This window comes from Thioclava sp. SK-1 (genome assembly GCF_001705665.1).
Lineage (GTDB): Bacteria > Pseudomonadota > Alphaproteobacteria > Rhodobacterales > Rhodobacteraceae > Thioclava.
On sequence record NZ_MDHA01000042.1, the window covers coordinates 57,672 to 114,057 of the forward strand.

Consider the following 56,386-nt stretch of genomic DNA (forward strand, 5'->3'; position numbering starts at 1 on the left):
CAGAAGGCGATATCGTGGTGCGTGGTAAGGCGGACATCTCCACCCAGGATGAATTTTCGGTCTCCGGTAAAACCGGGCAGGGGGTTCAGGAGCTTATTGAGCGGCTTACAGATATTCTGATACATCGTGTTCAAGGTGCCGGACTTTTGTCGCGTGAACGACATCGAATTTTACTATTAGATGCATTCGGGGCTTTGGAATCGGCCCAGGGTGAGCTATGCAGCGATCTTGATCAACCTGAACTGGCAGCGGAATATCTTCGTGACGCCGCGCGCTCGCTTGAATCATTGGTCGGTCGGGTTGATGTTGAGCATCTTCTGGATGAAGTTTTTTCTAGTTTTTGCATCGGGAAATAGGGAGTGTTTCACGTGAAACATTTTGATGTTATCGTTGTCGGCGGCGGACATGCTGGCACTGAGGCCGCGCATACGTCTGCCCGGGCGGGTGCGAAAACTGCCTTGATCACCCTGCGCAAAGATACGATTGGGGTAATGTCTTGTAATCCTGCAATCGGCGGATTGGGTAAAGGGCATTTGGTACGCGAAATTGATGCTTTTGACGGCGTGATGGGTGTCGCGGCGGATAGATCTGGCATCCAGTTCCGATTATTGAACCGTCGAAAGGGACCTGCGGTTCAGGGCCCCCGAACCCAAAGTGATCGTAAACTTTACCGTCAGGCAATCTTTGATCTGACAGTGGCTCAACCAAATCTCGATGTCATTGAAGCAGAGGTTGAAGACCTTATTATTAAAAATTGTAAGGCATCTGGGGTAATCTTAGCTGACGGTAGCAGAATTTCTTCGTCTGCAGTGATCCTTACAACAGGGACCTTTTTGCGCGGTGTGATCCATATTGGCGATCAGCGGTCATCCGGAGGACGGATGGGGGATAAAGCGTCGGTGAAATTGGCCGACCGCCTTTTGTCTTTGAATCTTCCAATGGGGCGACTGAAAACCGGAACGCCACCGCGTTTGGATGGTAAGACAATTGACTGGGCGCAATTGGAGACGCAGCCGGGAGATGAGATCCCAGAGCTATTTTCGTTTAAGCATAGAACTCCGTTCGTAAAGCAGATTTCTTGCGGGATTACGCATACGAATGAGAAGACGCATGATATTATCCGGGATAATCTTGGGCAATCTGCGATGTACGGTGGCCATATCGATGGTATAGGGCCGAGATATTGCCCATCCATTGAAGATAAAATCGTCCGATTCAGTGATAAAACCTCCCATCAGATCTTTCTGGAACCTGAAGGGCTTGATGATGACACCGTATATCCGAATGGGATTTCAACGTCTTTGCCGGTTGATATTCAGGATCAATATGTTCGGTCCATCAAAGGGCTTGAAAATGTTTCGATTCTCCAGCCGGGCTATGCAATTGAGTATGATTTTATCGACCCGCGCAGCTTAACAGCGGCGCTGGAACTGCGCGACATGCCCAATCTTTTCCTTGCTGGGCAGATTAATGGCACGACCGGTTATGAAGAAGCTGCAGCGCAGGGACTGGTTGCCGGTCTGAACGCTGCTTTGATGGCAGCGGGAAAGGTTAGTGAAGTCTTCAGCCGCTCTACAAGCTATATTGGGGTGATGGTCGATGATTTGATCAATCGCGGCGTTACGGAACCTTATCGGATGTTTACTTCTCGTGCAGAATTCCGGTTATCATTGCGTGCCGACAATGCTGATCAACGACTGACGCCGCGGGCCATTCAGCTGGGCCTTTGTGGAGAAGAGCGTAAGAGGATGTTTGAGGATAAATGCGACAAGCTGGAAGCCGGACGCAATATTTTGCAAAATGCGACGCTTACGCCGAAGGAAGCTGTGGTGCATGGCTTTCGGGTGAACCAAGATGGACAACGCCGGTCTGCTTATTCGCTTTTATCTTTCCCAGATATTAATTTTGACCAACTTTCGGCTGCTTTACCTCAACTGGCAGGAATTGAACCAGATGTAGCTGCTCAGCTTTCCAAAGACGCGCTATATGTGAATTACCTCAAACGTCAGGATCGAGATATCGAGGCGATGAAACGGGATGAGGCCTGGCGCATTCCTGAAAATTATGATTACAGCGCGTTGAGCGGACTTTCCAATGAGCTAACAGCTAAGCTGGTTAAAGCTCAGCCAGCAACGCTTGGTCATGCGGCCCGGATCGAAGGTGTTACGCCTGCCGCGTTAGCGCTTATCTTAGCAAAACTCCGGCAAGAAGCACGAGTGAAGGCTTTGTAATGCAAGAGCAACTGTCAGAAATTTTAGGCTCTAATGTTTCACGTGAAACATTAGAGCGGTTCGCACATTATCAGTCTCTGATAATAAAATGGAATCCGGCGATTAATCTTGTGTCAAAGTCCACAATCCCAGATTTATGGAGCCGCCATTTTCTAGATTCCGCGCAAATGTTTGCAGAAACAAACCTTCGGTCGGGTATTTGGCTTGATATCGGATCCGGAGGGGGGTTTCCGGGACTTGTTTGCGCGATCCTGGCGGCCGAGTTCTCTCCTGAATTTCGCATGCATTTAGTGGAAAGCGATCAGCGGAAATCTATTTTTCTAAGCACGGTTGCAAGAGAACTGTCGCTGAATGTTGAAGTTCACGCCACGCGTATTGAGGCGTTGGAACCTGCTCGTGCCAATGTATTAAGCGCCCGCGCTCTAGCGTCACTCGATTTATTGCTCGAATTTGCAGAACGTCATTTGCTTGAAGATGGCACCGCGCTCTTTTCTAAAGGTGAAACTTGGAAAAATGAAGTCGTGGCGGCGAAGGATAAATGGCGGTTTGAATGCGATCCTATCCAAAGTTATACCAATGAAGCGGCTGCAATTTTAAGAATATCAGGAGTCTCGCGTGTCTGATCTAAGTCGCCCACCACTTCCCCGGATCATTTCCATCGCCAATCAGAAGGGTGGTGTTGGAAAAACAACGACATCAATCAACCTCGCGGCCGCATTGGTTGAACAAGGCTGCCGTGTTCTTCTTGTGGATTTAGATCCGCAAGGAAATGCATCAACTGGGCTTGGCGTTGAAACAGATGATAGAAACTACAGCACTTATGATTTGCTGTTGGATGATGTTAAACTGTCCGACGTGCTGATGAAGACAGAGATTGATGGACTGTGGCTTAGCCCGGCGACGACGGATTTATCCTCAGCCGATATGGAACTTGTTTCCAGCGAAAAGCGTAGCTTCCTACTGCATGACGCGCTACGCCAGCCAGAGATTGATCAGTATGCGCTGGACTACATTTTGATTGATTGCCCGCCCTCACTGAGCCTTCTAACGGTCAATGCTATGGTGGCGTCGCAATCCGTTCTTGTTCCGTTGCAAGCGGAATTTTTTGCGCTGGAAGGCCTTTCACAGTTGATGCTGACCATTCGGGAGGTCCGTCAAAGCGCCAACAAGGATCTGCGGATTGAGGGTATCGTTTTAACCATGTATGATGTGCGCAATAATTTGTCGCAACAGGTTGAGGCTGACGCGCGCGCTACGCTTGGTGAATTGGTATTCCGGACAATGATTCCGCGCAATGTCCGCGTGTCCGAAGCGCCGTCGCATGCGCAGCCGGTTTTGACATATGATGGAAACTCACGGGGCGCGGTTGCGTATCGCGCCTTGGGGCAGGAACTTTTGGCACGCCATGATGCGGCCAAACGGAAGGGATAAGCCATGAATAAGCGTAATGAACGTCGCGGCCTTGGCCGTGGTCTTTCTGCACTGATGGCAGATGTAAATGTTGAAACGTCAGGTTCAGAAATGCCGCGCCGTCCAGAAAGCTTTATTCCGATTGAACGGATTGAACCCAATCCAGATCAGCCACGCCGTACCTTTGTTCAAGAGAAGCTTGAGGAACTGGCTGCGTCGATTCGGGAAAAGGGCGTTATTCAGCCGTTAATTGTTCGTAAGCACCCGACAAAAGACGACCATTATGAAATCGTTGCGGGTGAACGCCGATGGCGCGCGTCGCAGCTTGCGCAGTTGCATGAGCTTCCTGTGATCGTCCGTGAATTTACGGATACCGAGGTTCTGGAAGTTGCGATCATTGAAAACATCCAGCGGGATGATTTAAATCCACTCGAAGAGGCGCTAGGATATCGTCAGTTGATGGATCGGTTTGGGCATACGCAAGAACGGATGGCCGAAGCCCTATCTAAAAGCCGCTCGCATATTGCGAATCTGCTACGCCTTTTGCAATTACCAGAAGAAGTTCAAACCTACCTTCGCGAAGGACAGCTGACGGCAGGCCATGCGCGGGCAATGATCACAGCGGCCGATCCGATCAAATTGGCGAAAGATGCGGTGGCCAAAGGCATGTCTGTGCGTGAAGTTGAACGCCTTGCGAAAGGTCCGAAGCCAACAACATCACGTCCGCGTGGCCCCAAGACCGAGAAGGATGCGGATACTCGGGCACTAGAAGGTGATCTAACAGCTACACTTGGTATGAAGGTGGAGATCAACCACAAGGGTGAAGAAGGCGGCGAGTTTGTGATCCGTTATAAAGACCTGGAAGAATTGGATTTGATTTGCCAGGTTTTGGGCGGAGGCCGCTGATTTAGCGGTCCGGCCTGGTCCAGATAAAGATCATGACACAGCACAATGTTGCGGCCTGAACGCCCAGTAACATACGCGGCAACCCAAGTCCGACTGAAATCGAAAATGCGATGATAATGGAAAGGGTTGCCGCATATTTGGCCCGACGGGAAATTGCGCCGTGCTCTTGCCAATTTGCAATGGGTGGACCAAATCTTGGATGCGTGATCAGCCAATGATGCAATCGCTCGGATGACCTGGCGAAGCACATCGCTGCCAAAAGCATGAACGGCACGGTTGGCAAAAGCGGCAAGACGACACCGATCAACCCAAGGCTAAAGGCGATGCACGCTGCGATTAGCCAAAGCACACGCATCAGGGGAGCAGTTCTCTGATTACAGCATTCAACACTGCGCGGCCTTTATTGGTGGCGCGAATGTTTCTGTCAGAGCATTCAATCATCCCCAACGCGGTCAGGTCGCGCAGTTTGTCTTGCGGTAACCCCATCCCAGCCAACGCGCGATACCGTTGCGGGTCAATTCCCTCGCGTAGACGCAAACCGAACAGTAGAAATTCAATAACCTGCTCGTCTTTTGGAAGCTCATCGCGGGTGGATTCGCCGGTTCCAAGCGAAGAAACTTTTTCCAACCACAGGGCAGGGGATTTGTCGGTATCAGTGGCATAACGCTGGCCCTGCAGCGTCAAGCGCCCATGTGCCCCGGGGCCGATGCCAGCATAGTCACCATACCGCCAGTAGATTGAATTATGCCGGCTTTCGGCACCAGGCCGCGCATGGTTTGAAACTTCATACGCGGGAAAGCCAGCGGCTTCGCAAATATCTTGTGTGGCAAGATACATGTCAGCGGCGTCATCGTCCTGGGGTAAACCGCGCAATTGGCCGCGATCGGCGCGCGCACCAAATACGGTGCCGTCTTCGATCGTCAGTTGATAAAGTGACAGATGATCAATGGCCATGGACAAGGCTTCGGACAGTTCCGCTGTCCATGCGGCCAGGTCCTGGTCTTGTCGGGCATAGATCAGGTCAAAGCTGACCCGATCAAAAACTGATCTTGCAATATCAAAAGCGCGACGCCCTTCCGCGACACTGTGCATTCGACCCAAACGACGCAAATCCCCATCATTGAGAGCCTGCATCCCCATAGAGACCCGATTGACGCCGGCATCGGAATAGCCGCGAAAACGTGAGGATTCGATGCTGGTCGGGTTTGCCTCCAGCGTGATTTCCACATCATTCGACAGCGTCCAGCGGTCGCGAACGCGTTCCAAAATCGCTGCTACCAGGTCAGGATCCATCAGTGACGGTGTGCCACCGCCAAAGAACACAGTGTTCAGAATACGTCCCTGGGTCAGGGTCGCGACCCGGTCAATTTCCGACAGGTAGGCGCGTTGCCATTGGGATTGGTCGATACTTTGCGATACATGAGAATTAAAATCGCAATAGGGGCATTTGGCAGCGCAAAATGGCCAGTGCAGATAAAGGCCGAAGCCGCCGTTTTGCCAATCGTCGCGCTGCCAATCTGTCATCCGCGCAGCGCCGTGACTTCGATTTCTACTTTCATCGCCGGATTAACAAGGCCGGCGACGATCATTGTGGCCGCAGGGCGGATATCGCCAAAGGCATCGCCAAGCGCAGGCGCGATTTCTTCTAACAGCGCTGCATCGGTGATGATATAGCTGGCGCGGACCACGTCGTTTAACGTGAAACCTTCGCCCTCTAGCACCGTTTTGATCGTCGCCAGCGCATTGCGAGCCTGCAGTTCGGCGCTCTCGGGAAAGGTCTTGGTGACAGGATCTGCCCCCGTGGTACCGGCGATAAAACACCAGTTGCCTTGAACGACGGCACGGGAATACCCCAGCTTTGGCTCATAGGGGGAGCCGCCGGATACCAGCTTCTTAGCCATTTTGCACCTCAAGCGCCTTGGTGAATTTGTTGAACGCATCGGCGCGGTGGCTGATACGATTTTTCTCGGCTGCGTCCATCTCGCCAAAGGTGATATCATAGCCTTGCGGCTGAAACATCGGATCATAACCGTGACCCTCTAGCCCGCGCATTGGCCAGACCAATTCGCCCTCGACCTTGCCTTCAAACACCTCGTCATGCCCATCCGGCCACGCCAATACCAGGGTCGACCGAAAGCGTGCATGACGCGGCTGATCGGCGCCCTTCTCTTCGCAGGCGTTCCACGTTTTTTCCATCGCCATTTTAAAATCGCGGCCATTGGATGTTTCGGCCCAATCCGCGGTATAGACGCCGGGTGCGCCATCCAAACAATCCACTTCGATGCCGCTGTCATCGGACAGGGCCGGCAAACCTGTGGCCTTTGCTGCGGCATGCGCCTTGATGCGGGCGTTACCGACAAAGGTGGTTTCGGTTTCATCCGGCTCTGACAGGTTCATCGCTGCCGCACCCACACATTCGATCCCGAAAGGCTCTAACATGGCGGAAATTTCGTCCAGCTTGCCTTGGTTATGGGTCGCAACTAGCAGTTTCTTGCCGGAAAACGGTCTCATTTCACGGCCTCTCTCTGTGCTGCCACCAACTCGGCAATTCCTGCCTCTGCCAGATCCATCAGCCCGTTCAGCTGGTCACGGTTAAACGTGGATCCCTCGGCAGACATTTGTACCTCGATCAGCTTGCCAGAGCCGGTCATAATGAAATTACCATCGGTGCCGGCCTCTGAATCTTCTGCATAATCCAAATCGCAGACCATTTGGCCCGCATAGATTCCACAAGAAACTGCCGCAACAGGGTCGATTAGCGGATCAGAGACGATGATCCCCTTCTTCATCAGCTTGTTCACCGCCAGCTTCAGCGCGACCCAACCACCGGTGATCGCCGCGCAGCGTGTGCCGCCATCGGCCTGGATCACATCGCAATCCACAACGATCTGGCGTTCACCCAGCGCAGAGCGGTCTACACCGGCGCGCAACGCCCGGCCGATCAGGCGCTGAATTTCTACCGTCCGGCCCTGCTGCTTACCCATTGCGGATTCGCGACGGTTGCGGGTGTTGGTCGCGCGCGGCAACATGCCATATTCCGCAGTCACCCACCCCAGGCCAGAGCCCTTCAGGAATGACGGCGCGCGATCTTCGATCGTCGCAGTGCATAGAACATGGGTGTCACCCACTTTGATCAGGCAAGAGCCCTCCGCGTGTTTTGTGATCCCGGTTTCGATTGAAATGGCGCGCATTTCGCTTAGTTTCCGGCCTGAGGGGCGCATGATCCGTCCTTTCCAGATTGGTCTGATGTCATTTGCGCGCAAGCTACGCATGATGCAAGCCCCACCGTGGCGAAGAACGGTGGATTGACGCGGCAGTTGGCGCAGACTTTACTGCGCATACCATATGGGCAGCGACATGAGCGAACAGACGAAGATTATGACAGATTTGAACGATCGGTCGCGCGAAGTTTTTCGGCGTGTGGTTGAAGGCTATCTTGAAACGGGCGATCCCGTTGGGTCACGCACGCTGACCCGGATGATGAGCGAGAAGCTGTCGGCCGCGACGATCCGTAATGTGATGAACGATCTTGAATATATGGGGCTGTTGGACAGTCCGCATGTCTCGGCAGGGCGCATCCCAACGCAGCAGGGGCTGCGGATGTTTGTGGATGGCTTCATGGAGGTGGGTCAGCTTGGCGCTGATGATCGTGCCGCATTGGATGCCACAATGGGGAGCAGCGATCCCAATGTCGGATCATTGATGGATCGGGTTGGTTCTGCCTTATCTGGAATTACCCATGGGGCGTCTTTGGTTCTAACCCCAAAGCACGAAGCGCCGATCAAACATATTGAATTTGTGGCGCTTGGGGCGGAACGGGCCTTGGTGGTTTTGGTGTTTGCGGATGGACAGGTTGAAAACCGGGTGTTTCAGCCGCCACCGGGGCAAACCCCATCCTCCATGCGCGAGGCAGCGAATTTCATCAACGCACTGGCCGAGGGCCGCACGTTGAGCGAATTGCGTGAGGTGATTTCGCGTGAAATCGGCGCCCGGCGCGCCGAGCTGGACACGCTTGCGGCTGATATGGTGGAGCAGGGTTTGGCGGAGTGGGAGGATAAAGGCACCGCCTATGAACGGTTGATTGTCCGGGGGCGTTCGAATCTTTTGGCCGAACCGCAGGACCTGGAACGCATTCGTGACCTGTTCGACGAGCTGGAGCGCAAACGAGATATCGCAGAATTTCTGAACCTGACACAAGATGGCGATGGTGTGCGCATTTTTATTGGGTCTGAGAACAAGCTTTTTTCACTTTCGGGTTCCTCTCTGGTCGTCTCTCCCTATATGAACGCTGACCGGAAGATCATCGGTGCAATCGGAGTTATCGGTCCAACACGGCTGAACTACGGGCGCATCGTTCCGATAGTGGATTATACAGCGCAACTGGTCGGCCGGATGCTGTCCGGGCAGGGCAAAGGATGAAACGCATGAGCGAAAAGAAAGACGATATGGCCGACGATCAGGTCCATCTTGACGAGACATTTGAGGACATCATGATTGATGGTGCCCCTGATGAATTGGAAACACTTCGCGCAGAACGTGATGATTTGCGTGACAAATGGATGCGCGCGTTGGCAGATGCCGAAAACTCGCGCAAGCGGGCCGATAAAGATCGTCGTGACGCAGAAAACTATGGCGGTTCGCGTTTGGCGCGCGACATGTTGCCGGTCTATGACAACATGAAACGAGCGCTGGAAGCGATGACGGAAGAATTCCGGGCCCAGGCCGCGGCCTTGGCTGAGGGTGTGGAATTGACCCAGCGCGAGCTGGTGCATGTGTTTGAAAAACACGGCATTCACAAGATTGCGCCGGCTGTTGGGGATAAATTCGATCCATCGCATCACGAAGCGATGTTCGAGGCGCCCGTGCCCGGCACGGTTGCTGGGGACATCATTCAGGTTATGGATGAAGGGTTCATGTTACATGACCGTCTGCTTCGCCCCGCGAAAGTCGGCGTCAGCTCGATGCCCAAGAGCTAAGCTCAGGTAAAAGACGACCTGAGACTGCAAGACACTTGCTGGTAGGGGCTTCGGCCCCTGCCTATGGCACATCAGATCCGCCTTTGGTGAAATGGCCAGGGCATGGCCGCGATGCGCCCATAGATCCATTGCCTTCGCACCGCGATGTCGATCCCATCATCTGCTAAAAATTTCGCATTACATGAAACCTGCTTCGGCGGGTATTTCGCATTTCTTGCTGCTGCGTGTCGAATCATTTTACGAAAAAACACCATGATTTTCAGATAGATATAGATTTTTTAAATTTTTCTTGCTCAAGCAGAGATCCTATGGTTTCTTAAAAATGAAACATCGTTCTGAAAAAATAATATCGATGTTCCAATGGGAGGAAATTGATGCATCCGTTACTGCGGGAAGAAGACCGATTCATTTCACGCGCTGATCTTTGTGGGCTGATTGACCGTCTGACGGATAATTTGATCCATATCGAAGATACCACAGGCGAATTTATCCTGCGTTTGGAAGATGGCCGTGAAATCGACACCAAAGGCTGGGCCGGTTGGGAGTGGACCCACGGCATTGGCCTTTACGGATTGTTGAAATATTGGCAGTTGACCGGAAATGTGCAGGCAATGGAGATCATTCGTGATTGGTTTCGCGACAGGATCGCCGCAGGTGTGCCGACGAAAAATATCAACACTGTTGCGCCATTTCTGACCGCCGCGCATTTGTATGAAATGGATCGGGATCCTACCTGGCTGCCTTATCTTGATCGTTGGGCAGAATGGGTGATGCATGAAATGCCCAAAACGCGGGACGGCGGTTTACAGCATATCGTGTATAACTCGGTCAACCATCAGCAAATGTGGGATGACACATTGATGATGAGCGTTCTTCCCCTTGCCAAAATTGGTTTGGTGCTGAACCGCCCCGAATATGTGGAAGAGGCGAAATACCAATTTCTGATCCATGCCCAGTATTTGGCGGATACTGAAACCGGGTTGTGGTTCCACGGCTGGAGCTTCGACGGGAACCACAATTTCGCCAAGGCGCTTTGGGCGCGCGGCAATAGCTGGATTACCATTGTCATTCCCGAATTCATCGAACTGTTGGATCTGAAACCAGATAATCCAGTGCGCCGCCATCTGATTGCGCTGTTGAACCGGCAGGCACAGGCGCTGGCACAATGTCAGGATGACAGCGGCTTATGGCACACGCTTTTGAACGATCCTGACAGTTATTTGGAAAGCTCGGCTGCGGCTGGGTTTGCCTATGGGCTGATGAAAGGCGTGCGCAAACGCTATTTAGATCCGTCATACGGACCTATTGCAGAGCGCGCGATCCGCGGTGTGATTGATCGCATTACCCCACAAGGAGAGCTGCTGGACGTGTCCTTCGGCACGGCGATGGGCAGCGATCTTGACTATTATCGGCAGATCCCGCGCACGTCGATGCCCTATGGGCAGGCGATGGCAATGTTCGCGCTGACGGAGCTGCTCAACGATTACATCTGATTGGTTCTTAGGGAGGAGACACCATGACAAAACTGGCATTTACAACGGCGATGTCACTGCTGGCGATGGCTGCCACAACACAGGCTGAGACATTGCGCTTTGCCTATGCGCAGAATGCGACGCCTACGGTGGAGGCGATGCAAAAATTCGGAGAGCTGGTCGCAGAAAAGACCAATGGTGCCGTAACAGTGACGTTTTTTCCCGATGGGCAGCTGGGCGGCGAACGCGAACTGGTTGAAATGGTTCAGGGCGGTTTGCTGGACATGACCAAGGTCTCTGGCGGGTTGATGGAAAGCTTCTCACCAATTTATGGCGTGTTCTCGATGCCCTATCTTTTCAATGACGAGGCGCATTTCTACGCCGCGATGGATACGCCTGCGGTTGTTGACCCGATTTACAGCTCTACCGAAGGGTCGGGCATGGTCGCGCTGACATACTATAATTCCGGGGCCCGGTCATTTTATACTAAGGATAAGCCGATCATGTCGGTGGAGGATCTGAAGGGCCTGAAAATTCGGGTGCTGCAATCGCCAACGCTCATCACGATGGTTGAAATGTTGGGCGCGGCCCCAATCGCCATGTCACAGGCAGAGGTCTACACCTCTATCCAACAAGGCGTGCTGGACGGCGCGGAAAACAATGAATTTGCGATCACCATTGCCCGGCATGGTGAGGTTGCAAAGGAATATTCCTATGACATGCATTCGCGCATCCCGGATGTGGTTCTGATTTCAACCGCAACGCTGAACCGACTGTCCGAGGAATATCGCGCCGCCGTGCAAGAGGCTGCACGCGAAAGCACGGAGTTTCATAAGGGTGTTTGGGGTGCGTCGGTAGAGGCGGCACGCAAACAATCCGAAGACGATTTCGGCGTCACCTTCCATTACCCCGATGTTGCGCAATTCCAAGCGGCGGTGGCGCCGATGTATGACGCGCTGAAAGACGAGCCAGAAAAATACGCGATCTTTGAAGCGATCCGCGATGTTGCAGGATCGCAGATGTGATGGGTGTGCGGCGCTGCCTTGATATGGCTGTTGGCGGGGCCTGTGCGCTGTTGCTTGTGGCCATGGTATGTGTCCTTAGCTGGCAGGTGATCAGCCGCTATGTGCTGGGGGCTCCATCTACATTTTCAGAAGAAGTGCTGCGTTTCGGTGTGATCTGGTTGTCCCTTTTGGGGGCAGCCTATGCCACAGGTGCGGGCACACATATGACCATCGACCTGCTGCGCGAGCTTTCGAGCGGCTGGAAACGCCGTATGTTAGAGACGTTTGTGCCAATTTCACTGATCTTGTTCGCGGGGTTTGTGCTGGTCCTGGGCGGGGTGCGCGGCGTGCAGATTGCCGGGGTGCAAACCAGCCCGGTGCTGGGTATCCCGATGAAGCTGATCTATGCCAGCCTGCCGACCTCTGGCGTGCTGATCATAGGGTATAGCCTGCTGAACCTGATCGATATTTTACGTCAAAAATGCACGCAGCCAGATGCGGTCGCGCGCGCCTTGGCTTTGGGGGAGTAGCAATGGCAACGACCGCTAGTTTTGTTTTATTGGGTGTGTTCGGCACATTGGCAATGCTTGGCCTGCCCTTGGCTGTTGCGATTGTCGCGGCGGCCTTGGCGGCGGTTGCGCTTGTCGCGCCGCTGGATATGGCGCTGTTTACCGCTGCGCAGAAAATGATGGCCAGCCTGGACAGTTTCTCATTACTGGCGGTGCCGTTTTTCATCCTGTCCGGAGTGATCATGAACTCTGGCGGAATTGCGGTGAAATTGGTGAATTTTGCCAAGCTGATCGTCGGGCGGGTGCCGGGATCATTGGCGCAAACGAATATCGCCGGGAATATGTTATTTGGCTGTATTTCGGGCTCTGCTATTGCGGCCTCCACCTCTATCGGTGGCGTTTTGGTGCCGATGCAGGTGCGCGATGGCTATGATAAAGATTTCGCCGCAGCTGTGAATATCGCATCGGCGCCCACCGGGATGCTGATACCGCCCACAACGGCGTTTATCATTTATTCCTTGGTCTCTGGTGGAACCTCTATCGCCGCGCTTTTTGTGGCGGGCGCGGTGGCGGGTACGCTTTGGGGTCTGGGAATGATGCTGATTGTGGGCCTTGTCGCGTGGCGGCGCGGCTATCCGTTGGCGCCGCGCGTAGGGCTGCCGGACGCGCTGCGCATCACACTAGAGGCCATCCCGGCATTGATGTTGGTGGTGATTGTGATCGGCGGAATTGTCGGTGGGATTTTCACTGCGGTTGAGGCCTCTGGCATCGCCGTCATCTATACGCTAATTTTGGCATTTGGTGTCTATCGCACCGCACCTTTGCGCGATTTGCCGGGTTTTTTCGTTGAAACCGCAAAGGTGACCGGGGCGATCATGCTGCTTTTGGCGGCCTCTGCCGCGCTAAGCTTTGCGATGGCGTTTACGGGCATTCCAGCGGCGATCACCAGCCTTATCCTTGGGCTGTCCGACAATCCTATTGTGGTGTTGATCATCATAAACCTGGTGCTTTTAGTGGTGGGTTGTTTCATGGATATCGGTCCTGCCATTCTGATTTTCACACCGATTTTGCTGCCGATTGCGCAGAAGATTGGTGTCGATCCTGTGCAATTCGGTGTGATCTTGGTGTTCAATCTGGCGATTGGCACCATCACGCCGCCCGTCGGCACTGGCCTGTTTGTTGGTGCCTCTGTCGCGAAAATCCGGGTCGAGTTGGCGATCCGGGCGCTTGCGCCATTTTACCTCCTCCTCGTTGGATTGCTGCTGGTGGTCACCTACTGGCCCGCGCTGACGATGACCTTGCCCCGCCTCTTTGGCCTATAGGCCGGGGCTGCTGACATATGACTGAAAGGACGATTATGTTAACCGTAGAAACACGTCACGCCATCCATCCTGCCCATGCAAAGACGATGGATACCGCCGCATTGCGCGATAATTTCCTAACTGAAGGCATGTTTGCCGATGGTGAAATCCGTTTGGTCTACACGCATTATGACCGGTTCGTGATGGGCGGCGCCGTGCCCGGGGCAAAGACGCTTGTGCTGGATGTTGTGGATGAAACCAAAACGCCCAGCTTCCTTGATCGTCGCGAAATGGGGATCGTGAATATTGGTGATACCGGCATGGTTTCGGCCGATGGCGAGACATATACACTGAATAGCGGGGATGTGCTGTATCTTGGAATGGGCACAGGTGCGGTCAGTTTTTCGGGTGCGGGACGGTTCTATATTACCTCTGCACCGGCCCATGCGAAATTTCCGAATAAGCTTGTGACTCTGGCCGATTGCGTTGAGGTCAAAATGGGCGATGTCGAAAATTCAAACAAGCGCACGATCAAACAGTTCATTCACCCCAATGTCATGGAAAGCTGCCAGCTGATCCTTGGCTATACGTCGCTTGAAGATGGCTCGGTCTGGAACACAATCCCCAGCCACATCCATGACCGTCGAATGGAAGCCTATCTGTATTGGGGTATGGATGATGCCAGCCGGGTCTTGCATCTGATGGGAGAGCCAACAGAAACCCGCCACTTGATGATTGCAAATGAAGAGGGGGCGATTTCGCCGCCATGGTCGATCCACTCGGGCGCAGGCATCGGAAAATACACCTTTATCTGGGCGATGGCGGGCGACAACGTCGATTATACAGATATGGACTTTATCCAACCGGAGGATTTGCGCTGATGTCCGGGATCTTTGATCTAAGCGGTCAACGGGCGCTGGTTACAGGGGCGAATACCGGGATTGGCCAGGCGATTGCGCTGTCGCTGGCCGCGCAGGGCGCCTTTGTGACCTGTGCCGGGCGACGGGCCTGTGATGAAACCGTGTCGATGATCACCGATGCACGGGGCAATGCCGATTCCCTTCTGCTGGATTTTTCCGATCCGATGGCAGCAAAAAATGTTTTCGCCGGGGCAGGTTACAGTCTGTTGGTAAATAACGCCGGCATCATCCGCCGCAATGATAGTGTTGATTTTACCGAAGACGATTGGGACGCGGTGATGGATGTAAACGCCAAGGCCTTGTTCTTCACCTGCCAGGCCTTCGGCAAAGAGCTGATTGCCAAGGGCGCACCGGGTGCGGTGGTGAATATTGCATCGTTGTTGTCATTTCAGGGCGGCATTCGGGTGCCCAGTTACACGGCATCGAAACACGGTGTGGCCGGGATCACTAAGATCCTGGCCAATGAATGGGCACCCCATAACATTACGGTCAACGCGATTGCGCCGGGATATATCGCAACCAATAACACCGAAGCTTTGCGAAATGACCCAGACCGCGCCAAGGCGATTTTGGATCGGATTCCGGCCGGGCGTTGGGGCGATCCCGAAGATATTGGTGGCACAGCCGCCTATCTGTGTTCGCGTGCTGCAAAATATGTCACGGGGGCTGTGTTGAACGTTGATGGCGGCTGGTTGGCACGCTGATCGCATTTTTGGGCGGGTGGATATATCATTCGCCCAAACCACCGCGCCCAACGCTATGCGTTTTTTGCAAGACAGGGATGTGAACTGATCATTCCATAAACCTTGCCTGTATGGATCTGTCGCACCATATTAAAACTGAACATATCAGTTCAATATGGAGAGACGATATGAAACGGACCTTCGCAGCCGCTGTGATCCTGGCGCTTTGGGCCAGTGCGTCACTGGCCTTTGACGTTGATATGCCACGGTTGGAATTTGGTGCCTTGGCACCATCTGTCGTGCAGACAGCCGGCGCGGCTCAGTCGTGTGGGGACTGATCGGACCCGATGTGCCGTTCTCCGCGGGCGCGGGCCAGCTGGATTTGTTGCTGACGTTCGCGAAAACGACCACGATCTTCGTCACTGAATTCATTGATGCAGCGGTGACAGCTCACACCGGGTTCATAGCCGGGCTTGGCTTTGCCGTCTTCAGATAGCGGCCGACGGCAGGCGTGGCACAGATCATAGCTGCCCTCTTGCAACCCATGTGTCAGGCTGACGCGACCATCAAAGACAAAGCATTCACCCTCCCACATGCTGGTATCCTGCGGCACCTCTTCTAAATATTTCAAGATGCCACCTTTCAGGTGATACACATCTTCAACGCCCTGACCAATCAGGTAATTCGTTGATTTTTCACATCGAATTCCGCCGGTGCAGAACATGGCGACCCGTTTGTTGTGAAACCGCTCCTTGTTCTTTTGCCACCATTCGGGGAAATCGCGGAAGGACTCCGTCTTGGGGTCCACTGCGCCCTTAAATGTGCCGATCTCCACCTCATAATCATTGCGGGTGTCGATGACGACAACATCGGGGGCCGAGATCAGCTCATTCCAATCTTGTGCTTCGATGTAATGGCCAACGCTTGCAGTGGGATCGATATCGGGTTGTCCCATTGTCACGATCTCTTTTTTCAGACGTACTTTCATACGGTTGAACGGCATGTCGGTGGCCGTGCTTTCTTTCCATTCCAGCGTGGCACAGCCGGGCAGGGCACGGATGGCGGCAAGCACCGCGTCAATACCTGCACGTGGACCGGCAATTGTGCCGTTGATCCCTTCGCGTGCCAAAAGCAGCGTGCCTTTGACACCCTGCGCACAGGCAATCTGCGCGAGCGGCCCACGCAGCGCATCAGGGTCGTCAAAACATGTGAAATGATAGAGTGCAGCAACAGTATACATGGCCGATCCCTTACCCCTACAGCCCCCTGTCAGGCAAGCCCGATTGACCATGCACCACATAGGATTTACGCATTGAGGCACTGCCTCAGCCCACCGGAAGGATCCTGACATGTCGCAATCTGCCCTGATCGTTATTGATGTGCAAAATGATTTCTGCCCCGGCGGTGCGCTTGCGGTGGCCGATGGTGATGCGATTGTCGCGCCGATCAATGCGATGATGCAGGATTTCCCGGTTACGGTTCTGACCCAGGATTGGCATCCCGCCGATCATGCGTCTTTCGCGGATAATCATCCCGGTGCGTTGGCTTATGACCAGATTGATATGCCCTATGGTCCGCAAACCCTGTGGCCCGATCATTGTATCTGGGGATCCGACGGCGCCAAATTTCATCCTGCGCTGCATATTGATCCGGCAGATTTAATTCTGCGCAAAGGGTTTCGCCCGCATATCGACAGCTACAGCGCGTTTTTTGAAAACGATCATGAAACGCCAACCGGGTTGCGAGGATATTTGCAAGATCGCGACATTACTGACCTGACATTTGTCGGTCTGGCATTGGATTTTTGCGTGGCATGGTCTGCGATTGATGCCGCCAAATTGGGCTTTCGGGCCACTGTGGTGGAACAGGCCTGCCGGGCGATTGATCTGAACGGATCATTGGCCGCAGCGCGTCAGGCGATGCAAGAGGCTGGCGTGACACTGGCCTAATCGGGTGCCAATGCAAAGGTTGCTGCGCCATCAAAACCGCAGCGATCCATCGCCTTTAGATAAGCGGCAGTGAACCCGTTAAGCGAGAAGCTGTAATGGCCGTCTTTGCCCGGTGCGGTAAACTCCAGCAGCCCATTGCGGTGCATGGCGTGCAACATATTATCTGTGGCCGGGCCGTTGAACACCGCCCTGGCCCAGACCAGCCCTTCGTCATTCAGGCCCGATTGCGCAACGGTCGTGGTGCTGTCGCCATCGTCAAACACCGCCACGGCCTGATCATGATCACGATATAATGGCAGATAGTGACGCGGCGCGGTTTCCAAATATGTCACTGGCGGATTGACCGTGGGTGGACCTGCATCTTGTGATGTCAGCGACACAGAGACGGTTGGCATCCCGTCTCCACCCGTGCGTGCCGTGCATTCCAGCCAATCGTCATCGCCACTGGTTTGCGGAATAACAGATACGCGCCAATCGCGATAGGACCATGTTTCCTCGGCACCTGCCGGTGTTGCCATGGCTAAGGCCAAGATAATTGCGGCTTTCATCAGGTCCTCTTTTCGGCACAAATGGCGCCGCTCTCTTGCAATATACCCGCCAACCCTGCTTAAACCTAAGCAGTCATTGCGGAGATCCAGCATGGTCGACATTGCCACGCGCGTCTATAATCACAAATGGAAAATTGATCCGATTATTCGGTCATTGATTGATACCGATTTTTATAAACTGTTGATGTGTCAGTCTATTTTCAAAAACAACCCTGACACGGTGGTGCGGTTTTCCTTGATAAATCGGTCGAAAGATATCCGCATGGCGGATCTGATCGACGAAACCGAACTGCGTGAGCAGCTGGATTATGCGCGCAATCTGAAGCTGTCGCGCGGCGAAAGCACATGGATGCGCGGCAACATGTTCTATGGAAAACGGCAGATGTTTCGGTCGGATTTTATGGAATGGTTCGATAATTATCAGCTGCCGGCCTATGACCTACAGGTGAAGGACGGCCAATATGAGCTGACATTTGAAGGCAAATGGCATGAGGTCATGTTATGGGAAATCCCGGCCTTGGCGATCCTTATGGAATTACGGTCGCGGGCGGTATTGAACCGGATGCGGCGGTTTGAACTGCAGGTACTTTATGCCCGCGCGATGACCAAGATTTGGGAAAAAATCGAGCAGCTAAAAGGTCTTGAAGGGCTGAAGATAGCGGATTTTGGCACCCGGCGCCGGCATAGTTTCCTTTGGCAGGATTGGTGCGTTCAAGCGATGTTGGAGGGGCTGGGCGATGTCGCGGATGGCGGCGCGTTTACGGGCACCTCAAATTGTCTGGTTGCCATGCGCCGTGATATCGAAGCCGTGGGAACCAATGCCCATGAAATGCCGATGGTTTATGCCGCGCTGGCGCAGGACGATACGGCGTTGGCGCGTGCGCCCTACAAGGTTTTGGCGGATTGGCATGAAGAACATGAAGGCAATCTGCGTATCATCCTGCCCGACACCTACGGCACTGATGGTTTCTTGGAACATGCGCCGGAATGGCTGGCGGGGTGGACAGGGATCCGTATCGATTCCGGTGATCCGGTGCAGGCAGCCGAATCCGCGATCAAATGGTGGCAGGCCCATGGTGAAGACCCGCGGGAAAAGCTGGTGATTTTCTCCGACGGATTGGACGTGGCGCAGATCAAAGAGCTGCACGCGCGTTTTCACGGCCGGGTGAAATGCTCATTCGGGTGGGGCACATTGTTGACCAATGATTTCCGGGATCTGGCCCCCGATGGTGGGCTGGCGCCATTCAGCCTTGTGTGTAAAGCGGTGGCTGCAGATGGCAAACCCACAGTGAAACTGTCGGATAACCCAAATAAAGCAATGGGCCCAGCAGAGGAAATAGCGCGATATAAACGCGTCTTCGGGATCACCAATCAAACCCGCCAAGATGTGATCGTTTGAATAAGAAAGCCTGCGTCACATCCGCCCCGGTGCCATACGGCGTCCGGGCGGTTTTGGCGCTGCTTTATCAACACCGCGCTGGCTGATATGGTGGCGCTGGCCGCAGGCCCGCCCAATTTGAAAAGAGCGCTGATATGACCGAAACGCCGTCCCCGTCACCAGAACACGAGCCCGCCGGGCGGTTCGGCTGGCTGAAACAAAATGATCTGTGGAAACTGCTTAGCAGCGGCGTTCGAGAACAGTCGCGCTATTATGTAATTGCGATCATCGCGATGGTGGTTGTGGCGCTGACCTCGGCTGCGACGGCATGGGTGATGCAATCCATCATCGACACGATGGCACAGCCCGATAACACTGCTGCGGTTATGGGGGTTGCGGGTCTTGTGATCTTGATTTTTACAACCAAGGGCATCGCGAATTACGTGCAAAGCGTATTCATGAGTCGGGCGGGAAATCAAATCGTCGCCAATCAGCAGCTAAGCGTCTATCGCAAGCTGATGCGGCAGGGGGTTGCGTTTTACAACCTGAATGAATCTTCCAATTTGATGATGAAAATCACCACCGGCGCGGCCTCGGCGCGGGCGCTGATTGAAACCTTTGTCTCATCCTTGGCGCGTGACGCGTTGACATTGGTGGGGCTGGTTGCGGTGATGATTTACCAGCAACCGCTATTGTCGATGGTGTCGTTGATCTTTGGTCCGCTGGCGATTTTGGGCATTCGTCTGATCGTGCGCAAAGTGCGCGATATCATGGAGAAACAACTGGAATCCTCGGCGGAATTTATCAAGGCACTGCAAGAGACATCGCGCGGCATTCAAGTGATTAAAATCTTTTCGTTAGAAGATCAGATGAATGCGCGGATGGAACGCACGGTGCGCGAAATTCAGAAGCGGTCAAACAAAAGCGCGCGGTTAGAAGCAATTACGTCGCCGCTGATGGAATCGCTCTCGGGGTTTGCGATCGCCGGCGTTGTGGCGCTGTCCTCAGTGACGGTTCTGGGCGCAGAGGCCACGACACCCGGAAAGCTGATGTCATTCATCACCGCATTGTTGATGGCATATGAACCGGCCAAACGGCTGTCGCGCATGCGTATTTCGGTAGAGCGAAATATGGTCGGTGTGCGGATGTTGTTTGGTATTTTGAACCAACCCGATATGCTGACACAGTCCGAAAATGCCACGCCTTTGCAATCCGGCCCCGGGAAAGTTGTTCTGGATCAGGTCAGCTTTGCCTATCAAGATGACCGGCGCGTGCTGCGCGATGTGGATCTAACGTTTGAGGGCGGTAAGACCACCGCGTTGGTCGGGCAATCGGGCAGCGGTAAATCCACGGTTATGAATTTGGTGATGCGGATGTATGATCCGGTCAGCGGCAAGGTTACGATTGACGGTCAAGATATCTCAGAGGTGACCTTTGATACGCTGCGCGCGCGCATGTCTTATGTTGGGCAAGATACGTTCTTGTTCGGGACGACAGTGATGGAAAATTTGCGTATGTCGCGCCCAGATGCCAGCTATGAAGAGGTGATCGCTGCCGCGAAAGACGCCAATGCACATGAATTTATCATGGAACTTGCACATGGCTATCACACCGAGGTGGGCGAAAACGGCGGGTCTTTATCGGGCGGCCAACGTCAACGGCTGTCGATTGCGCGTGCAATGTTGCGAAACGCGGAAATCCTGCTGCTGGATGAGGCGACATCGGCGTTGGACGCGACCTCTGAAGCGTTGATCAAAGAGGCGCTGGACCGGATCACAAAGGACAAAACGACCATCGTGATTGCGCATCGGCTGTCGACCATTCTTAGCGCGGATCAGATTTATGTTCTGCAAGATGGTCATGTTGTGGAAGGTGGCTCGGCAGATGAATTGCTGGCCAAAGGCGGGGCGTTTAAGACCCTGTTTGACCAGCAATTTTCAAGCCGTCATCAGCGAAAATAGTGTCTTAGTCCTCGCGCAGAGCGTAGGAAAGATAGTCGGTCATCGGTTTCACCAAAATGGAGGCCGGGCTGCGTGAGCCTGTCTGGATAAAAGCCTCCAGTGGCATGCCCGGTTGCAGGCCCAAACCCAGCAGCTCTTGCCGCTCCCCTTCGGGAATTGCCAATTCTGCGGTGAAATATGTCGCCCCGGTCGCATCATCTGTGACAGTATCGGCTGAAACGGTGCGCACAGTGGCCGGGAAGCTGGGCGTTGTGCGCGAGTTGAAATTGGGGAAGCGCACCATCGCCTCTTGTCCAGAATGCACACGGTCAATTTGAATCGGGTCGATCTTGACAGAAAACACCAAAGGAACCTCTTGCGGAACGATAGAGACGACCGCACTTCCCGGGCTGACCACACCGCCAATCGTGTGGATTTGCAGCCCCAGAACCGTGCCTGACATCGGGGCGCGCAGCACCAAACGGCCAAGCCGCGTTTCGACCACCCGCAGGTTCTCGCGCAGCTCGGTTTCTTGTGGTTGCAGGCTGCGCAGTTCATTTTGCGCTTCTTCGCGCCGTTCGGCGGCAAGGCGCAGCGCCTCAATTTCAAATCCGGCGATCGCGCTTTTGGCTTCTGCGATTGACGCCTCAAGCGAGCCTAACTCACCTTCCAGTTCGGCAGCTTCGCGTTGCAATGCGGATACGCGCGAGAATTGCGTCAACCCCCGTTCAAACAACGATTGCTGATCTTTTAGCTCTGACACGATCAGATCTACCTGTGTTTGACGTGCGTGTTTTTGCCGTTCATAGCCCTGGATCAAGGAGCGCGATTGCACCTTTCGTTCGTCCAACTGCGACAACGTGCGGTCCAACGTGTCGCGCCGCGCGGTGAACAGGGCGCGTTCTTCGCGCATCAGGCTGGCGACTTTTGCGTCAGAGGCGGCGTCTTGCAGTTCTGGTCGATAGGTCAGCGGGGCGTCCAGAACCTCTGCCGTCAACCGATCCATCCGCGCCAGGGCCTCATATACCTGCCCTTGCAGCAAACCTTGCTGTGCTTCCAGCTCTGTCGGGTCCAATTTCAGCATTTGCTGGCCGGCCATCACGCTGTCGCCATCACGCACATCAATTTCAGAAATAATTCCGCCATCAGGGTGCTGAATAGTTTGGTGGCGTGCTTCGACCTGAACCGTGCCGGGGGCGACGACGGCACCGTTGATCTCGGTCACGACAGCCCAAGCGGAAAACCCGCCCAGTGCCAGAACGATGACAATAATGCCCATGATGACGTGACGGGTTGGGGACCAGTTCATACTGCGCCTGCCTTTCCGCGTGCCGCAGCCACCACATTCGCAGGTTGGCGCAGTCGTTCCAGAACCTCATCTCGCGGACCAAAGGCGCGCGGTGCGCCGCTTTCGATCAGCAGCACTTTATTACATTCGGCCAAGGCGGACGGGCGGTGTGACATGACAAAAACCAGTTTTCCAACTTTGCGCGCGTTGCTGATTGCGGTGTTTAGCGCACGCACACCGACATCATCCAGCGCGGCATTGGGTTCATCCAGTACCAAAACGACAGGATCGCCGAAGAATGCGCGGGCCAGGCCGATCCGCTGGCGTTGTCCGCCGGACAGTTCGCTTCCGCCATCGCTAAGCTGTGTGTCGTAGCCATTGGGCAGGCTAAGGATAAGATCATGTGCGGCGGCCAAACGTGCGGCGGCCACAGTGCTTTCGGGGTTAGCATCAGGTTGAAACCGCGCAATATTTTCAGCGACAGTGCCCGCGAATAGCATCACGTCTTGCGGCAGATATCCCATCAGTTTGCCCAGACGATCCGGGTCATATTGGTCAATCTTGGCACCGCCAAGACGGATTTCACCACGTGCAATGGGCCACAGGCCGACCATCGCGCGGGCCAAAGTGGATTTCCCTGACGCCGAGGGGCCGATCACCGCAATCGCATCGCCGGGCAGTGCGGTGAATGTGGCCCTCTGCAGCGTTGGTGCCTTTGCCCCGGGCGGAACGACGATCACGTCTTGCAGCTCTAACTTCGGTTCGGGACGGGGCAGTTCCATCGGAGGGTCGGTCTCCGGTACCATCGACAGTAGCTCATTCAGCCGTGATTTTGCGATCCAGGCGCGTTGCAAAACGGCCCATTGCCCTACGGTTTGCTCTACAGGCGCCAGGGCGCGGCCCAACAGAATGGATCCGGCGATCATTGCGCCAGCGGTCAGCTGTTCTTGTAGAACCAACCACGCGCCAAGGGCCAGCATGGCCGATTGAACCAGCATGCGGAATGCTTTTGTCCCTGTGGTGAATGCGCCGCCACGGTCAGATGCGGCCATTTGCGAACCAAGCGCGGAATCGCGGGCTGTTTTCCAACGCTCCGACAGTTCCTTTCGCATCCCCAAGCCACGCAAAGTGTCGATTTCGCGTCGCATGACCGCCCCACGCATATCTGCTTCGCCCGCGAATCGCTGTGAGTCCCCTTGGGTTTTGCGGGTGGCCATCTGGTTAAGGATGGCCAGGATTGCCACGATCAAAGCCGCGCCCACGGCAAACCATCCCATCCAGATATTGAACATAAATAGAATCGCCAAAAACAGCGGGGTCCAAGGTAGGTCCAGCACCGCGCCCAAGGAAGGCGACAAGAATGGCGCTTGCAGATGATTCAATGCGGCCAATGCTGCGGCTGGGCGTTTGCGTGCGTCGGGGTTTTCTGCCTCAATCAAGGATGCAGACAGCACCCGGCGATCCAGTCCTTGCTGCAACCGCGCGCCGATCCGTGCCAAAACCCTGCCGCGAACATGGTCTAAAATGCCCATCGTCAGGAATAAAAATACAACGATTCCAAATAGAACAAATAATGTGGAGCTGGATCCGCTTCCCAATACCCGATCATAGACCTGAAGCATGAACAGCGGTCCCGTCAACATTAATAGATTAATCGCAGCAGAGAATAAGGCGACAGCTGCGAGCGCCCCGCCGGATCTGCCCAATGCTTTGCGAAGTTCTTTTGCGCCTGCATTTTTGCCTTTTTGCGCCATTTCTATGCTCTCTCTATTCAATTCAGACGGGCTGGACCGTTTCCATGCGTCCTATCAAGGCAGCACGGCTGAAATATGACGATCAAAATGCGCCCTAGCCGGACGATGGGGTGATGGGCTGTGCGCAAAGCGGAACACGTTAAATTGAACCGCCGTGCGCCCTTACGTGCACAGCTGGGTGAGGGAACCAAGTGTTCACAAAGATTATCACAGGCGCGCGTTTCGGCAACCGGTGCAAGCTGCCGTTTTACTGCGCATTGTCTTCGCTTTGGTAAGGATTTCTACATTTCACGGGTTAGTTGGTTGACAAAAATACTCAACTTATATTGTTGATAGAAATACTCTGAAAAAACGGAGCCAATTATGGAACCCGAAGTATTGCCCGAAAATGCCGCCGCAGGCCTGCAAAAAATGCAGGAATTCTTAATTATGGGCGGGCCCGCGATTTGGGCAATTGCTGCCCTGTCCGTGATAACCCTTACCCTTATCCTTTGGAAAATCTGGCGATTGCTCCGGTTTGGGGCGTGGTCGGGCGGCCAAAGCAGTCAGCGCGCGGTGGATCAATGGCAGGCCGGTGACCGAAAGGCCGCGATGACGGCGCTTAAACGGCGCCGCAGCCTGCGTGCCCGTTTGGCGCTGGCCGCGATGGAAGCCTGCGCCAATCCGACCCTAACTGAAGCAGACGCGAAAGATGAAACGGGCCGAACGGCGCGGGCGCTTTTGACAAAGGCACGCGGCGGTTTGCGTGGGCTGGAACTGGCCGCGACCATTGGTCCGCTGGTGGGTCTGTTGGGAACAGTGACGGGTATGATCTCGGCGTTCCAGGCGCTGCAGGAGGCAGGCGCACGCGCAGACCCATCTGTGTTGGCAGGTGGTATTTGGGAAGCGTTGTTGACCACCGCAGCAGGCATGGCGGTTGCGATCCCTGCACAGATAGCGCTGACATGGTTTGAATCGGTGGTCGATACGCTGCGCCACGATATGGAGGATATGGCGACGCGCATCTTTGTGGCCAATGACAGTGCGAAAGACCATCCTGCCCAAACGCTGGCCGCTGCGGAGTAACTGATGTTCGATTTCGCACCGGACCGCGTTCGCAAGGGGCCAGACCTGACCCCGATGATCGATGTGGTCTTTTTGCTGCTGGTGTTTTTCATGCTGGCGTCGCGGTTTTCGACCGATGTGGTGATGCCGCTTGCGGCGTCGACGGGGCAGGCAGGCGAGTGGACAGGCCCGCCACGTTTGATTGACGTGGATCCGGGCGGTGTTTTGCGCCTGAATGGCGGCGAAGTCACGATGGATATGTTGCTGAGCGAATTATCACGCATGACCGAGGCACCGACGGATGCAATCATCCTGCGGGCCAAAGAAGCCCCGTTGCAAGACCTTGTGTCGGTGATGAATGACCTTGGCGCCGCCGGGTATTCACGCCTTATTTTGGTAGAATAGGCCCGATATGCAGTTTTCTTCGCCACCGCGCAAAGCCAATTCCGCGTCGCTTTTGCCGATGATCAACGTGGTGTTCTTGTTGTTGATCTTCTTTTTGATCTCGGCACAGATTTCGCCGCCAGAACCTTTCCCGACAGAGCCACCTGAATCACAGGCCGAAACGGAGGCCGATGGAACGTTTACCATTTTTCTATCGGCAGAAGGCGCTTTTGGCTTCCGCGATATTACGGCTCAGGAACCAGAGGATGTGATCGCCGCGCTGGAGGCTGCCAAGGCGGAGTATTGTCTGACAGAGGAGTGTGAGGCCGAGCCGCCGAAACTGTTGTTGCGTGCTGATAAGGCCGTGCCAGCTGCGCGTTTGGCGGCGGTGTTGCCGAAGTTGGGTGCGGCAGGTTTTGCCAAGGTTGATCTTGTGACCGCGATGGGAGGACACTGACATGCGCATTGCAAGAACTGCAGAAGTTATGGTGTTTGCCACGCTGGCCGTCGGGGTGCATGTGGCCTTTTTCATTGCGGCGCCACAGGAGGCGGGCGCGATTTCGGCGGGGTCGGCGGGGGAGTCTCTTGCGTCGATCGAGGCCGCAGATCAGAGCGTTGCCGAGATGGTTGAAGATTGGGAACAGGTTGATGTGCCCGAACCTCAGATTGCCCTACCAACCCAACCACCAAAATTTGAAATGCCGGAAATCGCCCTACCGCAGATGGAGGCACAGCCGCCCGGCCCGCCCAAAATGGCCGCGATGGACAGCCCGGTCGCGCCGACACCGCCCGATGTCTTACCAGAGGTGAAACCCGAAATCGCTGAGGCACCGCCCGAAACGACGGCACCGACGCAATCGCCCCGGCCCAAGGAACGCCCGGCGCGACAGGAAAAGCCCAAGCCGAAGAAACAACCAGAAAAGGCCAAACCGGCCAAGAAGGCGGCACCCGCCTCGAATGGTGCGCAGGCACAGCGCGCTGCAGGAACAGGCAATAAGGGTGCGAAGGGCAATAATGGCAGTGCGCGCGCCGCAACCATGTCCAAGGCGCAGGTCGAGAGCCTGCGTGGCAAATGGGGCGCGCAGATCCGGTCCCGGATTGAGCGTCGCAAGCGCTATCCAAGCGCAGCAGGCCGCGCCGCGGGCCGTGCGATTGTGCAGCTGACGGTGACACGGGGCGGGCAATTGGCTGGTGTGCGTCTGGCGCGATCCTCTGGGAATGGTGCGATTGATCAGGCAGCATTACGGGCCGTGCAAAGCGCGGGCCGTTTTCCCGCCGCCCCCAAAGGGTTGAATGACGCGCGCTATACATTTTCATTGCCGATGAGCTTTAAACGATAAGCGAAGGGGCGGGTGCGATCACCAGGAGAATCGCGACCGCCCGATGCCCCATGACAGTGCGGTCGATACGCCGATGGCGATCCCGTACCAGATCACGAAAAACAGCGGATTGTCTTGTGTGCAATACAGGGAATATCCGCTGGCTGCGAGCGAGGATGCCGCCAGCCCGGATAGCGCGGCAGAGGCGCCGGGGCGTGTGCTTGCACCTTGGCTGAAGACATGCACCGCGACAACAATTGGCAATGCGGCCAAGACGATAATCAGTCCGACACATTCACTAATGTAAAATGGCGTCCATTGGGCCGATCCCGATGCCGGTGCCACCCCATACACGATCAACCCGATCCCCACGAGGAGTGGCAATATCAGCGGCCAAAGCGGCAGGCGTGCACCGGGCCGTGTAAACCGTATCACTGCAAACAACGACCATCCCGCGCAAAACAGTGGCAAGGCTGTTTTTAGCGCGACAACGGGTTGCGCCAGCATCTGCAACAGCCCGGGGCGCAGGCCCATAATCCCCCAAAACCCAAGCAGCGGCAGCAGGGCCGCCAACACCAATACCGCGCCATAGCGGCCCGGCCGCATCGGGCGCGCAGCAGGCTGTTGCGACAGTTGTGCAATCAGGTCCTGTGTCATCATCGGTCCATCCTCCTGCCAAGCTCTTCAAGCTTTTTCAACGTGCGATGCAGCCGCACCCGAAGGGTTCCTTCGGCAATTCCCATCCGCAGCGCTACCTCGCCCGGGTCTTCTTCGCGCAGTTTGATCGCGCGGATCATTTCCGCCGAAACAGGGTCTATATCGGCTAGAATCACGTCTAAATCCTGTGCAGCCTCGCGGCCCCGTGCCTGTGACAGCTGCGCTTCATCTGGTAAACTCTCTGACCAATCTGCGATATCCTCGGTCGTCAGATTGCGTTTGCGGAACCCGTCGATCACCTTGTGGCGCGCGATGGCATAGATCCACGGCCGCAAAGGCCGGTCACGATCCCATGTCGCGCGCTTAGTATGTATCGCGATCAGCACCTCTTGTACCAAATCCTCTTGGTCATCGGGGCGGATATCGCGGGCGCGCGCCCGGATAATCCCGCGCAGCACCGGGACAAGCGCATCCAGCAGCCGGGCATAGGCCTGCCCGTCCCCATCAAGCGCCGCGTGCATCCACCCGGCCCAAAGGCATTCCGTCTGTGTCATCTGTCCTGCACTACGCGCTTTATCGTCCTTCCGTTACAGCCTGATCGTAAAGATCTGGCTTTTGCCACATTTTTGTCCGGCTTTGCGCCATTCAAATGGCGAAATCTGCGACCTAAATCGCCTTGACCTAAGCGTAATAACGCATCAAAGATCGCCCGAAGTTCTAGATAAAAGCCAATTAAAACAAAAATTTATGGATCGTAATATGACACCGTTACCGCAAAGAGTGAACTTTTCCGGCAGTGCACGCACATTCTTTGGTATTTGGATTGTGAATGTTCTTTTGTCCGCGCTAACCCTCGGGATTTACTCGGCCTGGGCGAAGGTGCGAACCCGGCAATATTTTTACCAAAATACCACCGTAGGGGATCGCCGTTTTGATTATCATGCCACGGGTGGACAAATTTTCAAAGGCCGTTTGATTGTCGTTTTGGGCCTGATCTTGCTGCAAATCCCGCTTATCAACATCGTGCTTCTTTTGGCGTTGATTGTGATGGTGCCTTGGCTATTGAACCGTTCCATTGCGTTCAATGCGCGCATGACCAGCTTTTCTGGTGTGCGGTTTGGGTTTTCAGGCACCTATTGGGGGGCGTTTAAATCCTATCTTCTTTATCCGATTTTGTCGGTATTCACTGCTTATACGACGTTGCCGATCGTGATCCGGGCGCAGCACCGGTATTATGTGAACGGGCATCGTCTGGGGCAGGCGGGTTTTGCGTTTAACAGCCCGCTGAAACCCTTTTATACCGCTTTTGGTATCGCGATTGGCTGGGCCGTTTTCGCGGTACTGGTGCTGGGCGCGATTGGCTTTGTGACGGGAGCGTTGGCGCCGTTGTTTGATCCTTACGGCATGCAGCCGATGTTCGTCCCAGTTGCGTTCCTGTGGGTGGCATTCATTGTCGCGTTTTTGCCCGCTGGGTTTATTTATTCGGCGCTGATCCGCAATCAGGTTTATGCATCGACCCAGTTGGATGGGGCACATCAGTTTCGCTCTACCGTGCGGCCTTTTGTGTTGATGACGCTGGCAGTCAGCAATGCGCTGGCGATTATCTGCAGTCTGGGATTTGCGACGCCTTGGGCGCATATCCGTATGGCGCGTTATCTGGCGGATAACACCATTATTCTGGCAGCAGGCACTATGGATGAGTTCGTGGACACGCAAGAGGGGGCAGGCTCTGCCATTGGCGACGCCTATACCGATATTGAGGGTATCGACCTTGGCGTTGCGATATAAGTTGAAACATCGGGTGGCTGGGCATGCGTTCGGCCCCCTGTCTTCGCGCCGGCAAAAGGCCATTCTTTTCTGGCAAGAGGGGCAGATACAGCTGGAGGACGTCGACGGGGCGATCCTAAGCACGGCACCGGTGACGCAGCGGCGCCATATATCGGGTGGGCCGGTGTTGCTGGAATTTGCCGATGGTTGGCGGTTTGAGGGCGCAACGTCAGAGTCAGACTTCCCCGGTGTTGATCGCGGGCGGCATCTGCGGCGCGCGGAACAGCTTCACCCGCGGCTTATCATCCTTGCGATTGCAGCTGTGTGTATTGGCTTTGGGGTGTGGAAATATGGCACCCGGATGATAACCGAGCTGGCGTTATGGGCGACACCCGATGCCATGGTGGCGGTGATTGATCGCAGCAATATGGCGCTGATTGACACGACGCTGGCCGATCCGTCGCAGCTGCCCGAAACCCGTCAAGCCGAGCTGCAAGAGATCTTTGCAAAGGTTGCCGCGCAGATACCAAAAGTCAGCTGGGCCACATATCATCTGGAATTTCGCGACATCGACGGCATGGGGCCAAATGCCTTTGCCCTGCCCGGCGGAACGGTTGTAATTACAGATGAATTTGCTGATCTTATCGCGCAGCCCGATATCATTGCCGGGGTGATGGGGCATGAACTGGCGCATGTGACCCAACGCCACGCGCTGCGCCAGATGTATCAGTCTTTCTCCAGCTACATGTTGATCACGGCGATTATGGGGGATATTGGCCCGTTTCTTGAGGATCTTCTGCTGGAAGGGAACGCGCTGATGGCCTTGTCGTTTTCGCGCACACATGAGGCAGAAGCAGATCATATCGGACAAAACAGCGCCTATGCGGCGGGCTATGATCCCACCGCTTTGGCTGAGTTTTTCACGATCTTAAAACAGCAATATCCCAGCGCTACACCGGAATGGCTGTCCAGCCATCCCGCGCATGACAGACGGATCGATAGTTTGCGTGATTTCGAGCCTGACACACCATAATTATGGCGGTCGTTCATCGAAGGATCGGCGGTTTATCAGGGTCCATACCGGGGGCTTTTGGCGTTGCTGACGGGGGGGTGGCCTCGTCTTGTTCGGGCAGGTGCAAGATCAACGCCTTGTCCAACAGGGCATTGGCGGCGGGCGTGTCAGGGTCGATAAAGGTGACATCCAGCTCCCCGGCATCAAGGCCAGAAAATGTCAGCGCCTCTCCCATCGCTTTGGCAATCGCAGGCCGCGCGGACTCGTGAGTGCCAAGGAACGCAAGCACATGGCCTTTATGCCCGTCTTCATAGGTCACGCCACCCAGCAACGCATGGGTGGCCATGCCTGTCAGCTGTTCAAATTTCGCGTCGAAGGCCGGCAGCAAAAGTCCAAGGATCGCAGGCGGCAGTTGCGGCGCCTCAAATGAGACCGGACGGCCCGAGGCGGCCTGCGGTGCGTGGGTCAGCGTGTCGGCCAGCCAATCCATTGCCTCTGGAGGCAGCAACATTGCTGAATCCGCTACGCCGAAATTGACACCCATGCCGATACCTTCTCCGTGTAGGTTCTGCGCGATCACCCGGCCGGGCAGGGCGGCATAGGGGACGGGCTCATCCGAAAATTCGGCCAGCCTCTCTTCCAGATCGAAGGCCAGCACGAAATCACCATCTTCTGTGGAAAAAACCTGTGGTTTGATATCTTCGTCGATCGGCTCTTCTTCCAGCAAAAGGAACAGTTCGGCATCTGCCAAACGATCATAAACAGCAAGCCGCAGCGCCTCATTACTGGGGTCGGCATCCATCGCGGCATAGGCTTTGTCATAAGGGGTGCGGAGCGCATCGTCGGTCATCATATCTCCTTTGTCCCGGTGCTGATCCGGGCGGTCGGGTCATTGCGTATTGCGCCACCCTGTCAGAGGCAAGCAAAACCCGGCCCGCCCGTCATCGGCGCTTCTATGGCTTTGCGTGCCATTTGGCAGCATTTGGGCATAAATTAGATCAATTTGTTTCGCAAATCGCGACAATCACGCATTCCGTGTATATCGTAATCGTGACAAGACATAATCTTGCCCGATTGTCATCCTACAGCTCTTTATTAAGCAAATTGGGTGACCATCTTGCAGGTGACGTCCTGTGGATCAAAAATCCGCAAAAGCGGGGAGCGATGCTCGAGTTCGATAATGTCAGCAAGTCCTTTTGGACCGGCAAACAGCGCAAGGTGATCCTTGATCGTGCCAGCTTCCGGGTGGAGCTGGGCAATTCGCTTGGCATTCTGGCACCCAACGGCACTGGTAAGACGACAATCATCAATATGATGGCGGGTCTGGAAAAACCGGATGAAGGCACAATTCGTAAGAATTGCCGCGTGTCCTTTCCGCTTGGCTTTATGGGCGGCGTTGTGTCCAAACACTCGGCGCGGGAGAATGCGCGGTTCATTGCGCGGCTTTATGGGCTGGATCCCGACTATGTCGAGGCCTTCTGCCGTTGGCTGTGCGGTATCGAAGAATATTTTGACATGCCCGTGGGCACGTTCAGCCAGGGGATGCGCTCACGTTTTACGTTCTCACTGTTGTTGGCGCTGGAATTTGACATCTACCTGATTGATGAGGGGATGCCGTCGACGACGGATGTGAATTTTAACCGCAAAGCAGGCTCTATTCTGCGGGACCGGTTACAAGATTCGACCGTGATTGTGGTGAGCCATCAGGCCTCCACCCTAGAGAAATTTTGCCGAACCGCTGCCGTGCTACATAATGGACAGCTTTATATGTTTGACAGTTTAGAAGAAGCGAAGCGGATGTATGACTACCACTCCTAAGGTTACGAAATACCGCATCCGCCGCGATTCTTTGGCGGCCGGATCCCCCTCCTCTGTTTCGGCTGCGCCGGCGTCAAAGCCTGCGGTAGCCCCGGTGCAGGCACCACGGGCGACGACGCCGCCGCCTGGTCCCGGAAGCTCTGGCCGTGTGTCGCGCAATGGTGTGCGTAATGCTGCCAGTGCGTTGGCTGGAGATTTGGCACAAAGCCGGGCAGAAGCGGCCGGCGCGCCAAGCACGGCATCGGCCGCGCGGGCGGAGTTTGAAAGGCGACCAGAGTCGCTATTTGAAGAGCATGATGACGGGTTTGGCAATCAACGGTTTGCGCAGGCCGCGAAGGGTGATGGCGACACGGTCCTAGGCCCGAAAGAGCTGACCGTAGATGAAGAAATCGCAAAAATCCGGGCCGAAGGGCTTACGGGGCGACAGTTGCGTCTGGCGCGGCGCATGGCGCAAAAACACGGGATCCAAGCAACATCTGATTTCGAAGCAGTGCGCCTGCTGCGGCAAAAAGGCATTGATCCACTGGATCGGTCTAACATCTTGTCGATGGTCAAGGGCGATGCCGAGGATGATGCAAACCTGCCCGCAACCACCGGTGGCCGGACTTTGGCCCGAATTGACGGCAAAGGCGCAGACCCCAATGTACAATTGCCGCAGACTGTAAAGGGCGGCAAGCTGCCTTCGACAGAGTTAATGAATGAAGACACGCGCGCGCGCGATATCATGAATATTCAGCGCGACATTGCCCGGCGGCGGCGGCGCAAGATCGGGCTATTGATCACCCGGCTTGCGTTTTTTGTGTTCCTGCCAACATTGGCAGCGGCGTATTATTACTATGTTATGGCGACGCCGATGTATGCCACCAAGACGGAGTTCGTGATTCAGAAGGCCGACGGCCTGGGGGGGGCAGGGATGTCCAGCCTGTTCTCTGGCACGCAATTGGCGACCAATCAGGATTCAGTGACGGTCCAAAGCTATTTGCAATCACGCGATGCGATGCTGCGATTGGATGCCGACCAGGGGTTTAAGGCGCAATTTCAGCAAGACTTCATTGATCCACTGCAACGTCTGGACCCCGATGCAAGTAATGAGCGCGCCTATAAGCTGTATAAGCGAAACGTAAAAATTGGCTATGATCCTTCTGAAGGGGTGGTCAAGATGGAAGTTGTCGCGCCGGAGCCCGAAGAGTCCAAGAATTTTTCTGAGGCGCTGATTTCTTACGCGGAAGAACAGGTCGATCAGCTGACATCGCGCCTGCGCGAAGATCAGATGAAAGGTGCTCGTGAAAGCTATGCGGATGCTGAGCGGAAGGTATTTGATGCGCAGTCGAAGGTTTTGACCCTGCAAGAGCAGGTTGGCATTATTGACCCGGTGTCTGAAAGCAGCCTTGTCATGAGTCAGGTTTCTGCATTTGAAACCCAGCTACAGCAAAAGCGCTTGGAGTTAGGTCAATTGCAGGACAATACGCGTCCCAACGCTGCGCGAGTGGCTGGTGTGCAGGGCGATATCGCGCGGCTTGAGACATTGATTTCCAACCTGCGATCACAACTCACTCAACGGACATCGGACACGGCCTCCTTGGCGTCTGTCACCGGTGATTTGCGCATTGCAGAGGCGGAGCTGCAGACCCGGCAGCTGTTGCTGTCGCAGGCCGCTCAGCAGATGGAGACCGCCCGGATTGAGGCAAATAAGCAGGTTCGGTATCTTGAGATGGGCGTGCGGCCTGTTGCACCCGATGAGCCAACCTATCCACGGTCTTTCGAAAACACGCTTGTCGCGTTTCTGATCTTTTCCGGGATCTATCTGATGCTGTCCCTGACCGCCTCTATCCTGCGCGAACAGGTGTCAAGCTAAGCGATCACCGCCGGGATTTGGCCGCAATATCGTTGGTGAAGTTCGGGCGGTAATCAACCCCGCCGCGAGAGACGATTTCAACAGCATAAGAAGCTGCACATGTTGTCCATGGACAGTTTTTATGCGCTGGGCCTTGAACGGGCACGCCCAGGGATATCAAACGCCACGCATTGCAATCCAGAGCCCTATCGCCGAGTCTCTGCGCAATTAAATAACATCCATAAGGCGAGTGGAAAGGAATCTTTTATCCTTCCTAGTGCATCATAGCTGTACGCGACATGTCGGGAGCAGCGTATGATCGGGCTAAATCTGTTTAAAGGCGCCTCAATTCGTCAGAAAATTGTTGCCTTGGCTGTCGCGCAGATCCTTGTCACGGCGATCAGCATGGGCAGCCTCGCCGTTTTCAGGACACAGCAGCTGGCAGAAGGCAATGCAATCCAACTGATTGCGCAAGATACTAAATTTGTCGGCGAAACTTTAACGCGCAGCTTCCTTGAAATGCGCTCTGACGCGATGATCGGTTCACGTTCTCGCCCGGTTGTCGGTCTGGTTCACGCCATCGAAAATGGGGGAACCGACCTCATTTTCAACGCGGATGTCGGCGTTTGGCGCAAAGCAGCATCCGATCTATTTCTGTCGATTCTACTGAACCGCCCTCATTATCGTCAGTATAGATTCATCGCGCTGGATAAAGAAGCGCATGAATTGGTGCGCGTTGATCGTACGAAGGACGATCGGTTGACGGTGACATCGGCTGACAAACTGCAGGAAAAGCAGTTTGAAGAATATGTCATTGCGGCGCGCAATCTAAAACCGAATGAAACATATTTATCGCGCGTTACGCTTAATCGGGAAGAAAATACGATTGATTCCGAAGCGCTGCCAACAATTCGTATGGTTGTGCCCGTTTTTTCAGGAGAGGTGAAAATTGGATTGATTGTCATAAATGCCGATTACCGGGCCATGCTGCAAAACTCCTTCGGATCGGTCCTGTCGGATTCAGATGCATATGTCATAAATGGTCAAGGTGATATATTTGAATTTGTGCGTGGTGAAGGGAGCGCAAAGCTTGCTTTTAGGGGATTATCGGACGATCTGCAGATCCAAGCTGCGCTGAATCAGGCGGTGGATACGGCGCCGGGCGAAAAACTGCTGCTAAGCGATTTGCGTCTGACCTATTTTAATCAGGTGAAGCTGCCATTCGTCGGTCCGGACACAGAGCTGTTTACCGGCCTATCGATTCCAAGGTCGCAATTGGCGCATCAAGTGGGCCAGGTACGTAAAGCTACGGCTGGGCTTGCGGGAATTTTACTTGTTGTGTGCCTTCTTGGCAGCCTACTTGTCGCGCATTCCGCGACTGAACCATTATCACGGTTAACTCGTTTATTGGCCAAGGCGCGATATTACGACGACTTGAAGGATTTACCGGATATTCGTCATGACGAAGTTGGTAGTTTAACACATGCGTTCCGCAATCTCTCACGCCGCTTGAAGTCGTCTGAACTACAATCGCAAGCAATACTAGAAAATATTTCCGATGGCATCATTATTCTCGATCATTCTGGTAAAATACTTCGGATGAACCCAGCGGCATTTAAGCTATTCGGCTATCGTACAGATGAAATAATTGGGCATCATATTACCGTGTTATTTCCCAATGAGGATGCTGACGAGGACGCGGACTTCATCAAAAAATACCTCCCCATAAAAGATCCAAAAACAGCCGGGTATGAGGTAAGCGGACGAAAATCTAGCGGCGCTATCGTGGATATGGACTTATCGTTAAGTGAAGCGAGGGTTGGTAAGACATTGTATTTCACAGGTGTCATGCGGGACATAAGCGAAACAAAAAGGGTGTCCAGATTAAAAGATGAATTTGTCTCGACTGTTAATCATGAGCTGCGAACACCTCTGACGAATATTCGGGCGGCTTTAGGGATGCTGCAAATGAGTATTGGGGAAAGTCTGGACCGTAAATGTAAAAGACTGCTGCAGCTATCGATAGATAATGGCGCAACTCTGAGCAAGCTGGTCGACGATATGTTGGATATCAAGAAGATAGAGTCCGGGTGTATGGAGTTTGTATCTGAGTATACAGAGCTGCGAACACTTGTGGCCGGGATTGTCTCGGGCCACGAAGCCTATGCAAGTAGTTTTGGGGTAAACCTTAAATATCAAAACTATGCAAAGCAAGCACTTGTAAATTTAGATCCACATAGGCTTAGGCAAGTTATTGTAAACTTACTTTCGAATGCTGTGAAGTTTTCGCCGGCCGGCGGAGATGTGATAATATCGCTTTCCGATGACACGGAGGGATGGCTCAGAATTTCAGTGTCAGATAGTGGATCGGGTATACCAGAAAATTTTCATTCGCGCGTCTTTGAACAATTCTCTCAGGCAGATAGTTCGGCATCTCGTAGAAAGAACGGCACGGGACTTGGCTTATCCATTTCAAAGAAGTTTGTCGAATCCTTTGGTGGAGAGCTGACCTTCAAAACGGCTGAAGGGATCGGGACGACATTTCATATAGATTTGCCAAAATCTCAGGATGCAAGCCACAGAAGGGCAAAAGCATGACCACATCACTGGAAAAAATACTTTATGTAGAGGATGACGAAGATCTTTCGGAACTTACAATGATGGTTTTGCAAGATTTAGGTGGGTTTGAAGTAGAGCATTGCTGCGATGGATTTTCAGCTATTAGAAAATATCCTTTTTTCTTGCCGCAGTTGATTCTGATGGATGTTATGATGCCAGGTATGGATGGGGTCGATACTTTCAAAGAAATGAAAAATAAATTTACATTGGAAGCATGCCCCGTTGTTTTTATGACAGCCAAGTCTCAGGTGCATGAACAGATGCAATACAGAGATGTTGGCGCCATTGGAGTCCTTCCCAAACCGTTTGACCCTGTAACTTTATGCGACGAGGTTATATCATTATGGGCATCACACCAATGAATGATAAACTAGACGGCTTAGAAGTAAGTTTGCAGATCATTCGCAAGCGATTTCTTGATCGTGTCGAGGTTTGGCTCAAAACAGCTTCAGACTTTAAACTTAAAATTACAGAAAATAGTTGGACTGATGCACAATTGGATGAAGTGTATATGCAGCTTCATAAGATTGCAGGGTCCGCGCAAACGTTCGGTTTTCCCGAGCTAAGTGACTGTGCTCGAACGGCGGAACTGGCGGTTGAACGACTTTCATGGGGTAAGCTTAATGCTGGTGAGCGTTGCTTCTTGGAAATTGAAAGCTTTATCGTGGTGGCTACAAGTGTAATTGTCTCATCCAGAAATAATGTAGCGGATGTAGTGAGAAATATTGAATTAAGTGAACCCAGCCTAACGGTATCAACTGAAAAACTTTCTGTATTTTTAGTCGATGATGATGACCTTCTCCGCGACCTATTGACTAGATCACTTTTAAACGATGGTGTGCAAACATGGGTTGAGTCAGATGGAAATGCAGCGATGCTGCGCCTGAAAGAATTCTCTTCAGGCCTACCAAGAAACCGACCAGATGTGATCATATTAGATGTTCATATGCCAGGAGTGAATGGGCTTGAAATTTTAAAATACATTAAAAATGATGAGCGTATCAAAGATATACCGGTATTAATTGTTACACGGGATACCTCTGAGTCTATCATAATGGAAGGAATTTCTCATGGAGCGGTAGACTATATATCTAAGCCTTTCGATATACGGTGTCTTCAAGCGAAAATTCAGGAAATAGCCCGCGCTCATCGTACAAAAATATTGATTGCGGATTCAGATACATTTTTAAGCCGTGCTATGTCAAGACGGTTTCAACAAGCTGGTTTTTCTACTCAAGAAGTGCAAGATGGTGGCCGGATTCTTGATGCGATATTAGATTATAAACCAAATGTTATTATTCTTGAAGCGTCGCTGCCTGGGTTGGACGGGATCTCTATCCTGCATAAGATGAAATCTGGAAAAGACATTAAGGATATACCGGTAATCATGATGTCAAGCAACTATGATTCTGAGACTGTATTGCAATCTTTTCAATTTGGAGCACAAGATTTTATCTTAAAGCCAATTGACTTGGAAGAGGTCGTCGCTCGATCAAAAGGTATTGCACGTCGTCAACGGCTACAAGATTATTTGGAATAGTCTGATGGTGTATTTCTATGTCTACGGATTGTTTTTATGCACATTGGTTTCGTGCTTGGCTTTCTTTTTGACATTCAAGAAAATAAAGAGTGCAAACTATGAAGTAGTAGACGGTCTACGTCACGATGGGAATGTTGAAAGTAAAATTTCTTTAGAAGATGAAGCGCGACCTTTTTTATTTTTTTCTCTGATTTGTTTTGAAAACCAAATTCTACCTGTAGAAGAGGATGTTCGCGTAAAATATGATGAAATGCCATCGGTTGTGGAAGTGGCTTGTTGCTACCTCTTTAATTTGAAAGGAAAATCTAGTGAAAGAATTATTGAGATATCTCGTGCTTTAGGGGTGATGGACTGGTGCCATCGCACACTCACTAAAAAGAATAGTGAGTACTTAGATCTTTCAGTGAAATTCGTAGGGTTGTCTAGAAGTGAAAGTCAATTGGATAGATTGTTTAGTATCGTTCAAGATGATGATCACCGTTATTCGTTTCTCGCTTTAGAAGCGATAAGCCGGATTGGAAACCGGGCATATATCGATATGTGTATTAGCTATACGGGGTATTTTAAAGAATATTCAAGGTCCCAAAAATATGAGCTTTTAAAAATTTTTTCTTGGAGCTGCCCGGCGATAATTATCGACGGTTTAATTAAAGATGAAACGCCGCTGGATGTTAAAGTCTTGTCATTCGAAACGATGAGAGGTGTAGGGGCTCCGAGTCAGGCAGTAGATGCAGCCAGAAAACATCTAAACTCGGGTGATGAGTTGCTTCGCGCGTCTGCATATGGGATGCTTGCCCGCTCTGGTCAGGCATCCCACGACGACGTTGTAGCAGGGGTAAATGATAGCTCGTGGCGTGTACGTTTAGAGGCAGCGAATGCAGCTGTTTATCTTTGTCCGTTTCCGAACGATGTGTTTAAGGCGCTTATTTTAGACCCGAACTGGGACGTCAGCCTTAAGGCATCACAGCTTGCGATGCGGCACGGCAATATGGGCGTCCATCTGCGGAATATTGCGGAGAATGCGCGATGATCGTAACAAAAAGAATGGGTGTAGCTTTTATTTTATCCAGAAAGTTGGTACAAACTAACGTAATGGGGAAAGTTAAAGACGTGGTGGAAAATCTCCCCTGCAGCCTTGCCGCGTTCTTTAAGGCGTGATCGGTCAATTTTTCAGCGCATCGCGGGTGAAGTCGTACCATTCCTAAGAAGATCGCTGTTCGGTCACGATGACGGGCCGGTTGCGTCACCGGAAAAGTGCAATGCGCTCGGGATGTTTTTTTAGATGGCGCTGTGTGGTCTGTCGTCGTTGCGCTTATTCCACTCCTCCAGATTTTCGACGGCAGCTGCAGGGCCCATGAACCAATATTCCTTCAGGCTATTCGGGCTTGAGCTTACTGTTGAACGTCTCGATGAACCCGTTGTCCGTTGTCCGTTGTCCGTTGGTTCGCCGGGCCGTGATAAGTTCAGGGCCACACTCTTTGCGTAGGCCCTTAGATTGAGGTCGCGAGACATGAACTCTGTGCCGTAACACCTTCGGAATGCATCGGTTGGAGAGGCGATCATCGTTTGCGCAGCCCACAAATAGCGTAAGCCAGGCCATCACAACCGGCGTTAGGTCCCTACAGTGGTTTTGTACGAACCACGCCACAAGAGAGGCCGACTATGACCACGATTAGTATTACACAGACGAACATTGTTTTGGCGGCGATCAACATCGCCAAGTCGCGCCATGAGTTTCAATTGCCATTCCGGGTAAGACACGCCGCCAAAAATTGACGGTTCTTAATCCAAAGGGAGATTTTGATCGTCTGATTGCTGCTTTTGGCGGGGTATGACATACCTGTTTGGGGCGCTTTCGAAGCTAACCGATCGGGCAACCCACCTTTTCCAAGGTCCAGACGGCCTTTTCACCACGGTAGCTGAAGCGTGCATGCAGCGCCGGACAGAACGAGCGGGTGTCGACGACAGTGAGCATGCGCAGCTTTTGCCTCAGCGCCAAGTGGCCGTGGACAAGGTCCACCGCCCAAATATCGTTCGACCCGACGGCCTTAGCGCGATGCTCTGGTAGCGCGGCCTTCATGCGCCGCTTCGGTGTCATGGTCCGCACTGCATATTCATTGCGTTGTAAACACTGTAGGATTTCTTGACGCTATGGCGCAAACCCTCGCGATCAAGAACGACAGGCGCAGGCCGGTACGCATAACTGACACGCGTTTCGCAAATCTCCTTGATTTGCGCCTTTAGCACTGCCGGATCCGTGCGACGCGATTTGTAATGGTAGCTTGAGCAGTCACAGCGCGCCCGACAAGCCCTGCGAATAGCGGTAGCCCAAGCCGCGCGTATCCCGCGAAGGAGTTCATGCGAGCGTTCTGGCTTCAGCGCATTCGGCGGATGACATCCGGAAGCATTTTACGGGCCAGAGTCAGGTCCGCGACAATCTTCTTGAGCGGCGCATTCTTATCCTCGAGCAGCTTTAGCCGCCATATCTCGTCGCGCGGCAGCCCGCCATCTTCGCCCTGCTTCAAGATGAACGCCTTTTTGTGCGTCCGGGAGTTTCGATGCTTTCACGCGGTTCCGCGCCTTTCCCAGCCAGGAAAAACGACCCGAAAACCCTAGGTTCAAATAATCCAGTTTTCAGTAGGCAGAGCAGCGGCAGAAAGCGGTCCATTTCCCAATTCTTCTCTTGTAAAAACATCAGTCGATCACCGCCAACGCCCGTCCGTCTTGCGCCCGCAGGAGCAGCCCTGCGTCCATGGTCTCCACCAAAATGTCCTCGCCCGCGTCAAGATTGGAAAGATAGGTAACGTTCCGGGTGATTCCAGCATTCCAATGCGGGCGTGCCATCTCGGCAATCTTCGAGAAGGTGGGGAAATAGAGAAGCCCGACTGCATTAAAATCAAGCGCGGGTAGGGGGGTGTAACACAAGATGGGCGTTTCAGGCCCAACGCTGCGTGCCAGCCGTGCAGCATCCCTTGCGCTGCGCTCCAACGCCATCACCTCGGTGGGGGCTAGGGGCAGCGGGCTTAGCCCCGGCAGGCTCTTGCGCATCAGACGTCGGTTGGATCCGGTTTCGTCATGGCACAGGAAACAGCTGATCATCCGCAAGCATGCCAGAATGCCCATTTCGGGATGGGACAACACATGAACTGATCCAAGACGCGCGCTGCTAACCTGATACAGTGTCGATTCCAGCGTTACCTGTGCATCCATAAGGCCACGCGCACGCGGCGCGATGCGTAGCGCCGTGCTGCAAAACGCCGCGTAGATGCTATGCCCGTCTGCGTCATGCAGCGCCACGCCGGTCTGGCCCGCGGTCTGCGCGATCAGCTGCCAGTGGCGGTCCCCTGCCATCCGCAGAAGCCACGGCTCAGACAAACCCAGCCCTGAAAGATTGGCCATCTGCAGCGGAAACCGGGTGATCTGCTGCGCTTGCTGCCAATTCTGCGCACGGGGCAGCGAACAAAGTGTCCCCATCACGCGTCAACCATCAGCTGGGCCTCGATCTGGTCAGCCAGGTAACGACTGTCTTCCTCGATCCCAAGGAACCGGCCTGACCCCCATGTATTCAACCAACCGAGCCCGACGAAATGCAGCCCCCTATGATCGGTGACGCCTCGTTCAAAGATGGGCTTACCGCGTGCGTCGAACACATCGGCTTCGATCCACGCATAATCGGGGCGAAAACCGATGGCCCAGATGACCGAGGTGATGCCCTTTTCCGCCAGATCGATTTCGGTGATCTCCTGCTTGGGTTCCCAGACCTTTTCAAAAGGGGGTTCGAACGGTGCTGTTATCCCTTCACGTTCAATATATGCGTCGATCTGGGTACGGATGCCAACATAGGACCTGTCCGCGTCATCCAGGTTTTTCTTCAGATCGGGCAGGAAGCGGACCTTGAATCCCGCCATATCCGCCAGCGACCCGTAAAGGGATACACCTGCCTCACAGTGAAATCGGCGCAGGTCGATCTCTTTCCCGCCATCACGGCCAGACATGTAATGATTGGTTTGGGTCAGCGCCTTATGCGGATCAGGATGCGTGTCTATCGTGATCGCATAATGGCCGGCATCATACAGCCAGTCTGTCGTATCGCGCCCGCGATATTTGCGCGGGCTGCGTGGTGCGGGTCCCACCGCCAGATGCACGTCACGGCCTGCACGCGTGAAATCTTCCATCACCTGAACGCCGGACTGCCCCGTGCCGATGATAAGTACGCCGCCATCAGGGAATTGCTCGACATTGCGATAATCGACCGAATGCATTTGCATCACAGATGGGTCAAGATCCTTAGCATAGGCAGGCTCGATAGGCGTATCATAGCCACCCGTGGCGATTACGACCTGATCGGCGGTCCAGTTGCCGATGCTGGTTTCAACGATAAACCCGCCTTGCGTGCGCGGGGCAACCCGGGTCACAGTGACATGCTCATGAAGATCGGGTCTGGTCGCGGCGGCAAAGGCGTCAAGATACTCTGTGATCTGATCTTTAAGCATAAAACCATCCGGGTCTGTCCCGCCATATTCCTTGTCATAGTGAAAATCAGGCAGGCGACATTGCCAGTTCGGCGTGACAAGGCAAAAACTGTCCCAGCGGTTCATCCGCCATGACTGAAATTTCTCGTGACGCTCGAATACGACAGCGGCGATCCCCTTTTGGCCCAAGGTATAGGCAACCGACAGGCCAGCCTGCCCGCCGCCCACGATGACCACAGGACTGTGCGGTGTTTGGGTCTTTTGCATGGCGGGTATCCTTAGTGCGTAAGTCCGAGGCAGGTAATCTGCGCGCCGGTCTGGGTTTCAAAAGGGGCGATCCGCGTCTCGATGCGGGTCAGCTGATCCATCGCTGAAGAACAGGCAAAGCCGTATTTCTTCTCGACGCGGTTGGACGCGCGGGTCAGTCCAATCCGTGCGCGGTTCAGGAAGTCCTTCACCTCATAGCTTTGACCGGCTGTGAAAAGCTCGCCTATGATGGATGAGGGCGAATACAGCCGCTCTTCGGCACCGTCAGGCCAGCGCACCGTCCAAAATGTTTCAGGCATTCAAGCCTCCAAGGTTAAGATAGGGGGATTGCGCATGATCCCAAAAAATCGCGGCATCAAGTCCGTCGCGCAGGGTAACGGCGGTGCCATCCGTGACATGACCAAAGACCTGTGCGGCGATCCCGTGGGCGTCAAACTGCGCGCAAAGCTGCGCCACGCTTTCAGGCGCAACCGAAAGCAGGAAGCCATAGCTTGGGAAACTGCGCAGCCAACGCGGCAACGACACCCCTGACGGCGGATGGATCGCGCCAAGATCTAGCACGATCCCAACATTGGAACATTCGGCCAGCATCAGGGCGGTGCCTGCGATGCCGCCCTGACTGATATCTTTCCCCGCTGGCACAAGCCCCGATTGCGCCAGTTCGGGCAACAGTTCCAGATCGCGGCGCAGCTGATCGGATGTGGCATGGGCTGCGGCAAAGAAGTTGTCAAAGTTGCGATAGGCGCCGCGATGGTCGATCACCCCGACCAAAACATGGCCCGGACGCGCCGCAAAGCTTGAGATAAGCACGTCTGCACGCCCCAGCACCGTTGCCGCCAGCCCAAGATCAGGTGCGGCGAAATTTGTATGTCCGCCGACCAGTGGCACACCATAGGCTGTCGCTGCGGCCTTCATGCCCGCCAGCATAGGCTCGGCCTGCCCGGGCGTTGGGGCCCAGATCTGGTCGACGATCGCACGGGCGCGCCCCCCCATCGCCGCGATATCAGACAGGTTGACCATAACCGCGCACCAGCCTGCAAACCACGGATCATCCTTGATAAACGCGGGAATAAACCCCTCACCAGCAATAAGATCATAGCCGCCGCCATTGGGCAAAGCAGCCGCGTCATCACCCGGATGACCATAGCTTGCCGCCGTCAGCCCCAGCGCACGACCCGCCGCGCCGATTGCCAGCTTTGAACGGATCGACGGATGGCAGCGCAGCGCTTCGGCCAAGCTGTCCAGCGGGGTTTTCACAGGGGTGACGATCATGACGCAACCTTCCGGCGTGCCGGGATGCGATGATACCACCCCGCGACCGGGTCCTCGCACGGCGGATAGCGCAAGAGATCAGCTTCCATCAGCGTATGTGTGACACCATGGATCATCAGACGGTCCAGGACCGTCCAGTGTAACCGCCGAAAGAGGATCTCATTTTGAGTCTGCACATGGGCCATGAAGCGGGTGCAGCCGCGTGCATTGGCTGTGCGCACCGCCAGTCGGATCAGCTCGGCGCCCAAGCGCCCCACATGGCGGAAATCGTGATCGACAGCCAAGCGTGAGCCCCACCATAGGCCGGGGCTTTCCTCGTGTATGCGCACCGTGCCCACGATCTGATCAGCCTCATGCGCCAAGGTCGACAGCGCTACAAGATGGGTGGCAATCAGGTCGATCTCATCACGGTCGTTGCCGACAAAAATGCCCTGTTCTTCGACGAATACGCGTTGGCGCAGGCGGGCTGCGCCGCGTGCCTCAAAGGGTTTGGACGCCGCGCGGATATAATAGCCCGGGCAGTTGAACTGGCGCTGTTCGATTTCCATCAACATGGGGCAACCGCCTTTGCCGGCACACGCAGTTTTTCATAGGTAGACAGCGCCGAACACGCCCCGCATTTTCCACAGCCAGCTTTGATATCTTCAGAGCGGATACCCGCTGCGGCCACCATCTGGCCCAAGGGGCGCAGGATCTGCGCCATAAATTCGGCAGTGGGTGCAGGGTGGCTTTCCAAAGGTGTGCCAGAGATCGGAACGAAAGGCACAACGAACGGGTAAACACCCATACCGCAAAGTTTTTCACCCATCTGAAGAATCGCGTCTACAGAGTCGCCCAGCCCCGCAAGGATATAGGTTGAGACCTGACCGCGCCCGAAGACCTTTACTGCCGCCTCAAAGCTTGAGTAATATTTTTCCAAAGGCACCGAAGCTTTTCCGGGCATAATACGTTTGCGGACCTCTGGGGTGACGGCTTCAAGATGCATCCCCAGCGTATCGATACCTGCATCGAACATGCGCTGGTGCCAGAGATCATCCTCGGGTGGCTCACATTGGCCCTGAAGCGGCAGATCGACCGCCGCTTTTATCGCGCGCGCACTGTCACATAGCACCTGCGCCCCACGGTCCTTACCTGCAGGGGTGCCGGTGGTCAGCACCATATGTTTAACCCCATCGAGCGCCACCGCCGCTTTGGCGACCTCGGCCAGTTGGGCCGGGGTCTTATGCGCAATGGTGCGCCCTGCCGCCAGCGACTGCCCAATAGAGCAAAACTGACAGGTCTTCTTGCGGCTTTCATACCGAATACATGTCTGCAACACCGTGGTTGCCAGCACATCCTTTGAATGGAGCGTAGCAATTTGACTATAGGGGATGCCGTCCACGGTGCTTAGGTCATAGAATTTGGCGCGCGATGGAAAGCGGATCTTGGCGACCTCGGCGCCGTCGCGCAGCACGCGGGCGGCTCCCGTCGCATCTGGGGCCTCGACCAGATAGGGGCTCTCAAAACTGGGGGCGGTATGGACAGGGATCATGACCGTTACATCGTTGATCGTAACGGCCTTGTGATCAGATGGGCCAGCGCCACCACGACGGCTATCTTGTCCCGCACGCGGGTCGATAAGCCGCATTCCATGGGTCTGAAGTTCGTTGATCAAATCGGACTGGGCGAACTCAGGCATTGGTTTCCTCCGGTTGGTCCTCGATCACGTGGCGCGTTGTGGCTGGGCGTGTGTCGTGCAGAAGGCTCAAAAGCTCGGGCCGTGCATAATGACCAACGCTGTCCATCATACGTTTGCGCTTTGCGACCAGCTTCATATCCAGATCAGCGATCAAGATGCCCTCGCCGTGGGTCAAAGGGGCGACCAGATGCCGGCCTTCAGGGCTGATGATGCAGGTCATGCAGCCCGAACGCAGGCCCTTTTGCAAACTGGGGTCGGGGTGGATCTGGGCGATCTGATCTTCCGTCAGCCAGCCGGTGGCATTGACCACGAAACAACCCGCTTCCAAGGCATGGTGGCGCATGGTGACTTCGATCTGGTCGCGGAATATATCACCCACCAAAGAGCCAGGAAAATGCGCAGCATGGATCTCTTCGTGCTGGGTCATCAGCGCATAGCGGGCCAAGGGATTGTAATGTTCCCAACATGCAAGCGCGCCAACGCGACCCACACGTGTATCAACAACCTTCAAGCCCGCGCCATCGCCCTGGCCCCAGACCATACGCTCATGGTAGGTGGGCGTAATCTTGCGGCGTTTAAGAACAATCGTGCCATCGGTGTCGAATACCAGCTGCGTGTTATAAAGCGAACCGTGATCGCGTTCATTCACGCCCAGCACGATGACCATAGTATGGCTGCGTGCGGCCTGTGCCACGGCTTCTGTCTCGGCCGATGGAACGACAACCGCCTGTTCCATCAGCGCAAGATGGGGCGCACCTTGCTGAACCGGCGGAAGGACGAAAGAGAAATACGGATAATAGGGAACAAAGGTTTCCGGAAATACGAGGAAATCGACGCCTTTGCCTGCGGCTTCTGCAATCGCGTTCAAAACGCGTTCCATCGTGCCAGCGCGGCCAGATAAATCTGGCGCAATCTGCACGGCGCCTGCGCGGATAATATCGGTTCGCATCGGAATTGGCCTTTCGCATCGAACTGGGCAAAGAGCGCTTCGGACCCCGTGTGGGCTCCGAAGCCAAAGGCCAGGCTGAAACATATCGCCTGCCCACGGGAGGGACGGTTCAGACCGTCCAAGTGTCGAGAATGACGGCATTGTCTTTTTTGTGCAGCAAGATGCAGTCAAGCACGTCTTGCGGCGCAATTGGGGTGATCCCTTCGATAAGCGACGCTTCGCCATGACCATAAAGAGCCTGCAGGGCAAAGCGGCAGGCATAGACCTTGCCACCTTCAGACATGAACTTTTTCAGGTTGCTGTTGAAGTTCAGATGGCCCGGAAATGCTTCGTCGCCCAGCGTTGGGAAGCCGCGCTGAATGCCCAGCGTCACGCCCGGCCCATACAGCAGAATTGATGTCTCATAGCCTTTGCGGTTGAGGCGGATCGCGTTGAGAATATTCACAAGCCCGATGGAGCCTTCAAACGCAACGGTATGGAACGTGACAAGCGCCTTCTCGCCCTCATCCGCTTTGACATCTTCGAAGACTTTCTCTTCGTAATCGACGAAAAAATCCCCGTCCTTATGCGTCTCTTTGGTTACCTGCGGCATGAAGCCCTCCGTGTTACTGTGTGGGTTCATGCTGACAAAGTTCAATACATGCAATCAATAATCGGTCTAATGACCATTCAATTAAAAACACAAAATGCATACATTGTGATTTCATTTTGTGCAAATGAACGCTTTTTGCTATCTTTTTGATCAATATTTCAATCAGGCAGGGCCAAAATTTCGCCTGCGCACCGGTTTTCAGTTTAAAATGCATACAATTCGACTTCATTATCTTGAAACGCCTGCTATCAATGCGCCAAGCAGGAGAAGTTGCATGATGAACTGGATTCCCACCCATATGGCCGAGGGCGTGCCGCGCTACATCGCAATTGCGGATGCGATCGCCACCGACATCCGCGAAGGCCGCCTTGCTGCCGGGGACCGATTGCCGCCGCAGCGCAAACTGGCTGCCGATCTGGGGATCGACTTCACAACAGTCTCGCGGGGCTTTGCCGAAGCACAAAATCGGGGCCTGATTACAAGCCATGTCGGACGCGGCACATTCGTAACCCAGGCCAAAGCCCGGGACACCGTCGATCCGGCGCGGGCGGCGGCAGAAGATCTGTCGATGAATATGCCGCCCGAACCCACCGATCCCGACCTGCGTGCGCGCATGAAAGAGGGGCTGGATTATATCGGCGCCAATCTTATCGAATTGCTGCGCTATCAATCCCCCATCGGCACCGAACGTGACCGCGAAGCGGCGTCGATCTGGCTTAGCATGCGTGGGATGGTCCCTGCTCTTGAGCGTGTTGCGGTTACCCCCGGCGCCCATGCGACGATGGCTGCAATTTTGTCAATCATCGCCAAGCCGGGCGACAAGATCTTATGCGAAGAAATCACCTACCCAGGCCTGCGCAATATCGCGGGCCGCTTCGGGGTCGATTTGGTGGGCTTGCCGATGGATCAAGACGGCGTTCTTCCCGATGCGCTGGACGAGGCGATTGGTCGGCACCGCCCCAAGGCGCTTTATCTCAATCCGACATTGCAAAATCCGACGACCCTGACTGTGCCCGAACCACGGCGACTTGCGCTTGCAGAGATCTTGCGACATCACGCACTTACATTGATCGAGGACGATGCGTATGGGTTCATCCCAGCACGCGCGCCGGCGCCAATCGCCGTGTCCATTCCAGACCTGACCTGGCATATCGGCGGGCTCGCCAAATGTATTGGGGCGGGGTTGCGCCTGGCGTATACGGTGGCCCCTTCGGCCAAATGTGCTTTCCGGTTAACGCAGGCAGTCCGCGCGCTTTCCGTAATGCCATCCCCACTTTCGATGGCATTGACCACACAATGGATCGAGGATGGCACGGCAGACAGTATCCGCCGCTTTATTCGCGCCGAAAGCGCCGCCCGCCAAACGCTGGCCGCGCAGGCGCTTGAGGGGTTTGAGTTTAAAAGCGCGCCGAACGCCTTTAATCTGTGGCTTGAGCTGCCTGAGGGCATCGGTCGCGCCGATGTCATCGCGCGGCTTGCTGGACGAAAGCTTAGTCTGATGCCCTCCGATGCGTTCACTGTTGCAGGACAACCACCTGAACGGCTTCGGGTAAGCCTTGGCGGTTCAATCTCGCGCGAGATGCTTAAGGAGAATCTGCTTCACCTTAATCATGCGCTTTCACTCGACAGTTTTTTGGGATGAACATGCCTGCGCATTAGGAATGCGGGGGGATCGCCCGGGCTTGTCCGATGTGGCTGTTTTGGATGGGTCTGTGACACATGCGCCATTCCCGGTTCGTCGTGATGAAGAGATCCGCGATGATATGCTAGGGGTGCGCCAAATGATCCATTGTCACCAATCCAAACGGTCAACTCGCGCCTGGAGCTGATATTGCTTTTGCGATCATATGGCTTGGTCAGTCTCGGTCTTTTCCTTGTGAGCAACCGCAGGGCGTTTTCCCAATCAACTGCAGGCCGTAGTGCAGTCCAACACATTGGCGCGAATGCGATCAATGCCCGATCTGTTATACCGAAAATCAACACACCCACATCGTAACGAGCAAACCTTCTGCATAGCAGAGCATAACCTTGGGCGTCAGCGGCGCGAATATTGCAATTTGATCATTGCAATAATCGATCAATTTAAATAAATGATTGCATAAAGCATTTCATCTTTGAGTCGCCAGAACATTGCTATTCTGGCGAATGCACACGGTGGGGACGTCTAGGACAACCGGCACATATCCAAAGATACCGCCGTCCTGCGTCTGTTTTTGAAATCGGAGAAGGTAGAGAAACGATGATCTGGGTTCCAATAGTCCTCGGCATCTTCAAAGTCAGTGTCCTTGGTGCGACCATATTCTTGTCGATCAAGTCGCACCGCGACGGCGAGAAGGAAGAGCAACTTAAGAAAGAAGCGCGGGAGCAAGAGGAACGCCTTCAACATTCTCATGAAACCTGAACATCCAAAGCCCGATTGCGGCAGGCGCGTGACGGGGGAATACGAAGGAACCGCAGCGTGATTGATGGTATCAGCAGATCAGACGCTGGCGCCGTGTGATGTTGAATGCTTGCTGGCCGACCGCATCGCCGACGGCAAAAGACATCACCGGCTTCGCCCCCGATATGTGCATTTTATGCCGGGCATAGGATCGACCTAATCAATGACTACAAATTCCATAATTTTCACGAAGTCAGACCTTTACTAAGATCGATCCTGACCAAGCCGGCCCTTTCTTTGCCGGCAGTGAAAGGATCTCCTGTATGTCGATCGAACGCGTTGATACCCTTGTTGTCGGAGCCGGACAGGCTGGCGTCGCGATGAGTGAGCACCTTGGAAATGCTGGTGTATCGCACTTAGTTCTGGAACGCTCTCGGGTTGCGGAGGCGTGGCGCACGCATCGCTGGGATTCGCTTGTTGCGAACGGCCCTGCCTGGCATGATCGCTTCCCCGGTATGGAATTCGACGCCGATCCCGACGCTTTCGTATCCAAGCAAGGTGTGGCGGAGTATCTAGAGTCCTATGCCAAGATGATCAACGCCCCGATCCGCACCGGGGTCGAGGTAAGCTCCGTCACACGGCTTGAAGGGCGCCCGGGATTCCGGGTTGAGACATCGAAAGGCCCTATCGAGGCCTGTAATGTTGTGGCTGCCACCGGGCCTTTTCAGACGGCTGTGATCCCCGACGTGATCCCGACAAAATCCGCGCTTAGGCAAATTCATTCCAGCCAATATCGCAATTCCTATGATCTGCCCGCGGGCGGTGTCCTTGTGATTGGGGCGGGTTCGTCAGGTGTTCAGATCGCGGATGAATTGAACCGGGCTGGACGCAACGTGTTTTTGTCAGTCGGCCCTCATGATCGCCCGCCGCGCGCCTATCGTGGCCGCGATTTCGTCTGGTGGCTTGGTGTGCTTGGTCTGTGGAATATGGAAACACCGGCCCCTGGCACCGAACATGTGACCATAGCGGTCAGTGGCGCCCGAGGCGGGCAGACCATCGATTTCCGCGATTTGGCCGCGCAAGGGATTACCCTTTTGGGGCGCAGCAGTGCCTTTTCGGACGGGCAATTGCATTTTGCCCATGACCTGCGGCGCAACATCGAAGGCGGAGACGAAAACCACCTGAATTTGCTGCGCGCTGCTGATGCTTATGTGGTAGCCAATGGCCTTGACCTGCCCGAGGAGCCGCAGGCCCATCATTTGGGCGCCTTGCCCGTCTGCGTAACCGATCCGATTTTGTCATTGGATCTTGCAAAGGCCGGTATCACCACCGTCATTTGGGCCACCGGCTTCGGTGTCGATTATTCCTGGATGAAGCTGGATTGTTTTGACGCGGCGGGCCGCCCGATCCATCAACGCGGCGTCGGAAAGGAACCGGGCATCTTCTTTCTTGGTCTACCGTGGCAATCGCGGCGCGGTTCCAGCTTTATCTGGGGGGTCTGGCATGATGCGAAACATGTCGCCGATCAGATCACGACACAGGCAAAATATATGGACTACCATGCCAAGGCGCATGCAGCCGTCACCAAACCCGCCGAAACACACGCTTAATTTCACTGTCATTTCCTGCGCGGGCAGCTGATACGCCGCTCCTGTGCGCATTTTCTGGAGGCCATCATGGCGCATACGCGTATTCGTAAATTCAACACACGCGATACCTATCCCGAGCAGCAGCTCGACAATGATCTTTGCCAGGCTGTGGTGGCAGAGGGGAAGATGGTATTTCTGCGTGGCCAATGTCCACAAAACCTTGACGATGCCAAAACCATTGCCAGCCATGACCCGGTGGAACAAACCCATAAGGTGATGCAAAATATCCTCCAATTGATGGAGGAGGCGGGCGGCGCGATGGAACATGTGTGTCGCGTGCAGGTCTTCTTGACCGATGTTCGCCACCGCGAGGCCGTTTACCGGACCATGGGCGAATATATCAAAGGCGTGCATCCCGTGTCGACAGGGCTTGTGGTGACTGCGCTTGCACGGCCTGACTGGCTGGTCGAAATTGAGGCCACCGCCGTCATTCCTACCCAGCGCTGAAAGGCCATCCCATGACATTTTCTCTTGTCGCCCGTTGTGCCCAAACCGGCATGTTCGGCGTTGCTGTGTCATCTTCCTCACCGGCCGTTGCAGCCCGCTGCGCCTATGCGCGCGCGGGGGTGGGTGCCGTCGCTTCGCAAAATATTACAGACCCCACGTTGGGGCCACGCACGCTGGACCTGATGGAACGCGGCATGTCCGCCGATGAGGCAGTGGCAGAAATTCAAGCCACCGCGCGCTTTGTCGAATATCGGCAAGTGTTGGCAGTAGATGCTGCCGGTGGCACGGCATTGCATTCCGGCCCGAACTCTCTTGGTATCTGGACACAGGCTGTGCAACCCAATGTTGTTTCGGCAGGAAACTTGCTGGCAAATGATCGCGTGCCAGAGGCCATCGTAGCGGCCTTTAGCGCGGCGCCGGGGCACCTTGGCGATCGCCTGATCGCTGCAATGCGGGCGGGCCTGGCCGCGGGTGGCGAGGCTGGTCCGCTACATTCCGCGGGGATGTTGCTGGTGGATAAGGTGGCGTGGCCGGTCGCTGATCTGCGCTGCGACTGGACCGAAGATTGCCCGATAGATGCTTTGGCTACGGCCTGGGACATCTATAAGCCCCAGCTTGAAGACTATGTGACCCGCGCGCTTGACCCGCGTGCAGCCCCCTCATACGGGGTTCCGGGCAATGAATAACGCCTACGGGGGCATGAAAAGGTCCGACGCCCCCTCAATTGCCGTTAAGGCGTGCTTCAAGCTTTTCCATAGAGGACAGAAAGTGCGTCGCAAACTTGACTGGATCAAGATCCGTCAAAACTGTGGCATTGGGGCTGCGGCCCGCAAGATGGCGCGCACTGATGGCAGCCACTGACTGTCCGGCAGTATCACCCGCTGTGCAAGGAATAGCGACATGCGCGGCAACCCCTTTAAATAGCGCCGGATCAAGCAGATAGGCCACGGCTGTGGGATCGTGCAAACAAGGATCATCATAGCCTGCAAGAAGTTTGCCGCATATGCCCTTCAGGGGGGCCTGAGGCCCGCTAAGCTGTGCCATGATCGGGGGTGGAAGCACAGCCCGACGGGTGACATCAAGCCCGGCCATAACGATCGGAATGCCGCTTTCAAACAGGATATGCGCGGCTTCCGGATCAACGTGGAAATTAAATTCGGCGGCAGGCGTCGTATTCCCCGGCCCAAAGGCTGCGCCCCCCATCAGCGTGACCCCATCGATCAATCCAGGCAGCTCTGGCGCCAACAACACCGCAAGGGCAAGATTCGTCAACGGCCCGGTTGCGACAAGATGAAGCCGGCCCGCACAAGCATGTGCCGTATTGATAATCGCTTGTGCGCCATGCATCTTTTCCGGCGCACGCGAGGGTGGCGGCCAACCGATGTCCCCCAGCCCATCCCCACCATGAACAAGCGACGTTTTGCCCTGCGTTTTAAGAATAGGCCGACTGGCTCCGGCATAAACCGGAACCCCATCACAGCGTAGGAAATCCAGGATTCGGCGCGCATTCGCCGCGGTATTTTCAAGCCCGGCATTGCCCGCCACCACGGTCACGGCCTGCAAGTCAAACCGCTCCGGGTGTGCGGCAAGCCACAACAGCGCCAACGCATCGTCAACACCGGGATCGCAATCCAGAAGGATAGGGCGCGGTTCAGTCATCGGAATGGTCATCGGGCACATAGCGTGCAGCCCCCTGGGCCCAGCCAAAGCGCAGCGTCTCGCCAATCATCGGGTCAAAGCTTGCGGGGGCACGTGTCATGATTGCACAGCCAGCCGCGTCAAGAATGACGCGCAGATCCGATCCTGCGAACACGGTTTCCACCACCTGTCCTTCATAAGGCCCTTCATTAAGACGCATATCCTCAGGGCGGATAACAAGCGCCCCAGCGACACCGTCTTTCAGCCCCGCGTGGCCATGTGGCATGGGGCCCAAAGGCGTTTCAAGATATGCCCCGGCAACGCGTCCTTTCAAAATTGTGGACTGACCGATGAAATCTGCAACGAACAGGCTTTGGGGCTCGGCATAGATTTTACGCGGCGTGTCGATCTGCGCTATCTTTCCGTCCGACATCAGGCAAATTCGATCCGAAAGCGCCAAGGCTTCTTCTTGGTCATGGGTAACAAAGATGATCGTGGCGCCAGTGTCACGGTGGATCCGCTTGATCTCAATCTGCATAATTTCGCGCAGCTTGGCATCAAGCGCCCCCAGCGGTTCATCCATCAAGATAATCGCGGGATCGTAGACAAGGCAGCGTGCCAAGGCCACGCGTTGTTGCTGACCACCTGAAAGCTGTGTTGGGAAGCGCGTATGCGCATGGGCCAGTCCGACGGTTTCAAGCACCTTTTTAACTTTGGGCGCGATATCCGCGCTTGCCATGCCGCGCATCTTTAGCGGAAACGCGACATTTTCAGAGACGCTCATATGTGGAAACAACGCATAGTTCTGAAACACGACCCCGATCCCGCGCTTATTCACGGGTGCAAAGGTTTGATCGACCCCGTCGATCAACACTTTGCCTGCGGATGGCTCTGTCAGGCCCGCAATCAGTTGCAGCAACGTTGTTTTTCCAGAACCTGATGGTCCAAGCAACGTAAGCAGTTCACCGTCGTGCACATCAAGATCCACATGATCAAGCGCCACCGTCGGCCCGTATGTTTTGGCAAGACCACGCACTTGCAACTTGCTTGCGCGCGCAGATGTCGTGGCAGTTAAGGTCGCAGCCGTTGTCGACGACGTAGCAGGTTGCGATTCAAAGATGGGAGAGGTCATGGTCATGCCCTGGATCCTTTGGCTTGGCGCTGGCCTCCTCAACGAGGGCGGCATTTCTCGGCGATAACGAATAAAATGGTGACGACGAAGATAACGAAAACCGAAGCTGCCGCGAGCGTGGGCTGGATTGACAACAAGATGTCATCCCACATCTGCTTGGGCAGCGTTTGTTTTACGCCCGCGCCGACGAAGATTGCGATGGTGAGTTCTTCGAACGAGTGAAGCACGCCAAAAAGGAACCCGGCAATCGTGCCCCCCTTGACCAATGGCAACAAGATCATCCGGATCTGTTGCCAGCGCGACGCCCCCAAAGTGGCCGCAGCCTGCAACAACCGCCAATCCATGCTGCGAAACGTCGTCAACAAGATCACAAAGACAATAGGTAGCGCCGTCAGCGTGTGGCCAAGCGCGATACCCAAATCCGTTGCAATCAGCCCGATCTGAGCGAAAACGTAAAACAGCGCCACCGCAATCACGATATTGGGCACGATCATTGGTAATAAGAAGGCCAGAAAGACCAGGCCGTTAAGCTTGGACCGTGAGCGCGCCATCCCGTAAGCCGCCACACCTGCGATCAGCGTCGAAAGCGCGCCAACGGCGAGGGCAATCACGGCCGAACGCACCGTGGCACCGGTCCATTGCGCCGAGGTCAGATAGGCTTCAAACCATTTCAACGAGAACGAGGTCGGCGGGAATTCCAGAAAAGAGGCAGAGTTAAAGGCCATCGGTGGGAAGGCAATTACCGGCACAATAAGAACAAAGAGAATGATCCAGACGAAAATTGTCAGTGACCAACGGCTTAGCCGGGTGGGCAGCACCCGTGCAGCGGCATCGGTAACCTGTGCACACAGGCTGATCAACGCATTGCCCACGCGTGCCGACAAACGACCATGATGCGATTTTCCCGCCCCCTGGCCCGACACGGAAGACATTCCGAAAACCCGGTCATACAGCGCGATCGTCAACAGCGTCACAACCAATAAAAGCGTCGCCAACGCCCCAGCCAAACGCATATTGAACAGCTTTTGGACTTGCGTGATCAATGTTTGACCCAAGACGGTTTCACGCGGGGATCCAAGCAGTGCAGGGGTAATAAAGAACCCCAGCCCCATGACGAAGATCAACAACCCTGCTGCAGTAACGCCGGGCATAGATAGCGGCAAGAATATGCGCCAAAAGGCTTGGCCACGGCTGGCGCCCAACGTCATCGCTGCGGGTTGTAAACGTGTGTCAATTGCCAGCATCGTAGGCAACATCGTCAAGATCGCAATGGGCAGCATCGCATGAGCCATGCCAAACACGACTGCGCCGCGTCCGTAGAGCAGATCAAGCCCGCCCTCCATGCCCAGCCCATTCAGGATTTGCGCCACTATCCCCTTGCGCGCCAACAACACGATCCAAGCGAAATTCTTCAACAGCGGGCTGACCCAAAAGGGCAGTAAAACCAACCACATTGCCATACGGCGGCGACGCTCGCTCATTCCCGCCAGCCAGACCGCAATGGGAAACCCGATCAAGACACAGACACCCGTCACCTGAAGTGAGATAACAAAAGTATTCACCAGGGTCTTCACATACACCCCGGCGGCGAAGAGGTTTCGGTAGACGGACAGATCAAAGGCACCGGTGGCGGGATCACGAAAAGAC

59 protein-coding genes (2 of these 59 only partly in view) are annotated in these 56,386 nt (G+C 54.7%); 34 read left to right on the plus strand and 25 right to left on the minus strand.

From position 1 onward, the window contains the following. The 5 genes in view from mnmE to BFP70_RS09700 are tightly spaced (at most 12 nt apart) and all read left to right on the plus strand, a layout consistent with a single transcriptional unit that may run on beyond the window. Positions 1 to 356, plus strand: the 3' portion of a protein-coding gene (gene mnmE / locus BFP70_RS09680) for a tRNA uridine-5-carboxymethylaminomethyl(34) synthesis GTPase MnmE (RefSeq protein WP_066011332.1). Its footprint begins 928 nt before the window's first position; 356 of the gene's 1,284 nt are visible here — the last part of the coding sequence; its start codon lies beyond the left edge, outside the window; it ends in the stop codon at positions 354 to 356. 12 nt (positions 357 to 368) lie between these two features. Next, a complete protein-coding gene (mnmG, locus tag BFP70_RS09685; RefSeq protein ID WP_066011333.1) occupies positions 369 to 2,231 on the plus strand; it encodes a tRNA uridine-5-carboxymethylaminomethyl(34) synthesis enzyme MnmG in 1,863 nt (620 codons plus the stop codon). After that, positions 2,231 to 2,854, plus strand: a complete 624-nt coding sequence (gene rsmG / locus BFP70_RS09690) for a 16S rRNA (guanine(527)-N(7))-methyltransferase RsmG (RefSeq protein WP_066011334.1) — start codon at positions 2,231 to 2,233, stop codon at positions 2,852 to 2,854. Before mnmG ends, rsmG begins: the two co-directional genes overlap by 1 nt. Then, the gene (locus BFP70_RS09695; RefSeq protein WP_066011335.1) at positions 2,847 to 3,662 is read left to right on the plus strand and encodes a ParA family protein; all 816 of its coding nucleotides are present in this window, start codon (positions 2,847 to 2,849) and stop codon (positions 3,660 to 3,662) included. Before rsmG ends, BFP70_RS09695 begins: the two co-directional genes overlap by 8 nt. A gap of 3 nt (positions 3,663 to 3,665) precedes the next feature. Further along, the gene (locus BFP70_RS09700) at positions 3,666 to 4,547 is read left to right on the plus strand and encodes a ParB/RepB/Spo0J family partition protein (RefSeq protein WP_066011336.1); all 882 of its coding nucleotides are present in this window, start codon (positions 3,666 to 3,668) and stop codon (positions 4,545 to 4,547) included. Between the two features lies 1 nt (position 4,548). Here the strand turns inward: BFP70_RS09700 and BFP70_RS09705 are convergent, their stop codons facing one another. The 5 genes from BFP70_RS09705 to rph are packed head-to-tail and all read right to left on the minus strand — an operon-like array spanning position 4,549 to position 7,768. Beyond that, positions 4,549 to 4,902 (minus strand): YbaN family protein, encoded by a 354-nt coding sequence (locus BFP70_RS09705; protein WP_066011338.1) that lies wholly within the window; start codon positions 4,900 to 4,902, stop codon positions 4,549 to 4,551. Further along, entirely contained in the window at positions 4,902 to 6,071 is a 1,170-nt protein-coding gene (hemW, locus tag BFP70_RS09710; RefSeq protein WP_066011340.1) for a radical SAM family heme chaperone HemW, read from the minus strand. Before hemW ends, BFP70_RS09705 begins: the two co-directional genes overlap by 1 nt. Continuing rightward, positions 6,068 to 6,448: a RidA family protein gene (locus BFP70_RS09715; RefSeq protein WP_066011342.1), complete on the minus strand. Its 381-nt coding sequence runs from the start codon at positions 6,446 to 6,448 to the stop codon at positions 6,068 to 6,070. The genes hemW and BFP70_RS09715 overlap by 4 nt, the downstream gene beginning before the upstream one ends. Beyond that, the gene (gene rdgB, locus BFP70_RS09720) at positions 6,441 to 7,058 is read right to left on the minus strand and encodes an RdgB/HAM1 family non-canonical purine NTP pyrophosphatase (RefSeq protein WP_066011344.1); all 618 of its coding nucleotides are present in this window, start codon (positions 7,056 to 7,058) and stop codon (positions 6,441 to 6,443) included. The genes BFP70_RS09715 and rdgB overlap by 8 nt, the downstream gene beginning before the upstream one ends. Continuing rightward, positions 7,055 to 7,768: a ribonuclease PH gene (gene rph / locus BFP70_RS09725; protein WP_066011345.1), complete on the minus strand. Its 714-nt coding sequence runs from the start codon at positions 7,766 to 7,768 to the stop codon at positions 7,055 to 7,057. The genes rdgB and rph overlap by 4 nt, the downstream gene beginning before the upstream one ends. 136 nt (positions 7,769 to 7,904) lie before the next feature. Here rph and hrcA point away from each other — a divergent pair, with 136 nt between their 5' ends. The 9 genes from hrcA to BFP70_RS21020 all read left to right on the plus strand — a co-directional run bounded on the left by hrcA (position 7,905) and on the right by BFP70_RS21020 (position 15,750). After that, a complete protein-coding gene (gene hrcA, locus BFP70_RS09730; RefSeq protein ID WP_066011346.1) occupies positions 7,905 to 8,966 on the plus strand; it encodes a heat-inducible transcriptional repressor HrcA in 1,062 nt (353 codons plus the stop codon). A gap of 5 nt (positions 8,967 to 8,971) precedes the next feature. Then, the gene (locus BFP70_RS09735; protein WP_066011353.1) at positions 8,972 to 9,523 is read left to right on the plus strand and encodes a nucleotide exchange factor GrpE; all 552 of its coding nucleotides are present in this window, start codon (positions 8,972 to 8,974) and stop codon (positions 9,521 to 9,523) included. Between the two features lie 374 nt (positions 9,524 to 9,897). Continuing rightward, positions 9,898 to 11,016, plus strand: coding sequence for a glycoside hydrolase family 105 protein (locus BFP70_RS09740; protein WP_066011355.1), 1,119 nt, complete (start codon positions 9,898 to 9,900; stop codon positions 11,014 to 11,016). Positions 11,017 to 11,039: 23 nt separating this feature from the next. After that, positions 11,040 to 12,020 carry a TRAP transporter substrate-binding protein gene (locus BFP70_RS09745; protein WP_066011357.1) on the plus strand — a complete coding sequence of 327 codons (981 nt, stop codon included), beginning with the start codon at positions 11,040 to 11,042 and terminating at the stop codon, positions 12,018 to 12,020. A gap of 23 nt (positions 12,021 to 12,043) precedes the next feature. Continuing rightward, entirely contained in the window at positions 12,044 to 12,529 is a 486-nt protein-coding gene (locus BFP70_RS09750; RefSeq protein ID WP_218059668.1) for a TRAP transporter small permease, read from the plus strand. 2 nt (positions 12,530 to 12,531) lie between these two features. Then, on the plus strand, positions 12,532 to 13,830 hold the full coding sequence (locus BFP70_RS09755; RefSeq protein ID WP_066011361.1) for a TRAP transporter large permease: 1,299 nt from the start codon (positions 12,532 to 12,534) through the stop codon (positions 13,828 to 13,830). A 35-nt stretch (positions 13,831 to 13,865) separates the two neighbouring features. After that, positions 13,866 to 14,690, plus strand: coding sequence for a 5-dehydro-4-deoxy-D-glucuronate isomerase (gene kduI / locus BFP70_RS09760; protein ID WP_066011362.1), 825 nt, complete (start codon positions 13,866 to 13,868; stop codon positions 14,688 to 14,690). Then, entirely contained in the window at positions 14,690 to 15,433 is a 744-nt protein-coding gene (kduD, locus tag BFP70_RS09765; protein WP_066011363.1) for a 2-dehydro-3-deoxy-D-gluconate 5-dehydrogenase KduD, read from the plus strand. The genes kduI and kduD overlap by 1 nt, the downstream gene beginning before the upstream one ends. 167 nt (positions 15,434 to 15,600) lie before the next feature. Next, positions 15,601 to 15,750 carry a hypothetical protein gene (locus tag BFP70_RS21020; protein WP_176715538.1) on the plus strand — a complete coding sequence of 50 codons (150 nt, stop codon included), beginning with the start codon at positions 15,601 to 15,603 and terminating at the stop codon, positions 15,748 to 15,750. On the opposite strand, the gene BFP70_RS09770 is transcribed toward BFP70_RS21020, so the two are convergent. After that, complete coding sequence (locus tag BFP70_RS09770; RefSeq protein ID WP_066011364.1) at positions 15,732 to 16,652, minus strand: rhodanese-related sulfurtransferase; 921 nt, start codon at positions 16,650 to 16,652, stop codon at positions 15,732 to 15,734. The genes BFP70_RS21020 and BFP70_RS09770 overlap by 19 nt on opposite strands. A gap of 109 nt (positions 16,653 to 16,761) precedes the next feature. On the opposite strand from BFP70_RS09770, the gene pncA reads away from it, so the two are divergent. Continuing rightward, on the plus strand, positions 16,762 to 17,361 hold the full coding sequence (pncA, locus tag BFP70_RS09775) for a bifunctional nicotinamidase/pyrazinamidase (RefSeq protein WP_066011370.1): 600 nt from the start codon (positions 16,762 to 16,764) through the stop codon (positions 17,359 to 17,361). Here the strand turns inward: pncA and BFP70_RS09780 are convergent. Further along, the gene (locus BFP70_RS09780; protein WP_066011377.1) at positions 17,358 to 17,909 is read right to left on the minus strand and encodes a hypothetical protein; all 552 of its coding nucleotides are present in this window, start codon (positions 17,907 to 17,909) and stop codon (positions 17,358 to 17,360) included. The genes pncA and BFP70_RS09780 overlap by 4 nt on opposite strands. Before the next feature lie 91 nt (positions 17,910 to 18,000). Here BFP70_RS09780 and pncB point away from each other — a divergent pair, with 91 nt between their 5' ends. Further along, positions 18,001 to 19,308, plus strand: a complete 1,308-nt coding sequence (pncB, locus tag BFP70_RS09785; RefSeq protein WP_066011378.1) for a nicotinate phosphoribosyltransferase — start codon at positions 18,001 to 18,003, stop codon at positions 19,306 to 19,308. Positions 19,309 to 19,442: 134 nt separating this feature from the next. Then, positions 19,443 to 21,248, plus strand: a complete 1,806-nt coding sequence (locus tag BFP70_RS09790; protein ID WP_083217433.1) for an ABC transporter ATP-binding protein — start codon at positions 19,443 to 19,445, stop codon at positions 21,246 to 21,248. 4 nt (positions 21,249 to 21,252) lie between these two features. Here the strand turns inward: BFP70_RS09790 and BFP70_RS09795 are convergent, their stop codons facing one another. After that, positions 21,253 to 22,536, minus strand: coding sequence for an HlyD family type I secretion periplasmic adaptor subunit (locus BFP70_RS09795; protein WP_066011380.1), 1,284 nt, complete (start codon positions 22,534 to 22,536; stop codon positions 21,253 to 21,255). Beyond that, a complete protein-coding gene (locus tag BFP70_RS09800) occupies positions 22,533 to 24,269 on the minus strand; it encodes a type I secretion system permease/ATPase (protein ID WP_066011383.1) in 1,737 nt (578 codons plus the stop codon). The genes BFP70_RS09795 and BFP70_RS09800 overlap by 4 nt, the downstream gene beginning before the upstream one ends. A 363-nt stretch (positions 24,270 to 24,632) precedes the next feature. Between BFP70_RS09800 and BFP70_RS09805 the strand changes: the two genes are divergently transcribed. From BFP70_RS09805 to BFP70_RS09820, 4 genes are read left to right on the plus strand one after another with little or no spacing between them, the layout of a single operon-like run. Continuing rightward, a complete protein-coding gene (locus BFP70_RS09805) occupies positions 24,633 to 25,334 on the plus strand; it encodes a MotA/TolQ/ExbB proton channel family protein (RefSeq protein ID WP_066011385.1) in 702 nt (233 codons plus the stop codon). A 3-nt stretch (positions 25,335 to 25,337) separates the two neighbouring features. After that, the gene (locus BFP70_RS09810; RefSeq protein WP_176715539.1) at positions 25,338 to 25,718 is read left to right on the plus strand and encodes a biopolymer transporter ExbD; all 381 of its coding nucleotides are present in this window, start codon (positions 25,338 to 25,340) and stop codon (positions 25,716 to 25,718) included. 7 nt (positions 25,719 to 25,725) lie between these two features. Further along, positions 25,726 to 26,154: a biopolymer transporter ExbD gene (locus BFP70_RS09815; protein ID WP_066011393.1), complete on the plus strand. Its 429-nt coding sequence runs from the start codon at positions 25,726 to 25,728 to the stop codon at positions 26,152 to 26,154. A gap of 1 nt (position 26,155) precedes the next feature. After that, entirely contained in the window at positions 26,156 to 27,037 is an 882-nt protein-coding gene (locus BFP70_RS09820) for a TonB family protein (RefSeq protein WP_083217434.1), read from the plus strand. Between the two features lie 18 nt (positions 27,038 to 27,055). Here BFP70_RS09820 and BFP70_RS09825 read toward each other — a convergent pair whose 3' ends face one another. Both BFP70_RS09825 and BFP70_RS09830 read right to left on the minus strand, forming a co-directional pair. Beyond that, positions 27,056 to 27,676, minus strand: a complete 621-nt coding sequence (locus BFP70_RS09825) for an NrsF family protein (protein WP_066011395.1) — start codon at positions 27,674 to 27,676, stop codon at positions 27,056 to 27,058. Further along, complete coding sequence (locus BFP70_RS09830; protein WP_066011397.1) at positions 27,673 to 28,227, minus strand: sigma-70 family RNA polymerase sigma factor; 555 nt, start codon at positions 28,225 to 28,227, stop codon at positions 27,673 to 27,675. Before BFP70_RS09830 ends, BFP70_RS09825 begins: the two co-directional genes overlap by 4 nt. A gap of 226 nt (positions 28,228 to 28,453) precedes the next feature. Here BFP70_RS09830 and BFP70_RS09835 point away from each other — a divergent pair, with 226 nt between their 5' ends. Both BFP70_RS09835 and BFP70_RS09840 read left to right on the plus strand, forming a co-directional pair. Continuing rightward, positions 28,454 to 29,461 (plus strand): YjgN family protein, encoded by a 1,008-nt coding sequence (locus BFP70_RS09835; protein ID WP_255356660.1) that lies wholly within the window; start codon positions 28,454 to 28,456, stop codon positions 29,459 to 29,461. Between the two features lie 13 nt (positions 29,462 to 29,474). Beyond that, entirely contained in the window at positions 29,475 to 30,473 is a 999-nt protein-coding gene (locus BFP70_RS09840) for a M48 family metallopeptidase (protein ID WP_176715540.1), read from the plus strand. Between the two features lie 13 nt (positions 30,474 to 30,486). Here BFP70_RS09840 and BFP70_RS09845 read toward each other — a convergent pair whose 3' ends face one another. Next, positions 30,487 to 31,302, minus strand: a complete 816-nt coding sequence (locus BFP70_RS09845) for an SseB family protein (protein ID WP_066011401.1) — start codon at positions 31,300 to 31,302, stop codon at positions 30,487 to 30,489. A 314-nt stretch (positions 31,303 to 31,616) separates the two neighbouring features. Between BFP70_RS09845 and BFP70_RS09850 the strand changes: the two genes are divergently transcribed. The 6 genes from BFP70_RS09850 (at position 31,617) to BFP70_RS09875 (ending at position 39,293) form a co-directional block, all read left to right on the plus strand. Beyond that, positions 31,617 to 32,270: an ABC transporter ATP-binding protein gene (locus BFP70_RS09850; protein ID WP_066011470.1), complete on the plus strand. Its 654-nt coding sequence runs from the start codon at positions 31,617 to 31,619 to the stop codon at positions 32,268 to 32,270. Continuing rightward, a complete protein-coding gene (locus BFP70_RS09855) occupies positions 32,254 to 34,125 on the plus strand; it encodes a capsule biosynthesis protein (RefSeq protein WP_066011403.1) in 1,872 nt (623 codons plus the stop codon). Before BFP70_RS09850 ends, BFP70_RS09855 begins: the two co-directional genes overlap by 17 nt. A gap of 294 nt (positions 34,126 to 34,419) precedes the next feature. After that, entirely contained in the window at positions 34,420 to 36,702 is a 2,283-nt protein-coding gene (locus BFP70_RS09860) for a cell wall metabolism sensor histidine kinase WalK (protein ID WP_066011405.1), read from the plus strand. Beyond that, positions 36,699 to 37,085, plus strand: coding sequence for a response regulator (locus BFP70_RS09865; RefSeq protein WP_066011408.1), 387 nt, complete (start codon positions 36,699 to 36,701; stop codon positions 37,083 to 37,085). The genes BFP70_RS09860 and BFP70_RS09865 overlap by 4 nt, the downstream gene beginning before the upstream one ends. Next, positions 37,082 to 38,263, plus strand: a complete 1,182-nt coding sequence (locus tag BFP70_RS09870; protein WP_066011409.1) for a response regulator — start codon at positions 37,082 to 37,084, stop codon at positions 38,261 to 38,263. The genes BFP70_RS09865 and BFP70_RS09870 overlap by 4 nt, the downstream gene beginning before the upstream one ends. A gap of 4 nt (positions 38,264 to 38,267) precedes the next feature. Continuing rightward, the gene (locus tag BFP70_RS09875) at positions 38,268 to 39,293 is read left to right on the plus strand and encodes a HEAT repeat domain-containing protein (protein ID WP_066011410.1); all 1,026 of its coding nucleotides are present in this window, start codon (positions 38,268 to 38,270) and stop codon (positions 39,291 to 39,293) included. An 831-nt stretch (positions 39,294 to 40,124) separates the two neighbouring features. Here the strand turns inward: BFP70_RS09875 and BFP70_RS09880 are convergent. The 10 genes from BFP70_RS09880 to BFP70_RS09925 all read right to left on the minus strand — a co-directional run bounded on the left by BFP70_RS09880 (position 40,125) and on the right by BFP70_RS09925 (position 47,493). After that, positions 40,125 to 40,361: a hypothetical protein gene (locus BFP70_RS09880; RefSeq protein WP_066011411.1), complete on the minus strand. Its 237-nt coding sequence runs from the start codon at positions 40,359 to 40,361 to the stop codon at positions 40,125 to 40,127. Positions 40,362 to 40,638: 277 nt separating this feature from the next. Beyond that, positions 40,639 to 40,788: a hypothetical protein gene (locus BFP70_RS21025; protein WP_176715541.1), complete on the minus strand. Its 150-nt coding sequence runs from the start codon at positions 40,786 to 40,788 to the stop codon at positions 40,639 to 40,641. A gap of 169 nt (positions 40,789 to 40,957) precedes the next feature. Beyond that, entirely contained in the window at positions 40,958 to 41,737 is a 780-nt protein-coding gene (locus tag BFP70_RS09890) for a Pnap_2097 family protein (protein ID WP_066011412.1), read from the minus strand. Continuing rightward, a complete protein-coding gene (locus BFP70_RS09895) occupies positions 41,737 to 43,002 on the minus strand; it encodes an MSMEG_0569 family flavin-dependent oxidoreductase (RefSeq protein ID WP_066011413.1) in 1,266 nt (421 codons plus the stop codon). Before BFP70_RS09895 ends, BFP70_RS09890 begins: the two co-directional genes overlap by 1 nt. An 11-nt stretch (positions 43,003 to 43,013) precedes the next feature. Continuing rightward, positions 43,014 to 43,301 carry an MSMEG_0570 family nitrogen starvation response protein gene (locus tag BFP70_RS09900; RefSeq protein WP_066011414.1) on the minus strand — a complete coding sequence of 96 codons (288 nt, stop codon included), beginning with the start codon at positions 43,299 to 43,301 and terminating at the stop codon, positions 43,014 to 43,016. Next, a complete protein-coding gene (locus tag BFP70_RS09905) occupies positions 43,294 to 44,274 on the minus strand; it encodes a sll0787 family AIR synthase-like protein (protein ID WP_066011415.1) in 981 nt (326 codons plus the stop codon). The genes BFP70_RS09900 and BFP70_RS09905 overlap by 8 nt, the downstream gene beginning before the upstream one ends. Next, positions 44,271 to 44,828: an MSMEG_0567/Sll0786 family nitrogen starvation N-acetyltransferase gene (locus BFP70_RS09910; RefSeq protein WP_066011416.1), complete on the minus strand. Its 558-nt coding sequence runs from the start codon at positions 44,826 to 44,828 to the stop codon at positions 44,271 to 44,273. The genes BFP70_RS09905 and BFP70_RS09910 overlap by 4 nt, the downstream gene beginning before the upstream one ends. Beyond that, the gene (locus tag BFP70_RS09915) at positions 44,822 to 45,952 is read right to left on the minus strand and encodes an MSMEG_0568 family radical SAM protein (RefSeq protein WP_066011417.1); all 1,131 of its coding nucleotides are present in this window, start codon (positions 45,950 to 45,952) and stop codon (positions 44,822 to 44,824) included. The genes BFP70_RS09910 and BFP70_RS09915 overlap by 7 nt, the downstream gene beginning before the upstream one ends. Continuing rightward, a complete protein-coding gene (locus BFP70_RS09920; protein ID WP_066011418.1) occupies positions 45,945 to 46,901 on the minus strand; it encodes a Nit6803 family nitrilase in 957 nt (318 codons plus the stop codon). Before BFP70_RS09920 ends, BFP70_RS09915 begins: the two co-directional genes overlap by 8 nt. 109 nt (positions 46,902 to 47,010) lie before the next feature. Beyond that, positions 47,011 to 47,493: an MSMEG_0572/Sll0783 family nitrogen starvation response protein gene (locus tag BFP70_RS09925; RefSeq protein ID WP_066011419.1), complete on the minus strand. Its 483-nt coding sequence runs from the start codon at positions 47,491 to 47,493 to the stop codon at positions 47,011 to 47,013. Positions 47,494 to 47,767: 274 nt separating this feature from the next. On the opposite strand from BFP70_RS09925, the gene BFP70_RS09935 reads away from it, so the two are divergent. From BFP70_RS09935 to BFP70_RS09955, 5 genes are all read left to right on the plus strand, one after another. Then, positions 47,768 to 49,135: a PLP-dependent aminotransferase family protein gene (locus BFP70_RS09935; protein ID WP_066011421.1), complete on the plus strand. Its 1,368-nt coding sequence runs from the start codon at positions 47,768 to 47,770 to the stop codon at positions 49,133 to 49,135. Between the two features lie 597 nt (positions 49,136 to 49,732). Then, positions 49,733 to 49,894: a hypothetical protein gene (locus BFP70_RS21030; RefSeq protein ID WP_176715543.1), complete on the plus strand. Its 162-nt coding sequence runs from the start codon at positions 49,733 to 49,735 to the stop codon at positions 49,892 to 49,894. Positions 49,895 to 50,196: 302 nt separating this feature from the next. After that, the gene (locus BFP70_RS09945) at positions 50,197 to 51,483 is read left to right on the plus strand and encodes an NAD(P)/FAD-dependent oxidoreductase (RefSeq protein WP_066011423.1); all 1,287 of its coding nucleotides are present in this window, start codon (positions 50,197 to 50,199) and stop codon (positions 51,481 to 51,483) included. Between the two features lie 66 nt (positions 51,484 to 51,549). Continuing rightward, the gene (locus tag BFP70_RS09950; protein ID WP_066011424.1) at positions 51,550 to 51,969 is read left to right on the plus strand and encodes a RidA family protein; all 420 of its coding nucleotides are present in this window, start codon (positions 51,550 to 51,552) and stop codon (positions 51,967 to 51,969) included. A gap of 11 nt (positions 51,970 to 51,980) precedes the next feature. Then, positions 51,981 to 52,655, plus strand: a complete 675-nt coding sequence (locus BFP70_RS09955) for a DUF1028 domain-containing protein (RefSeq protein ID WP_066011425.1) — start codon at positions 51,981 to 51,983, stop codon at positions 52,653 to 52,655. Between the two features lie 34 nt (positions 52,656 to 52,689). On the opposite strand, the gene BFP70_RS09960 is transcribed toward BFP70_RS09955, so the two are convergent. The 3 genes in view from BFP70_RS09960 to BFP70_RS09970 are tightly spaced (at most 32 nt apart) and all read right to left on the minus strand, a layout consistent with a single transcriptional unit that may run on beyond the window. After that, complete coding sequence (locus BFP70_RS09960; RefSeq protein WP_176715544.1) at positions 52,690 to 53,628, minus strand: nucleoside hydrolase; 939 nt, start codon at positions 53,626 to 53,628, stop codon at positions 52,690 to 52,692. Continuing rightward, positions 53,621 to 54,745: an ABC transporter ATP-binding protein gene (locus BFP70_RS09965; protein WP_255356661.1), complete on the minus strand. Its 1,125-nt coding sequence runs from the start codon at positions 54,743 to 54,745 to the stop codon at positions 53,621 to 53,623. Before BFP70_RS09965 ends, BFP70_RS09960 begins: the two co-directional genes overlap by 8 nt. A 32-nt stretch (positions 54,746 to 54,777) precedes the next feature. After that, positions 54,778 to 56,386 carry the 3' portion of an ABC transporter permease subunit gene (locus BFP70_RS09970; RefSeq protein ID WP_066011427.1) on the minus strand. 152 nt of this gene lie beyond the right edge of the window, so the window shows 1,609 of its 1,761 coding nt (coding positions 153-1,761); its start codon lies beyond the right edge, outside the window; its stop codon occupies positions 54,778 to 54,780.

Coding starts and splice junctions, on each gene's coding strand:
- BFP70_RS09810 (WP_176715539.1), top strand. CDS start 25,338: ATGTTCGATTTCGCACCGGACCGCGTTCGCAAGGGGCCAGACCTGACC.
- BFP70_RS09890 (WP_066011412.1), bottom strand. CDS start 41,737: ATGGGGACACTTTGTTCGCTGCCCCGTGCGCAGAATTGGCAGCAAGCG.
- BFP70_RS09935 (WP_066011421.1), top strand. CDS start 47,768: ATGATGAACTGGATTCCCACCCATATGGCCGAGGGCGTGCCGCGCTAC.
- BFP70_RS09750 (WP_218059668.1), top strand. CDS start 12,044: ATGGCTGTTGGCGGGGCCTGTGCGCTGTTGCTTGTGGCCATGGTATGT.
- BFP70_RS09900 (WP_066011414.1), bottom strand. CDS start 43,301: ATGCCTGAAACATTTTGGACGGTGCGCTGGCCTGACGGTGCCGAAGAG.
- BFP70_RS09755 (WP_066011361.1), top strand. CDS start 12,532: ATGGCAACGACCGCTAGTTTTGTTTTATTGGGTGTGTTCGGCACATTG.
- BFP70_RS21020 (WP_176715538.1), top strand. CDS start 15,601: ATGAAACGGACCTTCGCAGCCGCTGTGATCCTGGCGCTTTGGGCCAGT.
- BFP70_RS09820 (WP_083217434.1), top strand. CDS start 26,156: ATGCGCATTGCAAGAACTGCAGAAGTTATGGTGTTTGCCACGCTGGCC.
- BFP70_RS09800 (WP_066011383.1), bottom strand. CDS start 24,269: ATGGCGCAAAAAGGCAAAAATGCAGGCGCAAAAGAACTTCGCAAAGCA.
- BFP70_RS09805 (WP_066011385.1), top strand. CDS start 24,633: ATGGAACCCGAAGTATTGCCCGAAAATGCCGCCGCAGGCCTGCAAAAA.
- BFP70_RS09705 (WP_066011338.1), bottom strand. CDS start 4,902: ATGCGTGTGCTTTGGCTAATCGCAGCGTGCATCGCCTTTAGCCTTGGG.
- BFP70_RS09880 (WP_066011411.1), bottom strand. CDS start 40,361: ATGACACCGAAGCGGCGCATGAAGGCCGCGCTACCAGAGCATCGCGCT.
- hrcA (WP_066011346.1), top strand. CDS start 7,905: ATGAGCGAACAGACGAAGATTATGACAGATTTGAACGATCGGTCGCGC.
- BFP70_RS09870 (WP_066011409.1), top strand. CDS start 37,082: ATGAATGATAAACTAGACGGCTTAGAAGTAAGTTTGCAGATCATTCGC.
- BFP70_RS09700 (WP_066011336.1), top strand. CDS start 3,666: ATGAATAAGCGTAATGAACGTCGCGGCCTTGGCCGTGGTCTTTCTGCA.
- BFP70_RS09965 (WP_255356661.1), bottom strand. CDS start 54,745: ATGACCATGACCTCTCCCATCTTTGAATCGCAACCTGCTACGTCGTCG.
- BFP70_RS09745 (WP_066011357.1), top strand. CDS start 11,040: ATGACAAAACTGGCATTTACAACGGCGATGTCACTGCTGGCGATGGCT.
- BFP70_RS09715 (WP_066011342.1), bottom strand. CDS start 6,448: ATGGCTAAGAAGCTGGTATCCGGCGGCTCCCCCTATGAGCCAAAGCTG.
- BFP70_RS09925 (WP_066011419.1), bottom strand. CDS start 47,493: ATGCCGCAGGTAACCAAAGAGACGCATAAGGACGGGGATTTTTTCGTC.
- BFP70_RS09945 (WP_066011423.1), top strand. CDS start 50,197: ATGTCGATCGAACGCGTTGATACCCTTGTTGTCGGAGCCGGACAGGCT.
- BFP70_RS09825 (WP_066011395.1), bottom strand. CDS start 27,676: ATGATGACACAGGACCTGATTGCACAACTGTCGCAACAGCCTGCTGCG.
- hemW (WP_066011340.1), bottom strand. CDS start 6,071: ATGACAGATTGGCAGCGCGACGATTGGCAAAACGGCGGCTTCGGCCTT.
- BFP70_RS09950 (WP_066011424.1), top strand. CDS start 51,550: ATGGCGCATACGCGTATTCGTAAATTCAACACACGCGATACCTATCCC.
- BFP70_RS09875 (WP_066011410.1), top strand. CDS start 38,268: ATGGTGTATTTCTATGTCTACGGATTGTTTTTATGCACATTGGTTTCG.
- BFP70_RS09770 (WP_066011364.1), bottom strand. CDS start 16,652: ATGTATACTGTTGCTGCACTCTATCATTTCACATGTTTTGACGACCCT.
- BFP70_RS21030 (WP_176715543.1), top strand. CDS start 49,733: ATGATCTGGGTTCCAATAGTCCTCGGCATCTTCAAAGTCAGTGTCCTT.
- BFP70_RS09895 (WP_066011413.1), bottom strand. CDS start 43,002: ATGCAAAAGACCCAAACACCGCACAGTCCTGTGGTCATCGTGGGCGGC.
- BFP70_RS09905 (WP_066011415.1), bottom strand. CDS start 44,274: ATGATCGTCACCCCTGTGAAAACCCCGCTGGACAGCTTGGCCGAAGCG.
- BFP70_RS09850 (WP_066011470.1), top strand. CDS start 31,617: ATGCTCGAGTTCGATAATGTCAGCAAGTCCTTTTGGACCGGCAAACAG.
- BFP70_RS09865 (WP_066011408.1), top strand. CDS start 36,699: ATGACCACATCACTGGAAAAAATACTTTATGTAGAGGATGACGAAGAT.
- BFP70_RS09830 (WP_066011397.1), bottom strand. CDS start 28,227: ATGACACAGACGGAATGCCTTTGGGCCGGGTGGATGCACGCGGCGCTT.
- BFP70_RS09735 (WP_066011353.1), top strand. CDS start 8,972: ATGAGCGAAAAGAAAGACGATATGGCCGACGATCAGGTCCATCTTGAC.
- kduD (WP_066011363.1), top strand. CDS start 14,690: ATGTCCGGGATCTTTGATCTAAGCGGTCAACGGGCGCTGGTTACAGGG.
- rdgB (WP_066011344.1), bottom strand. CDS start 7,058: ATGAGACCGTTTTCCGGCAAGAAACTGCTAGTTGCGACCCATAACCAA.
- BFP70_RS09845 (WP_066011401.1), bottom strand. CDS start 31,302: ATGACCGACGATGCGCTCCGCACCCCTTATGACAAAGCCTATGCCGCG.
- BFP70_RS09955 (WP_066011425.1), top strand. CDS start 51,981: ATGACATTTTCTCTTGTCGCCCGTTGTGCCCAAACCGGCATGTTCGGC.
- rph (WP_066011345.1), bottom strand. CDS start 7,768: ATGCGCCCCTCAGGCCGGAAACTAAGCGAAATGCGCGCCATTTCAATC.
- BFP70_RS09795 (WP_066011380.1), bottom strand. CDS start 22,536: ATGAACTGGTCCCCAACCCGTCACGTCATCATGGGCATTATTGTCATC.
- rsmG (WP_066011334.1), top strand. CDS start 2,231: ATGCAAGAGCAACTGTCAGAAATTTTAGGCTCTAATGTTTCACGTGAA.
- BFP70_RS09860 (WP_066011405.1), top strand. CDS start 34,420: ATGATCGGGCTAAATCTGTTTAAAGGCGCCTCAATTCGTCAGAAAATT.
- BFP70_RS09780 (WP_066011377.1), bottom strand. CDS start 17,909: ATGAAAGCCGCAATTATCTTGGCCTTAGCCATGGCAACACCGGCAGGT.
- BFP70_RS09910 (WP_066011416.1), bottom strand. CDS start 44,828: ATGTTGATGGAAATCGAACAGCGCCAGTTCAACTGCCCGGGCTATTAT.
- pncB (WP_066011378.1), top strand. CDS start 18,001: ATGGTCGACATTGCCACGCGCGTCTATAATCACAAATGGAAAATTGAT.
- BFP70_RS09960 (WP_176715544.1), bottom strand. CDS start 53,628: ATGACTGAACCGCGCCCTATCCTTCTGGATTGCGATCCCGGTGTTGAC.
- BFP70_RS09815 (WP_066011393.1), top strand. CDS start 25,726: ATGCAGTTTTCTTCGCCACCGCGCAAAGCCAATTCCGCGTCGCTTTTG.
- BFP70_RS09855 (WP_066011403.1), top strand. CDS start 32,254: ATGACTACCACTCCTAAGGTTACGAAATACCGCATCCGCCGCGATTCT.
- pncA (WP_066011370.1), top strand. CDS start 16,762: ATGTCGCAATCTGCCCTGATCGTTATTGATGTGCAAAATGATTTCTGC.
- BFP70_RS09740 (WP_066011355.1), top strand. CDS start 9,898: ATGCATCCGTTACTGCGGGAAGAAGACCGATTCATTTCACGCGCTGAT.
- BFP70_RS09915 (WP_066011417.1), bottom strand. CDS start 45,952: ATGCCTGAGTTCGCCCAGTCCGATTTGATCAACGAACTTCAGACCCAT.
- BFP70_RS09790 (WP_083217433.1), top strand. CDS start 19,443: ATGACCGAAACGCCGTCCCCGTCACCAGAACACGAGCCCGCCGGGCGG.
- kduI (WP_066011362.1), top strand. CDS start 13,866: ATGTTAACCGTAGAAACACGTCACGCCATCCATCCTGCCCATGCAAAG.
- BFP70_RS09920 (WP_066011418.1), bottom strand. CDS start 46,901: ATGCGAACCGATATTATCCGCGCAGGCGCCGTGCAGATTGCGCCAGAT.